A 55,589-nucleotide genomic window follows, 5' to 3' on the forward strand; every position below is an offset into this window, starting at 1 on the left:
TCTCCGCCCATGTGAGCCGCATGGGCTACGTGTCCGCCTCGCCGGTGGGCGCCCCGGGCGTCGTACGGGAGCTGTTCCTGCTCTGGCTCGACGCCGAGCAGCTCGCCGTGATCGACGCGAGCGAGGGCGTGCCGATGGCGTCCGGCAACTTCGACCGCGCCTGGCTCCCCGCACCCGAGGTACGCGTCGAACCGGGCGACGGCACGGTGCTGCGCGGCGCTTACGCCTACGTCAACCGCCACGGCGTCCTGCGCGACGGCGACGGGGTGCCCCGCCGGCACCCGGGCGAGCAACGGCCCCTCATCACCGGACTCCTTGGGGAGTCGGCCCGGCTGCGAGGGCTGTTCGGGGTGACGCCCGAGGAGTTCTGCGCGCGGGCGCGGGCCGACCGGCGGCTGTGCGAGCGGGGGACGCGGCTGTTCGCCGAGGAGGGGCGCGTGACGGCGTCCGGCCTGGAGCGGTACGTGGGCTCCGGCCGGACGCCGGACGACGCGCTGCCGCCGCCTACTGCGCCGATGCCGTGAGGTCACCGCGCCGCGGGGACGAGAAGCCCTCCAGGTCGGCGCGGGTGAGACCGGTCAGCCGGGCGACCTCGCCGATGTCGAGGGCGCCGCAGTCCAGGCCGCGCAGCAGGTAGCCGCTGAGGGCCTTGGCGGTGGCGGGTTCGTCCATGACGTCGCCGCCGGTGCGGTTGGCGTAGCGGGCGAGGCGGGCGGCGGCCTGCTCGAAGCCCTCGCGGTAGAAGGCGAAGACGGCCGCGTAACGGGTCGGGATGTGACCGGGGTGCATGTCCCAGCCCTGGTAGTAGGCGCGGGCCAGGGCGCGGCGGGTGAGGCCGAAGTGCAGCCGCCAGGCGTCGTGGACCTTCTCGGTGGGGCCGACCGGCAGGACGTTGGTCGAGCCGTCCGAGACGCGGACGCCGGTGCCGGCGGCGGCGACCTGCATGACCGCCTTGGCGTGGTCGGCGGCGGGGTGGTCGCTGGCCTGGTAGGCGGCGGAGACGCCGAGGCAGGCGCTGTAGTCGAAGGTGCCGTAGTGCAGGCCGGTGGCGCGGCCCTCGGCGGCCTGGATCATGCGGGAGACGGCGGCGGTGCCGTCGGCGGCCAGGATGGACTGGCTGGTCTCGATCTGGATCTCGAAGCCGATCCGGCCGGGCTCCAGGCCGCGGGCCTTCTCGAAGGCCTCCAGCAGCCGCACCATGGCGGTGACCTGCTCGGGGTAGGTCACCTTGGGGAGCGTGAGGACGAGGCCGTCCGGGAGGCCGCCGGCCTCCATGAGACCGCTGAGGAAGACGTCGAGGGTGCGGATGCCCCGGGCACGCACGGGGGCCTCCATGCACTTCATGCGGATGCCCATGTAGGGGGCCGCGGTGCCCTCTTCGTACGCCTCGGCGATCAGGCGGGCCGCGCGGGCCGCCGCCTCGTCCTCCTCGGCGTCGGAGCGGTTGCCGTAGCCGTCCTCGAAGTCGACGCGGAGGTCTTCGATCGGCTCGCGCTCCAGCTTGGCGCGCACGCGGCTGTACACCGGCTCGGCGAGGTCGTCGGTGAGGCCGAGGACGGCCGCGAAGGACGCGGCGTCGGGGGCGTGTTCGTCGAGGGCGGCCAGCGCCCGGTCGCCCCAGGAGCGGACGGTGTCGGCGGCGAAGACGTCGCCGGGTACGTACACGGTGTGCACGGGCTGGCGGGTGCCCGGGTCTCCGGGGTAGCGGCGCTCCAGCTCCGCGTCGACCGGTGCGAGGGAGGCACTGATCTCCTCGCCGACGGCGCCCGCGAGGCTCGTTGCCACCTTCTCCTGCTGACCCATCCCACACCCTCCTGATGTCCACTTTTCCGCTGCACGGAATCAACAATCCGTATAGCGAAGTTATCTGCCGGTTCCTCGCCGGTCAACACCCATCCTGCGCAGACGCCGAGGCCCCCGCGACCACGGAAGGTCGCGGGGGCCTCGGTCGGAGCCGTACGGCGGGATGCTCAGCCCTTGCGGGACTTCACTTCCTCGGTGAGCTGCGGGACGACGTCGAAGAGGTCGCCGACGACGCCGTAGTCGACCAGCTCGAAGATCGGGGCCTCGGCGTCCTTGTTGATCGCCACGATCGTCTTCGAGGTCTGCATGCCCGCGCGGTGCTGGATCGCGCCGGAGATGCCGGAGGCGATGTACAGCTGCGGCGAGACGGACTTGCCGGTCTGACCGACCTGGTTGGTGTGCGGGTACCAGCCGGCGTCCACCGCGGCGCGCGAGGCGCCGACGGCCGCGCCGAGGGAGTCGGCGAGGGCCTCGATGATCGCGAAGTTCTCCGCGCCGTTGACGCCGCGGCCGCCGGAGACGACGATCGCGGCCTCGGTCAGCTCCGGGCGGCCGGTCGACTCGCGCGGCGTGCGCGAGGTGACCTTGGTGCCGGTCGCGGCGGCGGAGAAGGACACCGACAGGGCCTCGACCGCACCGGCGGCCGGGGAGGGCTCCACGGCGGCCGAGTTCGGCTTGACCGTGATGACCGGGGTGCCCTTGGAGACACGGGACTTGGTGGTGAAGGCGGCGGCGAACACCGACTGGGTGGCCACCGGACCCTCGTCGCCGGCCTCCAGGTCGACGGCGTCGGTGATGACGCCGGAGCCCAGGCGCAGCGCCAGGCGGGCGGCGATCTCCTTGCCCTCGGCGGAGGACGGGACCAGCACGGCGGCCGGGGAGACGGCCTCGACGGCGGCCTGGAGGGCGTCCACCTTCGGCACGACCAGGTAGTCGGCGTACTCGGCGGCCTCGTGGGTGAGGACCTTGACCGCGCCGTGCTCGGCGAGCGCGGCGGCGGTGTCACCGGCACCGTTGCCGAGGGCGACGGCGACGGGCTCGCCGACACGGCGGGCGAGCGTCAGCAGCTCCAGGGTGGGCTTGCGGACGGCACCGTCCACGTGGTCGACGTAGACGAGAACTTCAGCCATGGGACTTCTTCTCTCCTGCTTGCGAGATGTGAGGGGCGGTCGGCGAATCCGGGGCTCAGATGAACTTCTGGCCCGCGAGGCTGTTACACGAACTTTCGCTCCGCGAGGAAGGCGGCGAGCTGCTTGCCGCCCTCGCCCTCGTCCTTGACGATGGTGCCCGCGGTGCGCGCCGGGCGCTCGGTCGCGGACTCGACCTTGGTGTAGGCGCTCTCGAGACCGACCTCGTCCTCGTCGATGTCGAGGTCGGACAGGTCCCAGGACTGAACCGGCTTCTTCTTGGCCGCCATGATGCCCTTGAAGGAGGGGTAACGGGCCTCGCCGGACTGGTCGGTGACCGACACGACGGCCGGGAGGGAGGCCTCCAGCTGCTCGGTGGCGGCGTCGCCGTCGCGGCGGCCCTTCACGGTGCCGCCCTCGACGGAGACCTCGGACAGCAGCGTCACCTGCGGCACGCCCAGGCGCTCGGCGAGCAGCGCGGGGACGACGCCCATGGTGCCGTCGGTGGAGGCCATGCCGGAGACGACCAGGTCGTAGCCGGCCTTCTCGATCGCCTTGGCCAGGACCAGGGAGGTGCCGATGGCGTCGGTGCCGTGCAGGTCGTCGTCCTCGACGTGGATCGCCTTGTCGGCACCCATGGACAGCGCCTTGCGCAGCGCGTCCTTGGCGTCCTCCGGACCCACCGTCAGGACGGTGATCTCCACGTCGTCGTCGGAGTTCTCCGAGATCTGCAGCGCCTGCTCGACCGCGTACTCGTCCAGCTCGGAGAGCAGACCGTCGACGTCGTCGCGGTCGACGGTCAGGTCATCGGCGAAGTGCCGGTCGCCAGTGGCGTCGGGCACGTACTTCACGGTGACAACGATCCTCAAGCTCACGCCGGCTCTCCTACTGCGTCGACATTTCAGTGCTGCCTCTTGCAGGCAGCATAGGCGCCCCAAGCGGCCGATCCCGGGCGGGGCGACCTGCGCTCCGTCCCGAAATATTACTCGTCAGTACACCCAGTTCATGCCCGCTAAGCAAGCGCTTTGAACTGTGACCTTCGCAACGCAGCGTAACCGGAACTCGACCGCTTCGCAGAAGCCGTCCCGGTGAGCGGTCAGTCGCGCAGGCGGTCGTAACGCCCCTGGTGGTAGAGCAGCGGCCGGCCGGCGCCGCCGGGGTCGCCGAGCAGCACCTCGGCCAGCACGATGCGGTGGTCCCCCGCGGGCACGCGGGCGACGACCCGGCACACGAGCCAGGCGAGGACGCCGTCCAGGACCGGCACGTCCTCGGGGCCGTCGTACCAGGCGGTGGGTGCCGCGAAGCGGTCGGCGCCGCTGCGGGCGAAGGTGGCGGCGAGAGCCTCTTGGTGCTCGCCGAGCACGTGGACGCCGACGTACTCGGCCTCGCAGACCGCGGGCCAGCTGGAGGAGCCCGTGCCGATGCCGAAGGAGAGCAGCGGCGGCTCGGCGGAGACGGAGGTGAGGGAGGTGGCGGTGAAGCCGACCGGGCCGGCGTCCCCGCGCGCGGTGATCACCGCGACGCCCGCGGCGTGCCGCCGGAAGGCGGACCGCAACAGCTCGGCGGTGGCGAGCGGCGGCGCGGTGAGGCCGGGTGTGGCCGTCATACGGGAAGTCCTTCTGCGTTGCGCCTCGGCCCGCTGAGCCGGGAGCGAGGCCGTACGGGCAGGCTGACGACGGGTGGCACACACAGTCAATTACGTCCCGGATGTGGAAGCTGTGGAGAAGGCCTCACGGACGGCGTGACGGTACTCACACCGCCTCGCCCAGCGCGGCGATCACGTCCGCCTTGCGCGGCTGCCCGACAGCGCGCCGTACGACCCGGCCGCCGGCGTCGAGGACCAGCACGGTCGGGGTCTTGAGCACGCCGAGGGCGCGGACGAGTTCCAGGCGGGCCTCGGCGTCGATCTCGACGTGGGCGACGCCGGGGACCATCCGGGCGACCTCGCCGAGGACCCGCCGCGTGGCCCGGCAGGGGGCACAGAAGGCGCTGGAGAACTGCACGAGCGTCGCCCGCGCGCCCAGTTCCGTGCCGAGGCCGGCCGCGTCGAGCCGGGGGACCGGCGATGGATCGAGACTGCCGCCGTCGCCCTGCCCGTGCACTCGCGCGTCCTCGTTCCGCCGCCACCGCGGCACTCGTGGGCACGCCTCGGGCGTGCCACCGGTCCGTTCGTCCATCGGTTCAGCGTTCCCCGGGCGGCGGAGATTCCCGCTCCACCATCGCTTTTCGGCCACGTAACGGCCGACGACGTGATGAGGATCTCGCCACGGGCGGGCACCAAGGCTGGTACACCGGCCGTTCTTGGGGCACGATCTCGACAAGCCGTAAACCTACGGCTGCGTAACTTTCGACTGGGAGTCCCCTTCCCAGGCTGACAAGGAAGGGTCCGACCCGCCCATGGCAGAACTCGCCTACCGCCCGGCCATCGGTCTCGCCCGCACCCTGTTCAAGGTGTGGGACCTCAAGATCGACTGCCAGGGTTCGGAGAACATCCCGCGCTCGGGCGGCGCCGTGCTGGTGAGCAACCACATCAGCTACTTGGACTTCATCTTCGACGGCCTGGCGGCGCTGCCCCAGAAGCGGCTGGTGCGCTTCATGGCGAAGGAGTCGGTCTTCCGGCACCGGGTCTCCGGCCCGCTGATGCGCAACATGAAGCACATCCCGGTCGACCGCAAGCAGGGCGAGGCGGCGTACGCGCACGCCCTGGACTCGCTGCGGTCCGGCGAGATCGTCGGGGTCTTCCCGGAGGCGACGATCTCCGAGTCGTTCACGCTGAAGAGCTTCAAGTCGGGCGCCGCGCGCCTGGCGCAGGAGGCGGGCGTCCCGCTGATCCCGATGGCGCTGTGGGGCACCCAGCGGCTGTGGACCAAGGGCCACCCGCGCAACTTCAAGCGCAGCCACATCCCGGTCACGATCCGGGTCGGCGAGGCGATGGAGGCCTCCCGCGAGCAGTACGCGGGCGCCATCACCCGGCGGCTGCGCGGGCGCGTGCAGGAGCTGCTGGAGGCCGCTCAGCGCGCCTACCCGGTACGCCCCAAGGGCGCGGACGACACCTGGTGGATGCCGGCCCACCTCGGCGGCACCGCCCCCACCCCGGAGCAGGTACGCACCGCCGAGGCCCACTGAGCCGGGCGCCTCAGAGCGAGACCGGGAGCGTCGCCCACAGGTGCGGCCGGTCGGTGGCCGCCTTCAGCACCTCCAGCACGGCCGGATGCGGCGCGGCGTACAGCTCCGGGCAGTCCGCCTCGCCCGCCTCGTGGTCCGGCGTGAAGGCCAGCCGCTCCCGGCCCAGGGAGAACCGCGCGTCCACGCCGGGCTTGTTGCCGCGCGGGTCCTGCCGGTGCCACGCCCCGTCGAACCGTACGGCGACCAGTCCGTGCACCACGTCGAATCGCTGGTAGCACAGGGCGGTCGGGATGTCCTCGGCCCTCAGCAGCGCGGTCAGCGCGTGGGCCTTGGCGTAGCAGATGCCGGTGCGCTTCTCCAGGACGTCGGAGGCCCGCCAGGTGACGCGCGGGTCGCCCGAGTCCTGCGAGTGCGGGATGGTGTCACGCACGAACTCGAAGGCCAGTCGTGCATAGGCATACGAGTCCACCGCCTCCTTGGCGAGCCGCGCGGCCACCTCCCGTACATGCGGGTGCTCGTGATCGATGACCTCGTCGGCGGCCAGGTAGGCGGACAGGTCAGGGGTCTTCTGGATCAGCTCCATGCCCGCAGAGCATAGGAAAGCGATCACCCGACAGTCAATGACTTTTCAGGTGACCGCATACCTATGCATCGGCTTGCCTAGCGCGCCATCTCCTCCTTGAGCGCGGCGACGAACGCGTCGACGTCGTCCTCGGTGGTGTCGAAGGCGCACATCCAGCGCACGTCGCCGGCGGCCTCGTCCCAGAAGTAGAAACGGAACCGCTTCTGCAGGCGCTCGCTCACCTCGTGCGGCAGCCGGGCGAAGACGGCGTTGGCCTGCACCGGGTAGAGGATCTCCACGCCGTGCACGGCGCGCACGCCCTCCGCGAGGCGCCGGGCCATCTCGTTGGAGTGCCGGGCGTTGCGCAGCCACAGGTCCTTGGCGAGCAGCGCCTCCAGCTGCACCGACACGAAACGCATCTTGGAGGCGAGCTGCATGGACAGCTTGCGAAGGTGCTTCATGTGGCGCACCGCGTCCTGGTTCAGGACCACGACGGCCTCGCCGAACAGGGCGCCGTTCTTGGTGCCGCCGAGCGAGAGCAGGTCCACGCCGACCGCGTTGGTGAACGTGCGCATGGGCACGTCCAGGGAGGCGGCGGCGTTGGCTATCCGGGAGCCGTCCAGGTGCACCCTCATGCCGTGCGCGTGGGCGTGCTCGCAGATGGCGCGGATCTCGTCGGGCGTGTAGAGCGTGCCGAGTTCCGTGCTCTGGGTGATCGAGACGACCTGCGGCATCGCGCGGTGCTCGTCGTCCCAGCCGTACGCCTGCCGGTCGATCAGGTCGGGCGTGAGCTTGCCGTCGGGGGTGGGGACGGTGAGCAGCTTGAGGCCGCCCATGCGCTCGGGGGCGCCGCCCTCGTCAACGTTGATGTGCGCGCTCTCGGCGCAGATCACCGCGCCCCAGCGGTCGGTGACCGCCTGGAGCGCGACGACGTTGGCGCCGGTGCCGTTGAAGACCGGGAACGCCTCCGCGCCCGAGCCGAAGTGGCTGCGGATCACGCGCTGGAGGTTCTCGGTGTACTCGTCCTCGCCGTACGCCACCTGGTGCCCGCCGTTGGCCACGGCCAGGGCGGCGAGCACCTCCGGGTGGGCCCCGGCGTAGTTGTCACTGGCGAAACCGCGGACCTCGGGGTCGTGATGGCGACGCGCGTCGGTCTTCGGGGGGTTCACGGCTTCTCGGTCAGCCACAGACGGTTTCCGTTCACTTCCGCGGCGGGCTTCTCCCAGACACCGGCGACGGCCTCGGCGAGGTCGCGCACGTCCGTGAAGCCCGCGAACTTCGCGTTGGGGCGCTCGGCGCGCATCGCGTCGTGCACCAACGCCTTGACCACCAGGATCGCAGCCGCCGACGTCGGCCCCTGCTCACCCCCCGCCTTGCGGAAGTAGTCCGCCAGGGCCAGCGTCCAGGCCTCGGAGGCGGCCTTGGCGGCCGAGTAGGCGGCGTTGCCCGCGGTGGGCTTGGAGGCGCCGGCGGCGCTGATCAGGACGTAACGGCCGCGGTCGCTGCGCTGAAGCGCCTCGTGGAAGGCGAGGGAGGTGTGCTGCACGGTGCGGATCAGCAGCTTCTCCAGGAGGTCCCAGTCACCCAGGTCGGTCTTGGTGAAGTTCTGGCTGCCGCGCCAGCCGCCGACTAGGTGGACCAGGCCGTCGACCCGGCCGTGGTCCTTCTCGATACGGTCGGCCCACGCGCGGGTCGAGTCGAGGTCGAGCAGGTCGACCGTCTCGCCGGTGACGGTGGCACCGCCGTGCGCGTAGCGCGCCGCGTCGACCGCCTCCGCCAGCCGCTCCGGGTCGTTGTCCGAGCCGACGACCGTCGCACCCGCCTGCGCGAGCCGCAGCAGCGCGGCCCGCCCGGCGGGTCCTCCCGCCCCGGCCACCGCGATCACCGCGCCGTCGAGCGCCCCGTTCCCCATGGTCCTCGCCTCCCGAGCCTGTTGCCGTGCCTGTTCCTGCCCGCCGGTGCCGTCGCTCACGCGGCGGCCCGCTCGGCGCCGTCCGTCGAGGCCGTGATGCCCTTGGTGGAGGCGATCACGTTCTTCAGCTTCTTGGACAGTGCCTCGTAGAACATGCTCAGCGGAAACTCGTCCGGAAGCACGTCGTCGACGAGTTTGCGCGGCGGCAGGGTCAGGTCCAGGGCGTCGGGGCCCTTGGCCCACTTCGAGCCCGGGTGCGGGGCGAGGTAGGTGGAGACCAGCTCGTAGCCGGCGAACCAGTGGACGATCTTGGGACGGTCGATGCCGTCCCGGTAGAGCGTCTCGATCTCGGCGCACAGCTGGTTGGTGACCTGCGGGGCACGCTGCCAGTCGATGAAGAGCTTGTTGTCGGTCCAGCGGACGACGTCGTGCTTGTGCAGGTAGGCGAAGAGGAGCTGACCGCCCAGACCGTCGTAGTTGCGCACGCGCTCACCGGTGACCGGGAAGCGGAACATGCGGTCGAAGAGGACCGCGTACTGCACGTCGCGGGCCTGCGGGACGCCGTCGGCCTCCAGCTTCACGGCCTCCTTGAAGGCGGTGAGGTCGCAGCGCAGCTCCTCCAGGCCGTACATCCAGAACGGCTGGCGCTGCTTGATCATGAACGGGTCGAACGGCAGGTCGCCGTGGCTGTGGGTGCGGTCGTGGACCATGTCCCACAGGACGAAGGCCTCCTCGCAGCGCTTCTGGTCGTGGACCATGGCGGCGACGTCCTCGGGCAGCTCCAGGCCCAGGATGCCGACGGCGGCGTCGGTGACGCGGCGGAAGCGGGCGGCCTCGCGGTCGCAGAAGATGCCGCCCCAGGAGAAGCGCTCCGGGGCCTCGCGCACGGCGATGGTCTCCGGGAAGAGCACGGCCGAGTTGGTGTCGTAACCGGCCGTGAAGTCCTCGAAGGTGATGCCGCAGAACAGCGGGTTGTCGTAGCGGGTGCGCTCCAGCTCGGCCAGCCAGTCGGGCCAGACCATGCGCAGCACGACCGCTTCGAGGTTGCGGTCCGGGTTGCCGTTCTGCGTGTACATCGGGAAGACGACCAGGTGCTGGAGGCCGTCCGCGCGGTTCGCGGCGGGCTGGAAGGCCAGCAGCGAGTCGAGGAAGTCGGGCACCTCGAAGCCGCCGTCGGCCCAGCGGCCGAGGTCCTTCACCAGGGCCTCGTGGTAGGCGCGGTCGTGCGGGAGGAGCGGGGACAGCTCCTCCACGGCGTCGGCGACGCGACGCACGGCGTCCTCGGCGGCGGCCCGCTGCGGGGCGCCCTCGGCGTCGAAGTCGATCGACCCGTCCTTGGACTGCCAGGGCCGGATGCGCTCCACGGCATCCTTGAGCACGGGCCATGCCGGGTGCTCGACCACCCTGCTCACCGGAGGAACCTTCTCCTCCGCACCCACCTGCACAAGAATTTCCGTCATGTCCCATCCTCCACCGGAGAAGCTCGCGTCAGGACACCGTATGCATACGAGGTTCCTCCCTTCAAGGGGAGACTCCGCAAATTATCCTGCCGCACCCTGGGCTTCACCGCATTTTTTCCTGTGGGATGCCGGATTCCGTATACCCAGCGCGGCAGAGGGGAAACGGTCCGGCAGGGCCGTTAGGCTGCGCCCTGCCATCGCCGCCGTCTACGGAAGCGAGTCGAGCCTTGAACTTCCTCACCATCGGGCACCGCGGAGCGATGGGTGTCGAACCCGAGAACACCCTGCGTTCCTTCGTCGCCGCCGAGCGGGCCGGCCTCGACGTCGTCGAACTGGACCTGCACCTGAGCAAGGACGGCGCGCTCGTCGTCATGCACGACGCGGACGTGGACCGCACCACGGACGGCACCGGCGCGATCGCCGACAAGACCCTGGAGGAGCTGCGGGCGCTGGACGCCGGCCGCGGGGAGCGGATCCCGGTCTTCGAGGAGGTGCTGGACGCGGTCTCGGCGCCGTTGCAGGCCGAGATCAAGGACGTGGCGGCCGCGCGTTCGCTCGCCGAGGTGATGCTGCGGCGGGACCTGGTGGACCGGGTGGAGGTCATCTCGTTCCACGACGAGGCGATCGTCGAGATCGCCCGGCTCGTGCCGGGGGTGCGGACCGCGCTGGTCGCGCAGTACTACGGTCCCGAGGTCGTAGACCGGGCCGTGGCGGCGGGCGCCGGGACGCTCTGCCTGGACATCAACCGGATCACGCTGGAGATCGTGCGGCGCGCCCGCAAGGCGGGCCTGAGGGTCTTCTCCTGGACCGTGAACACCCAGGACCACCTGCGGCTGGTGCGCGCCCTGGGGCTCGACGGCGCGACGACCGACTACCCGGAGATCAAGCGCACCGGCCGCTTCACGGCCTGAGGCTCACACCAGCGGCTTGACCAGCAGCTCGAACCGGAGGTCGTCGCGCTGCGGAATGCCGAAGCGCTCGTCGCCGTACGGGAACGGGGTCGTCTCTCCCGTACGGCGGTAGCCGCGGCGCTCGTACCAGGCGATCAGGTCCTCCCGCACGGAGATGACGGTCATGTGCATCTCCGTGACGCCCCACGCCTCGCTGGCCTGCCGCTCCGCCTCCGCGATGATCTCCTTGCCCATACCGGCGCCCTGGAGTGCCGGGCTGACGGCGAACATCCCGAAGTAGGCGTGCGCACCGCGGTGCTCGAGCTGGCAGCAGGCGACGATCGTGCCGTCCCGCTCGACCGTCAGCAGGCGGCTGTCCGGCGACTTGATCACCTCCAGCACGCCTTCCGGGTCCGTGCGCTGCCCCTGGAGGATGTCCGCCTCGGTGGTCCACCCGGCCCGGCTGGAGTCGCCGCGGTACGCGGACTCTATGAGCGCCACGATCTCGTCCACGTCGGTGTCGGTGGCGTCGCGGTAGGTCAGTCGGCCGGCGGTGGTGTCCATCTGGGGCGTCTCCGGTTCGTCTCGGGCGCGTTTCGTTCTCGGGCGCGGCGGGGGCACCGATGAGAGTAACGCTGCCAGTAGGGTCGGTCCGCATGGTGCATGTACTCAGCAGCCGGACCCTGCTCCGCCCCACCGACCCCGACCGCTCCCGGGCCTTCTACGGCGAACGGCTCGGCCTCGCCGTCCACCGCGAGTTCGGCACCGGGCCGGAGCGGGGCACCGTGTACTTCCTCGGCGGCGGCTTCCTGGAGGTCTCCGGCCGCGCCGACGCGCCCGTGACTCCCGCCCTCAAGCTGTGGCTCCAGGTCGCGGACGCGGCGGCGGCCCACGAGGAACTGCGCGCGAAGGACGTCGAGATCGTGCGGCCGCCGGTGCGGGAGCCGTGGGGGCTGGTGGAGATGTGGATCGCGGACCCGGACGGCACGCAGATCGTGCTGGTGGAGATCCCGGCGGACCACCCGCTGCGCTACCGGCCCGGTATCTGAGCCACCGAGGGGGTACCCGCCGGATGGCCGCGGTCCGGGCCCGGCCTTAGCGTGCTGGAGGGGGACGGACGGTCCCCGGCCGAGTGGAAGGACGCCCACGCGATGAAGCTCCACGAACCGGTGCCCGGCGGTCCCTGCTGGGCCGAGCTGGGGACCAGCGACCTTGTGGCGGCCAAGCGCTTCTACACCAAGCTGTTCGGCTGGCGTCCCGAGACGGACTCCCGGCAGCAGGCGGGCGGCTACACGATCGCCCGCCTCGGCGACGCGGCGGTCGCCGCGCTGACGCCGCTGTACCAGCAGGGGCAGCCGGTCGCCTGGAACGTGTCGTTCGCGGTCCGGGACGCGGACGCCGCTGTACGGCAGGTGACGGCGGCCGGCGGAACGGTCCTGCACGGGCCCATGGACGTCTTCGACTCCGGCCGGTTCGCGGTGGCCGCCGATCCGGGCGGCGCGGTGTTCCAGCTGTGGCAGGGACGGTCCTTCCTCGGCGCGGGGCTGTTCAACGCACCCGGCGCGCTGGGCTGGGTGGAGCTGCTGACCCGTGAGCCCGGCCGGGCCGCCGACTTCTACACCACGGTGTTCGGCTGGAGCGTGTCCGCGTCGGACCGCTATCCGCAGTGGGGGATCGACGGCGCGGACTTCGGCGGCATGGTGACGATGGACGAGAAGTTCCCGCACGAGGTGCCCGCCCACTGGCTGCCGTACTTCGCCGTGGCGGACGTGAACACCACCGCCGTCGACACGACCGACAGCGAGGGCACCGTGCTCATGGAGCCGACGTCCCCTCCCGACGGACCGCGCATCGCGGTGCTGCGGGACCCGCAGGGGGCGATGTTCGGGGTGTACCGGGCGGGCGACGAGCGCTGAGCCCTCCGGGGGCATTGCGGGGCCGTCGGACCGGGTGGTCCCCGCAGGACGCCGGGCACCGGGCCCGCCTCTGCTCCGAACGGGCCGGGTGAGCCCGTCGGACTCGGCGACCGGACGGCGGCACGGCGACCCCGGCGACCCCAGCGGCCCCGGCGACCCCTGCGGCCCCGGCGGCCCGTGCGGCCCGTGCGGCCCGTGCGGCCCGTGCCGACGCTCCGGGCCCGTGAACCGGTCGACAACCCGTCAAGCGTCAGCCCGTCGTCCCGGCAGCACAGAACACCCGCGGGCGCGGGACACCCGCACCCACACCGCGCCCCCGGCGTCGTCGCCGGAGCGCCTCAGACCCGTAGTGCCTGCGGCCGGCTCTCGAGCCGGCCCAGCAGCGCCCCCAGGAGCGCCGCCAGCTCCTCCTGGTCCGGTCCGTCGACGCCGGACAGGACGGCGGACTCGTAGGCGAGCTGTTCGGGCAGGATGTCGTCGACCAGGTCGCGGCCGCTGTCCGTGAGGCGGACGTGGGCGACCCTGCGGTCGCGGGTGTCGCCGCGCCGCTCCACCAGTCCGCGCTCGGTGAGCTGCTTGAGGCGCTTGGTGACGGCGGCGCCGGACGAGAAGGTCTCGCGGGCCAGATCGCCGGGAGTCAGCTCGTGACCGGTGCGGCGCAGGGCGCCGAGCAGGTCGAACTCGGCGCGAGTGAGCCCGGCCCGGCGCAGCGGGGCGTCCTCGGCCTGCTGGAGGAGGGCGGCGCAGCGGTTGATGCGGCCGATGATCTCCATCGGCCCGGTGTCGAGTCCGGGGTGGACGGCCCGCCACTGCCCTACGACCGCGGCGACGGTGTCCCCGCCCGGTCCGCCCCTCGCGTCGCCCCCGGTCGCCGATCCCCCGTCGGTTGCGGTCATGGCCGTACGTCCTCCGTTCTCGTGCCCGTTTCCCGGTCCGGACGCGCTGCCTGGCGTCGCACCGTTGCGGCGAGCGTACGGTGTCCGGACTGCTCGGCGAGCACGACCCTCTCCTGGGGCAGCGCGCGTCCCCACCATTCGCCGGCCGCGGCGTCGACGGTGGCCCGCAGGTCGGCGAGTGCGGCGGCCAGGCCCCGGCGGGCGGCCTCCAGGGCGCCCGGGGCGGGGTCGGACTCCGCCAGGAGGCGGGCGGCGTGCTCGCGGGCGCGGTCGGCGGCGGTCACCGCCTGCCCGACCCGGCTGCCGGCGCGCCGGTTGGTGACGGCGACGGCGGCCAGGAAGCCGACCAGGGCGCCGACGAGGGTGTCCACCACGCGTTCGGTGATCAGCTCGCCGGGCTGCTGGTACCGGGCGAACTCGGTGATGAGCAGCGCCATCGGGGTCACGCAGACGCTGCCGAGCCAGTAGTTGCGGGTGATCAGCGCCTCGGCCCCGAAGTTGAGGGCGAGGCAGAACAGGACCAGGAGGGCCTGTCCGAGGTGGGCCAGCGGGGCGATGGCGGCGAACACCAGCACCCCGGCGACGTTGCCGACGACGCGCTGGACGGCCCGGCTCCAGGTCAGGGTCATGTTGGCCTGGTAGAGGGCGGCGGCGGTGACCAGGGCCCAGTACGGGCGGCCGATGCCGAGCGCGAGGGAGGCGTAGCCGGCCAGGGCGCAGCCGAGGGCGGTGCGCAGGGCGATCGGGCCCAGGGGGCCGAGCCGCTGCCACAGCGGGGTGGGGGGCGCGGCGAGTTCGGTGTCGACGCCGAGGAGTTCGTCGGCGGCGCCCGGGGTGGCGCCGGCGCGGGGGATGCGGCCGGTGCCGCGCAGGGCGCGGGCCCAGTCGCGCAGGCGCTCCGGGTCCGTGTCGGCGGGCGCGGCGAGGGCGACCTCCGCGCGGACGACGAGGCGTTCCAGGGCGTGCCGGGTGGTGGCGCGGGTGCCCGTCGCCGGGAGGGCCAGCAGTGTCTGCCAGGCGGTCTGTACGGCGGCGTACCCGGCGGCGCGCGCCGCGGTGTGGCCGTCGCCGGTGCCCCGGGTGCCGGCGTACGCGGCGGCGGCGTTCAGCGCCTGGGCGGTGGCCCGGCGTTCGGGGCCGTGCGGGCGGACGAGGGCGGGTGCCATGCCGACGATCCAGGCCCAGGCGCCCGCGGCGGCGCCCAGGGCCAGGTGACCGGGGATCTGCCCGAAGGTCTGCGGGACGAAGAGGGCGGCGGAGCTGATGAAGGTCAGGACCACGTTGCCGGGCGGGCCGACGCGGGTGGCGTCGCACAGGGCCTTCTGGACGGCCGCCAGCAGGGCGCCGACCGTGACCAGGACGACCGCGTCTCGGGTGAGCGAGGCGGTGACCAGGGCGACGGCGACGCCACCGAGCATGCCGAGCACGACCCAGGCCAGCACGCGGGCCCGGGCGGCGTAGGGGCGGTTGTGGGCGTAGAGGGCGCACAGGGAGCCGGCCATGGTGTACATCGCCAGGTCGAGCCGGCCGAGCGCCAGCAGGATCAGGTTGGGCGGGGCGACGGCGGCGACCGAACTGAGCGCGGGCTTGAACCAGATCTCGGAGGGGCGGCGCAGGCGCAGCACACCGGTCAGGGACAGACGGCGGCCGAGTGAGGTGCCGGAGGTGGGGGTCGCACTGCTCATGACGAAAAGCTTAACAGGTGTTTTATCTGTAAATGAAATATCGTGCGTGCCGACGAGCCTGACCCGACCAGCGGCGATCCGCCGTGCTCCCCCCAATACCCCCCGTGTACTCCCTTGCGCTCGCGTGCGCGCCGCAAGGCCCGGGCAGTCCTTGACCGACCGGCGGACATCGGGCGTCGAGCCGCGAGCGGGGGAGGCACGTGTGCACGGACCGGCGTCGTCCGGGTGGCTGTTGGTCGCGCTGTGCGCGGCGACCGGCGCGTACTGCCTGCTGCGGATGCGAAGCGGTGTGGAGGAGCAGCGCCGTGCCGCGGGCGGCGAGGCGCTCATGGGATTCGGCATGGCCGCCATGGCCGTGCCCGCGGCGGTGTTCACCCCGCCGGCCTGGGCCTGGCCCGCCTACGCGGTGGTGTTCGGCGCCGCCGGGCTGCGCGCCCTGTGGGCGGCCCGCTCGGGACGTCACCACCTGCACCACCTCGTGGGGGACGCGGCCATGGTGTACATGGCACTGGCGATGGCCGGCTCGTCGGCCCACGGACACGCGCACGGCTCGTCCGGGGTTCCGCTGCTGACCGGGATGCTGCTGCTCTACTTCACCGGGTACGTACTCCTGACCGGCGTGCGTCTGCTGCCGGTGGCCGTCGTGGCGGGGGGCGGCACGGCAGGGGACGGCACGGCGGGGGGCGGCACGGCGGGGGGCGGGGCAGCGGACGGCTGGGGCGACCGGCCGGAGCTGGCGCGGGCGTGCCGGCTCTCCATGGGCATAGCGATGCTGGCCATGCTGCTGACGATGTGACAGCCGTCCACCAAGCGGGCTCGGCGACGACGCACGGCGTTACCCGGCGTACCCCGTGCGCAACCGTTGTCTGCGTCACTTTGTGCGGCGGGCCGCACTCCTGGGCGGTGCGGCGCTCATAGGCTGCCTTCATGATTCTCCCCGCGGCGCTGCTGCTGCTCGGCGCTCTGACCGCCGTCCTCGCCCCGAGGCTGCTCGCCCGCGCCGACTGGCCGGACCGAGAACCGGTGGTCGCCCTGTGGGTGTGGCAGTGCGTCGTGGCGGCCGTGCTCGTGTGCTGCGCCCTGTCGATGACGTTCAGCGCGGCGGCGGCCTGGCACGCGGTGGGCGGCCACGTCTTCGCGACGGCGCCGCGTCCGGTGGTGGAGGCGTACGCGCTCGGCACCTCCGGGCTCTGGGCGGACACGACCGCCGTCGCGCTGGCCTGCGGCGGGTTGTGGAGCGCCGCGATGCTGGCCCGTGAGATCGCGCGTGCCCGTACCCGGCGTCGTCGGCGCCGCGCCGAACTGCTGCACCGCGCTCCGCTGTTGCCGGGTGAGGCGCCCCGCTCGGACCGGCTCGTCGTCCTGGAGGGCGACCGGCCGGACGCCTGGTGGCTGCCCGGCACTCCCCCGCAGCTGGTCGTCACCACCGCCGCGCTGCGCCGCCTGGGGGGCCGCCAGCTCGACGCGGTGCTCGCCCACGAGAAGGGGCACGCGCAGGCGCGGCACGACTGGCTGCTGCACTGCTCGGCCGCCCTGGCGGACGGCTTCCCGCGGGTTCCGGTGTTCGCGGCGTTCCGCGACGAGATGCACCGCCTGGTGGAACTCGCCGCCGACGACACGGCCTCCCGCCGCTTCGGCCGGCTGACGACCGCGTTGGCACTGGTCGAACTCAACGAGGACCGGGGCGTGTTCGGCCCCTGCCCGACGACGCACGCCCACGTCCCGCAGCGCGTGCACCGGCTGCTCACGCCACCGAACCGCCTGTCGGCCGCCCGCCGGCTGCGGCTGACGGCGGCGGCCGCGCTGGTGCCGGCGGTGCCGGTGCTGGTGGCGTTCGTACCGGGGCTGCGGGCGCTGGGGTAACCCCGCGTGCGGCACTCCACCGCTCCCGCATCGTGGAAACCGCCCCGGGATTGGCCCCGGACCGCTCGGGTCGGCGAGTATCGCAGCATGCAGACGCCCTCCGTCGACTCCCCGCCCAGTCCCCCGCAGCCGCGCACCGCCCTCCGCGTCACCTGGGTGCTGACCGTGTGCTCGGCGCTCCTGCTCGCCCTGGTGGCCCTCGAATGGGGTCCGCTGGTCGGCGTGGACGACGACATCGCGGACACGACGCACCGCTGGGCGGTGGACGAACCGGGCATCACGCACGCCATGCGGATCCTCACCGACTGGGTGTGGGACACGTGGACGATGCGACTGCTGTGCGCTGCGGTGGTGTTGTGGCTCTGGTTCCGGCGCCGGGACCGGTGGACGGCCGTGTGGCTGGGGATGACCTGCCTGCTCGGAAGCCTGCTGCAGCAGGCGCTGAAGGCGGCCGTGGACCGGGCCCGCCCCGTCTGGCCCGACCCCGTGGACTCCGCGCACTACGCGGCCTTCCCCTCGGGACACGCCATGACCGCCACGTTCGTGTGCGGCCTGCTCGTATGGCTGCTCCACCACTACGACACCACCCGCGGCGTACGCCTGACCGCCCTGGCCGTGGCAGTTGTCTCCGTCATCGGCGTCGGCGTGACCCGGGTGTGGCTCGGCGTCCACTGGGCCACGGACGTGGTCGGCGGCTGGCTCCTGGGCGCCCTGGTGGTGGCCGTCGCGGCACTCGTCCACGAGCGCCGGCACCCGTGAGAACGCCGGCGTCCGGCCCCCACCGCGTCCACCGCTACGTGGGACCGCCCGAGCTGCGGGCCGCCGCCGGCCCGGGTACGGAGGGCCGGGCGGTCCGCTCGCCCGCCGACCTGGACGCGTGGGTGGCCGAGCGGGACCCGGCGGAGGCCGGGGAACCGTTCACGTACGTCGTCGACCTCGACGGCCTGCTGCGGCCGGCCCCGCGCCGCAGCGAACACGTGGTCTGCGCGGGCGGCAGCGACGTCCTGGGCGCGGGCGAGATCGCCGTCGCGCGACCGTCGACGTCGTGGGCGGTGACGGAAGTCAGCAACCACTCCACCGGCTACTGCCCCGACCTCTCCTCGTGTCCCCGGTGGCCGCGGCTCTGGACCGGGCGGGCCTGCCTCACCCGGACCGCTTCACGCACGAAGTCGTTTTCCGGCGCTGCACGGGCTGCGGGACGTGCTCCGTCGTGCGCGAGGGGGATTTCGTCTGCGTCTTCTGCGACCGGGACCTTCCCCCGAAGCGGAACGTCGGCTCGTAGCATCCGCCCATGACCGCCGTACTGTTCGACTTCTCCGGGACCCTCTTCCGCATCGAACCCACCGACGCCTGGCTGAGCGGGGCGCTCGCGGGCACCGGGACGACGCTCACCGGACCGGAGCTCGCCGCGACGGCCCGCGCGCTGGAGGAGGCCGGTGCACTGCCCGGTGGAGCCCCGCCGGCGCGGGTACCGGAGGAACTCGCCGGTACATGGGAGGTCCGGGACGAGAGTGCCCGGCTGCACCGGGCCGCGTACACCGGACTGTCCCGGCAGGTGAGGCTGCCGGACCCGGAACTGCACGACGTGCTGTACGACCGGCACATGACGCCTGACGCCTGGACTCCCTACCCCGACGCCGCCGAGGTGCTGGGCGCGCTGCGCGAGCGGGGAATCGCCGTCGGGGTGGTCAGCAACATCGGCTGGGACCTGCGCCCGGTCTTCCGTGCGCACGGCCTGGACCGGTACGTCGACGCGTACGTCCTGTCGTACGAACACGGCATCCAGAAGCCCGACCCGCGGCTGTTCGCGACCGCCTGCGCGGCGCTGGGCGCCGAGCCGGGCCGGACGCTGATGGTCGGAGACGACCGGCGGGCGGACGGCGGCGCGGCGGCCCTGGGCTGCGCCGTGCACTTCGTGGACCACCTGCCGGTGACCGAGCGCGCGGCGGGACTGCGGCCGGTGCTGGACCTGGTGCGCTGACCGACGCCGACTCGCCCGGCGACGCCCGACCACCCGTAGCCCGAGGCAACCAGGCAAGGTGTCCGTCCGCCTCGGACGATCCCCCGTGTCGCCCGAGGCAGACGGTTGCCGGAGCGGACCCGTCAGGGCCCGTCCGCCTGCGTTGAGTATAGTTGGCTGCCAGCCAGTCAACGCAGGAGTACAGGATGTCCCCGCGCAGCGCCTCGGTCAATGAAGAGTTGCGGAGGCGTTCGAAGGAGCGGCTTCTGCAAGCCGCGGTGGAGCTGGTGGGTGAGCACGGGTACGAGGCGACCACGCTGGGTGCCATCGCCGACCGGGCCGGTTCGGCGCGCGGTCTGGTCTCGTACTACTTCCCCGGCAAGCGGCAGCTCGTGCAGTCCGCCGTGCACCGGCTGATGCACCGCACGCTGGAGGAGGCACTGGAGGGCGAGCCGCGCACCGACGAGGGGCCGGAGCGGATGGCGCGGGCCATCGACGCGGTCCTGGGGCTCGCCCGGGACCGGCCCGTGCTCATGCGCCAGCACATGGCGGGCCTGCTCCAGGCCGAGGTGGGTTTCGTGCCGTGCCCGGAGCAGCGACGGCTGGCCGAGCTGCTGCGGGACACCGTGGCCCGGCACGGTTCGCGGGACGTCGACCGGGACTACCCGATGCTGCGCGCGCTGCTGATGGGGGCCGTGTTCGCCGCCCTGGTGCCGGGGGTGCCGATGCCCGTGCCGGTGCTGCGCGCCGAGTTGTTCAAGCGCTACCGGCTGGAATGGGGGCTGGGTGTCCCGCCGGACGCAGAGGCGCCCGGCGGGACGACGTGCGACACGGACCTGTCGCGGTTCTTCGCGACCGGTGGACCCGGCCGGCCGGCTCAGTCGAAGTAGTCCGGCTGCGTCTGCGTGTTGAGCTCACGCAGGTGGACCCGCTTGGCCGGGTCGGTGCGCCGGTCGCTGAGCTTGAGGACGTCGAAGCCCTTGGCGATGTCGTTCGAGTAGATGTAGCCGTTGTAGTAGTACGCCGACCACGAGCCGCCGGTGGAGATGGTCTCCGTGCTCAGCGGGCCGCGCTCGAAGTAGGCGATCTCCTTCGGGCGCTCGGAGTCGGTGAACTCCCAGACGGAGACGCCGCCCTGGTACCAGGCCTGGACCATGATGTCGCGGCCCTTGACCGGGATCAGCGAGCCGTTGTGGGCGACGCAGTTCTCCGTGTCCGCCTGGTGGCGGGGGATCTTGAAGTAGCTGCGGAAGACCAGCTCACGGTGATCGCCCCGGCCGACGATGTCGTAGATGCCGTCGGCGCCGCGGTTCGGGCCGATCTCCGCGTTGCAGGTGGCGGCGCCGCCGCCGCCCAGCTCGTCGGTGAAGACGACCTTGTTCGCCCGCTGGTTGAAGGTCGCCGAGTGCCAGAACGCGAAGTTGACGTTGTCCTGGACGCGGTCGATGACCTTCGGACGCTCGGGGTCCTTGATGGAGAACAGGATGCCGTCGCCCATGCAGGCGCCCGCCGCCAGGTCCTTCGAGGGCAGGACGGTGATGTCGTGGCAGCCGGTGGTCTTGGAGACGCCCGGGTTGGTCGGCCCGCCCGGGTTGCCGCCGCCGTCGGGTCCCTCACCGGGGAACAGCACCGGGAAGCCCACGACGGCCGCCCGCTCGGGCGCCTTGCGCGGCACCTTGATGACGGAGATGCCGTCGTGCGGAGGCCGGCAGTCCGGGTACGCGGCGTTCGGCGAGTACGAGGAGACGTAGATGTAGACGTTCCTGCGCTCGGGCACCAGCGTGTGGGTGTGGGAACCGCAGGCGGTCTCGACGGCCGCCACGTACTTCGGGTTCCGCTTGTCGCTGATGTCGAAGACCTTCATGCCCTCCCAGGAGGACTTCTCGGTCGCCGGCTGCGTGGTGCTGTTGCAACTGCTGTCGCTGCGCGAGGAGTCGGTCGACAGGAACAGCAGGTCGCCGGAGACGGAGATGTCGTTCTGCGAGCCGGGGCACAGCACCTGGGCGACGGTCCGCGGCTTCTTCGGGTTCTTGATGTCGAAGATGCGGAAGCCGTCGTAGTTGCCGGCGAAGGCGTACCGGCCCTGGAAGGCCAGGTCCGAATTGGTGCCGGACAGCGCGTCCTTGGGGATGTTGGCCAGGTGCTCGATGTTGTCCGAGTGGACTATCTCGTCCTGGCCGGGTATCTCGCCGCCCTCGATGGCGTCGCGCACTTCGGCGCGCGCGCTCTTGGAGACCTCCTTCGAAGTCGCCGGGCCGTCCCCGGGGTCGGGGGTCGCCACGGCCGGCCCGGCCGTGAGCAGCGCGGACAGGAGACCGGCGGCGGCCGCCGCGACTCCCAGGCGTCTGCGCCGCGTTCGCGGGTCGTTCAACAGGATCACTGTTTCCTCCCTACGTCCGTTCCGACGGAACGGTTCACGCACCACCGCAGTATCGTCTTCGCCATGCTCATACCAACAGAGGGCAACAGGCTCGCGATGAAGTTTTTTGATCAGTGACACGCGGAAGCGTGCTAAGACGGTCATCGCACTCACCAGCCCCAGGAGGTCGTTGTGTCCTTCCGCTCCGCGTCGACCCGCGCGTCGCTCGTCACGGCCGCACTGACCGCGCTGGCCGTACTCGGGCTCGGGGCCTGCGAGTCCGGTGCCGACGGCGGGAAGGCGGACGCGGCCGGACCCTCGGTGATCGTTCCGGGCGAGCCGGGCGGGGACAACCGGACCCTGTCCGCCGAGGAGGCCGAAAAGCAGCTCGCCGACGACGACTCCCCCAACTCGGCGGACGTCTCCTACGCGCGGATGATGATCCAGCACCACGCCCAGGCCCTGGAGATGACCGAACTGGTGCCGGAGCAGGCCGCCTCCGGCCGGCTCAAGAAGCTCGCCGAACGGATCTCCGCGGCCCAGGGGCCGGAGATCCAGGCGATGAAGGGCTGGCTGAAGACCCACGGCGAGAAGGAGACGGGCGGCGGGCACGACCACGCCGCGATGCCGGGCATGGCGACCGAGGCCCAGCTGGAGAAGCTGCGCAAGGCCCGGGGCGAGGCCTTCGACCAGCTCTTCCTGACGCTGATGATCACTCACCACGAGGGTGCGATCAGCATGGCGACCGACGTCAAGTCGCAGGGCAACAACGTGCGGATCGAGGAGATGGCCGACGACGTGGTGGCCCAGCAGACGAGCGAGATCTCCCGGATGCGCGGGATGCTGTGACGGCCCGTCGGCGGTCGGTCAGCGACGGGCGCGGCGCGGGGCCAGGAAGCCGTCGTCGCGGGCCTGGCCGATCAGCCTGAGCGACCTGCGCCGGCCGTGCCCGGTCGCGCGCATCACCGCGAGGACCGGGTCGCCGCCCTCCTCCCGGGCCGCCCGGTACTCCCGCGCGACGAGCCGGCGCTCCTCCCTGCCGCCCGGCCAGGCGGGACGGGCGCGCCGCGAACCGGGCGACGCGGTTCCCGAACCGTCCGGCACGCAGGCGTCGAACAGCGGACTCTCCAGCCACTCGGCGAGGACGGCCAGGTCGTCGAGGGACAGCGGTGGCCGGGCCCGCACGTCCTCGACCCGCACCCCCTGACCGGACAGCACGGCGAGCGCCTCCAACCGCGCGCCGTCCGCGAAGGTGAGCCGGACGTCGAACCACGCGGCGGCGGTGGCTCCCTCGCGCACCACCCAGGCCTGCCGCACGGACATCTCGCCGTCGTCCGGACAGCGATCGGAAAGCTGAAGAGAACGATCAACGAAGGATGCGTCGAGCATACGCAGAACGTAACCGAATGATCACATTCCATACGAACGGAACACGCGCGGAAGACGCGCCGTTCACCGGGCGCAGCACCCTGTCAGCGCAGCGAGGGCGGTGGGATGCTGGAGGCCCAGCGACCCGACTCCGCCCTGGACAAGGAGTTCCGCCGTGCTGCGTGTCGCCGTCGTCGGCTCGGGACCGAGCGGGTGCTACACCGCGCAGAGCCTCGTCCAGCTCGGCCAGGAGGTGCGCGTCGACGTCCTGGACCGGCTGCCGTGCCCGTACGGACTGGTGCGGTACGGCGTGGCCCCCGACCACGAGAAGATCAAGTCACTGCAGAACGCCCTGCGTACGGTGCTGGAGCACGAGCGGGTGCGGTTCCTCGGCGCGGTCCCGGTCGGTCCCGGCGGAGTGCCGACCGTCCGGCTGCGGGAGCTGTACCACGCGGTGGTGTACTGCGTGGGCGCCGCCGCCGACCGGCGGCTGGGCATCCCCGGCGAGGACCTGCCGGGCAGCTGGTCGGCGACCGAGTTCGTGTCCTGGTACAGCGCCCATCCGGACGCCGTGGACGTCGGGTTCCTGTGCGGTGTGCGGTCGGCGGTGGTGATCGGGGTGGGCAACGTCGCCGTCGACGTGGCGCGGATGCTGGTGCGCGGGGTGGCGGAGCTGCGCGGCACCGACGTTCCGCAGGCCGCGCTGGACGCGCTCGCCGCCGGCCGGGTGGCCGACGTGCACATGGTGGGCCGCAGGGGGCCCTCGCAGGCCCGCTTCACCACCAAGGAGCTGCGCGAGCTGGGCGCCCTGCCGGACACGGCCGCGCTGGTGGAGCCGGCCGAGCTGGCGCTGGACCCGGCGTTCCGTGACCCCTCGGGGCTGCCCGGCGCGCAGCGCCGCAACGTGGAGGTGCTGCGGGGCTGGGCCGACCGGCCCGCGCCGGACGCCGCCCGCCGGCTCCGTGTGCGCTTCTTCCTGCGCCCGGTGGAGCTGACCGCGGGCGCCGACGGCCGGGTGGGCGCCGTGCGCTTCGAGCGGACCCGGCCGGACGGGCGCGGCGGAGTGACCGGCACCGGGCGCTACGAGGAGATCGGGGCCGGGCTGGTGCTGCGGTCGGTGGGCTACCGCGGAGTGCCGCTGGAAGGGCTGCCGTTCGACGCCGCGAGCGGCACGGTGCCGCACCGGGCGGGGCGCGTCCTGCGCGCGGGTGCCGTCGCTCCCGGCGAGTACGTGGCCGGCTGGATCAAGCGGGGTCCGACGGGGGTCATCGGCACCAACCGGCCCTGCGCGAAGGAGACGGTGACGTCCCTGCTGGCGGACGCGCCCGCACTCGTACGGCGGGACCTCCCCACGGACGACCCCCTCGGACCGTTGCGCGCCGAAGGCGTCGAGCCGGTCGAGTGGAGCGGCTGGCGGGGCATCGAGCGGGCCGAGGCGGAACTCGGCGCCGCACTGGGGCGGCACGTCGTGAAGCTGCCCGACTGGGAGTCGCTGCTGGCGGCGGCGCGCGGGGCGGCGGACCGATAGCTCCTCGCGGGCGCCGTCAGCCGCTGCCGAGGCGGTCGGCCTGGCGGGCCGCCGCCGCCAGCAGGGCGTCCAGCAGCCCCGGGAAGAGGGCGTCCAGGTCGTCCCTGCGCAGGCCGTTCATCTTGGCCGTGCCCCGGTAGGTCTGCCGGATCACCCCGCTCTCCCGCAGCACCCGGAAGTGGTGCGTGGTCGTGGACTTCGTCACCGGCAGGACGAAGTGGGAGCAGGAGAGGAGCGCGTCGCCGTCCGCGGCGAGTTCCCGCACGATCCGCAGCCGCATCGGATCGGAGAGCGCGTGCAGCACTCCTTCCAGCCGGATGTCGTCGCGTGCCGGGTGGGGCAGGTCGCGGGTGCCGGCGGCGGGGGCGGCGGGGGTCACGGCGGCTCCAGTTGGTCCGGGAGGGGCCCGCTGTCCGGCAGGGGCTCCGACTGAGGCTTCATTGTACGAGAGGCATCGTAGTTTGACACCCGCCGTACTACGAGGGTTATCGTACGACCGTTCCTTCCGTCCCGACCAAGGGAGCAGCCCGCCATGAGCACCCTCTTCCAGCCCCTCCAGCTGCGCGACACCACGATTCCCAACCGGGCCTGGATGTCGCCGATGTGCCAGTACTCCGCCGCGCCGGAGGGTCCCATGGCGGGCGTCCCGGGCGACTGGCACTTCGCGCACTACGGCGCCCGCGCGGTCGGCGGCACCGGGCTGATCGTCGTCGAGGCCACCGGCGTGTCGCCCGAGGGCCGGATCTCCCCGCAGGACCTGGGCCTGTGGAACGACACCCAGACCGAGGCCTTCCGGCGGATCACGGACTTCCTGCGCTCACAGGGGACGGTGCCGGCGATCCAGCTGGCCCACGCGGGCCGCAAGGCCTCGACCGCGCAGCCCTGGAAGGGCGGGGCACCCGTCGGCCCGGACGCGCACGGCTGGCAGCCGGTGGCGCCGAGCGCGCTGGCCTTCGACGACCGCCACCCGGTGCCGACCGAGCTGACCTCCGCGCAGATCCAGGAGATCGTCGGGCAGTTCGCGGACGCGGCTCGCCGGGCCCTCGCCGCCGGTTTCGAGATCGTCGAGATCCACGGCGCCCACGGATACCTGATCCACGAGTTCCTGTCGCCGCACTCCAACCACCGCATCGACGCCTACGGCGGCTCGTACGAGAACCGCACCCGCTTCGCCCTCGAGGTCGTCGACGCCGTACGAGCGGTGTGGCCGGACGACAAGCCGCTGTTCTTCCGGATCTCGGCGACCGACTGGCTGGAGGAGGGCGGCTGGACGCCCGAGGACACCGTCCGCTTCGCCCGCGACCTCCAGGCCCACGGCATCGACCTCCTCGACGTCTCCACGGGCGGCAACGCCCCGCGCGTGAGGATCCCCACCGGCCCTGGGTACCAGGTGCCGTTCGCCGAGCGCGTCAAGACCGGGACCACGCTGCCGGTCGCCGCCGTCGGCCTGATCACCGACGCCGAGCAGGCCGAGAAGGTCCTGGCCAACGGCGAGGCCGACGCGGTGCTGCTGGGCCGCGAGCTGCTGCGCGAGCCCTCGTGGGCGCAGCAGGCGGCGCGGGAGCTGGGCGACGCGGTCCGGATGCCGGACCAGTACGGGTGGGCCGTGTGAGGCGGAAACAACGCGCGAAGCGTTGACCAGAAAGCGCTTACCCTCTACGGTCCGTTCATCAGCATGACCGCTGCGGACGCGGTGGTCGGCAAGGCCCCACGCCTGCCCCACCGCGTCCACGCGGCATCGAGCAGCACCACGCACAGCGTTCACGTACATGTTCCGTTCCACCCCCACTCCCTGACGGAAGGGACCCGAACATGACTGCTGCGACACACCCCCACGGGCGGCGGCGCGCCGCGACCGGCGCACTGGCCGCGCTCGGACTCTCGATTGGCATGCTCATGACTACCGGAGCCTCGTCGGCGCAGGCCGCCACCTGGCCGACACCCAACGGCAGCGAGGGCGTCTCCGCCACCATCCCGGTCTCCGGCACCAAGGACTACGGGATGAAGCGCCTCTACGGCACCGGCGACCTCGGCTCCGGCGGCCAGGACGAGGACCAGGGGCCGATCCTGGAACTGGCTCCCGGCGCCGTCCTCAAGAACGTGATCATCGGCGCCCCGGCCGCCGACGGCATCCACTGCAAGGGCAGTTGCACCCTGCAGAACGTCTGGTGGGAGGACGTCGGCGAGGACGCGGCGACCTTCCGCGGCTCCTCGTCGTCGAACGTCTACACGGTCACCGGCGGCGGCGCGAAGGAGGCCAGTGACAAGGTCTTCCAGTTCAACGGCGCCGGGACGCTCAACGTGTCGGACTTCGCCGTGAAGAACTTCGGCACCTTCGTCCGCTCCTGCGGCAACTGCTCGACGCAGTACAAGCGGACCATCAACCTCGACTCGATCGAGGTGAGCTGGAAGGGCAGCCGGATCGCCGGCATCAACACCAACTACGGCGACAGCGCCACGCTGCGCGACATCACCGTCGTCGGGGACGACGACCGGAAGATCGTCCCGTGCCAGAAGTACATAGGCAACGACGACGGCGACGAGCCGGACTCGAACGGCTCGGGCCCCGACGGCACCCACTGCAAGTACGGGTCGTCGGACATCACCTACCAGTGATGCGCATGTGGACCTGTCCGGTCTGCTCCCGCTGGTACCGCGCGTAGGCCTCCCGCAGGGCCCCTCCCGGCCAGTCGGACGGGAGGAGTTCGGGGGGTAGCACCGGGTCGGCGAGCAGATGGCGCACAACGGCCGCGAAGGCGGTGAGCCGGTCGGCCGGCCTCCGGGCCCGGCCGACCCGGTCGAGCAGCGCCCCGGCCGTGGCGGACCAGGCGTCCAGCGGCCACAGGTCCGCCGCCAGGTCGCGGGCCGGACGGGCGGGGCGCGAGGCGTGGCGCTCGGCCACCCGGTCCAGTTCGGCGGGCAGCGGCCGGCACAGATTGGCGGGGCGCAGCCACACGCCCTCCCGGAGCTCGGCCAGGCGCAGGGCGGTCAGCCGGGCCCGCAGGTCGGCGCGTTCGGCCGCGCCGCGTCCCGTCGCGGTGACCACGACCATCTCCCAGTCGCCCTCCCACGCGCGCGTGTGCGGGCGTACGGCCTCGTCCTGCCGCCGCTGGCGTTCCAGCAGCCGCTCACTGAGGCGGTAGCCGGTGTCCGTGCGCCGCAGGTCACCGGCGGCGGCCATCCGGCTGAGCGCGGCACGCGCGGTGGACCCGCCGACGCCGAAGCCCTCCACCAGCCGCACCAGGTCCCGGGCCGGCAGCTCGGGCGGATGCGCCCCGAGGAGCAGGCTCAGGACGACCGACCGCGCGGACAGCGGCCGCAGTGCGGGTCCGTCAGCGGACACGGGCTCGTTCATGTGCGTCGGCACGCGTCGCACGCTTCCCTGAGCACGTACCGGTCGTCCCTCCACATGAGCACGTACTCTACGTGCGTTCACGGTGTTGCACTGTTGCTGCGATCGCAGCGAGAGTGCAACACTCGGAGGCATGACGACACTCGCGCAGGACCCGTACGGGGAGTCAGCGGGCCACCCTGAGGGGTACGCCACGCACAACGTCACCAACCAGCCCCCTCCCCTGGCCCCCTATGACGCCTGCGAGGACACGGCCCTGCTGGAGGGGCTGCGGCGGGAGGGCGCCGGGTGGGCCGAGGAGGAGCTGCGGCGGCTCGGCCTGCGGGCCGGGAGCACCCAGGCGCAGGAGTGGGGCGACCTGGCCAACCGGCACGAACCCGTGCTGCGCACCCACGACCGGTACGGCAACCGGATCGACGAGGTCGAGTACCACCCGAGCTGGCACCACCTGATGCGGGTGGCCGTCGGCGAGGGGCTGGCCGGCTCCGCCTGGGCGGACGACCGGCCGGGCGCACACGTCGCCCGGACCGCCGGCGGACTGGTCTGGGGGCACACCGAGGCGGGGCACGGGTGCCCCACGTCGATGACGTACGCCGCCGTGCCCGCGCTGCGCGCCGAGCCGGAGCTGGCGAAGGTCTACGAGCCGCTGCTGACCAGCCGGGAGTACGAGCCGGAGCTGCGCACGCCGACCGGGAAGCGCGGCCTGCTGGCCGGCATGGGGATGACGGAGAAGCAGGGCGGCTCCGACGTCCGCACCAACACCACGGCGGCCACCCCGACCGCCGAGTCCGGCATCTACACGCTGCGCGGGCACAAGTGGTTCACGTCGGCGCCCATGAGCGACGTGTTCCTGGTGCTGGCCCAGGCCCCCGGCGGCCTGTCGTGCTTCCTGGTGCCGCGTGTGCTGCCGGACGGCACCCGCAACACCTTCCGCGTGCAGCGGCTGAAGGACAAGCTCGGCAACCGGTCCAACGCCTCCTCGGAGCCCGAGTTCGACGGGACGGTGGCCTGGCTGGTCGGGCCGGAGGGGCAGGGCGTCAAGACGATCATCGAGATGGTCAACTGCACCCGGCTGGACTGCGTCATGGCGTCGGCGACGCTGATGCGCAAGACGCTCGTCGAGGCCGGACATCACGTACGGCACCGCAGCGCCTTCGGTGCCCGGCTGGTCGACCAGCCGCTGATGCGCAACGTGCTGGCCGACCTGGCGCTGGAGTCGGAGGCGGCGACGACGCTCACGCTGCGGCTGGCGGGCGCCGCGGACCGGGCGGTGCGCGGCGACGCGGGTGAGGCGGCGTTCCGGCGGATCGCCACCGCCGTCGGCAAGTACTGGGTGACCAAGCGGGGACCGGCGTTCACCGCGGAGGCCCTGGAGTGCCTGGGCGGCAACGGCTACGTGGAGGAGTCGGGCATGCCCCGCCACTACCGCGAGGCGCCGCTGCTGTCGATCTGGGAGGGCTCGGGGAACGTCAACGCCCTCGACGTGCTGCGGGCGCTCGGCCGCTCCCCCGCCACCGCGCACGCCCTCTTCGACGAACTCGCCCTCGCCCGCGGGGCCGACGCCCGGCTGGACGCGGCCGTGGCCCGGCTGGAGGCGGGGCTGGCCGAGGCGTCCGAGACGGGTGCCCGCCGCCTGGTGGAGCTGATGGCCCTCACCCTCCAGGCCTCCCTCCTGGTCCGGCACGCCCCGCCCGCCGTCGCCGACGCGTTCTGCGCGAGCCGGCTCGGCGGCGACTGGGGGCACGCCTTCGGCACGCTGCCGTCCGGGGCCGACCTCGGCGGCATCCTGGCGCGGGCGCTGCCGGGAGGGGACTGACGGCCCGCACCGCGCACCCTCCGCGGACCTCGGCATCACCGCGCTGACCTGCGGCGGCACCCTTTCCAGAGGTGACTGTCAGTGCCGGGGTGCAGACTGGCCCGTGTCCGAGACGAAGGCGTCGACGAGGACGCCGCGGAGGTGATCGGCATGACCGAGGTACTGCTCGCCGTGGGCACCCGCAAGGGCCTGTTCATCGGGCGCCGGCGGGGTGGCACCTGGGAGTTCGACGAGAGTCCCTACTTCAACGCGCAGGCCGTCTACTCGGTCGCCCTCGACACCCGCGGCGAGAGCCCGCGGCTGCTGGCCGGCGGCGACAGCGCGCACTGGGGTCCGTCGGTGTTCCACTCCGACGACCTGGGGCGGACCTGGACGGAGCCGGCGCAGCCGGCCGTCAAGTTCCCCAAGGAGACCGGTGCTTCGCTGGAGCGGGTGTGGCAGCTGCACCCGGCCGCCGCCGAACCGGACGTGGTCTACGCGGGCACGGAACCGGCCGCGCTGTACCGCTCGGAGGACCGGGGCGAGAGCTTCGAGCTGGTCCGGCCCCTGTGGGAGCACCCCACGCGGTCGCAGTGGGTGCCGGGTGGCGGTGGCGAGGGGCTGCACACCGTCCTCACCGACGCCCGGGACCCCGAGTCCGTCACGGTCGCCGTCTCGACCGCCGGCGTGTTCCGCACGACGGACGGCGGCGCGAGCTGGGCACCGTCGAACTCCGGTGTCTCCGCGGTCTTCCTGCCGGACCCGAACCCGGAGTTCGGCCAGTGCGTGCACAAGGTCGCGCGGGACGCGGCGGCGCCGGACCGGCTGTATCTGCAGAACCACTGGGGTGTGTACCGCAGCGACGACGCCGGCGCGCACTGGACGGACATCGGCGAGGGGCTGCCGTCCACGTTCGGTTTCGCCGTGGCGGCCCATCCGCACCGCGGCGACACGGCGTACGTGTTCCCGATCAACGCGGACGCGGACCGGGTCCCGGCGGACCGCCGCTGCCGGGTCTACCGCACGGCCGACGCGGGCAAGAGCTGGGAGCCGCTCTCGTCGGGGCTGCCGCAGGAGGACCACTACGGCACGGTGCTGCGCGACGCGCTGTCCACCGACGACGCGGAACGGGCCGGCGTCTACTTCGGCAACCGCAACGGCGAGGTGTTCGCGTCGGACGACGACGGCGACAGCTGGCGGCAGTTGGCCTCCCACCTGCCGGACGTGCTGTGCGTGCGGGCCGCGGTCGTCGGATGAACCGGACCGGAGGGACCGGCCTTGGCCACCGGTTGATCGGCGTCACCCGTACGGCAGTAGGGTGACGCCCGTGGCACCACGACCCTTGCATGAGATCGTCGAAGCCGGCTGGGCCAACGCCCTGGAACCCGTCGCCGGGCGGATCACCTCGATGGGTGAGTTCCTGCGCGCGGAGATCGCCGCCGGACGCACCTATCTCCCCGCCGGCGCGAACGTACTGCGGGCCTTTCAGCAGCCCTTCGACGACGTCCGGGTCCTGATCGTCGGTCAGGACCCCTATCCCACCCCCGGACACGCGGTGGGGCTGTCGTTCTCGGTCGCGCCCGAGGTGCGTCCGCTGCCCGGCAGCCTCGTCAACATCTACCGGGAGCTGAACACCGACCTCGGCCTCCCGCAGCCCTCCAACGGCGACCTGACCCCGTGGACCCGGCAGGGCGTGCTGCTGCTCAACAGGGCGCTCACCACGGCCCCGCGCAAGCCCGCCGCGCACCGCGGCAAGGGCTGGGAGGAGGTCACCGAGCAGGCGATACGGGCGCTGGCGGCGCGCGGCAAGCCGATGGTGTCCATCCTGTGGGGCCGCGACGCCCGCAATCTGCGCCCGCTGCTCGGCGACCTGCCCTCGGTGGAGTCCGCGCACCCGTCCCCGATGTCGGCCGACCGGGGATTCTTCGGCTCCCGTCCGTTCAGCCGGGCCAACGACCTGCTGGTCCGCCTGGGAGGTCAGCCGGTCGACTGGCGCCTGCCGTGAGCGGCGCCGGCTTCCTCGCCGTGGACTCGGGCGGCTCGGGTCTGCGGGTCGTCCTCGGCACGGCCGGTGCCGACGGGGACGGTCCGCGAGTGCTCGGGCGGCGCGCGTCGCGGGAGCCGGTCCGCACCGGTGCCCGCGGCATCGACCCCGGGCATCTGCTGGGGCAGCTGCTGCCCATGGCGAGGGCGCTGAGCGAGGAGGCCGGGGTGGACCGGCTCGGCACCGTCGTCGTCGGGGCCGCGGGTCTGGCCACCCTCGGCGACGCGCTGCGCGCCGAGCTGCCGGGTGCGCTGGCCCGCGAGCTGGGCGTGCGGACGGTCGCGCTGGTCGCGGACGCCGTCACCGCCTACGTCGGTGCCCTCGGGCCGCGGGCCGGCGCCGTGGTGGCCGCCGGCACCGGCCTGATCGCGACCGGCACCGACCTGACCCGCTGGCGCCGCGCGGACGGCTGGGGGCACCTGCTGGGCGACTGCGGCGGCGGCGCCTGGATCGGCCGGGCCGGCCTGGAGGCGGCGCTGCGCGCCCACGACGGGCGCGAGGGCGGCTCCGCGCCGCTGCTGGCCCGGGCCGAGGAGCGGTTCGGGCCGGTGACGGGGCTGCCCGGCCAGGTGTATCCGCGTACCGACCGTCCCGCCGTCCTCGCCTCCTTCGCGCCGGAGGTGGCCGCGTGCGCGGCCGGCGACCCCGTCGCCGCGGGCGTCCTACGGGCCGCCGCCCGGCACATGGCCGACTCGGCCGCAGCCGTGTGCCCACCCGGGGGCGAGCCCCGGGTCGCCGTCACCGGTGGGCTGCTGAAGCTGGGCGACCCCCTTGTCGTACCGCTGGAGGAGGAGCTGGCGAAACGGCTGCCGCACGCGCGGCGGACGGCGGCCGAAGGTGATCCGCTGCACGGCTCGGTGCGGATCGCGAACGACCTCGCGACCGGCTCGTTCACCCTTCCGAGTGACGAAAGAATGCTGTGGGTGACGACTGACCCGGACGGCTGAGAATCGGTGCTCCGGCGAGGTGAATCGTGCCGATGTCGGCCGATCCGTACATCACTCTTCAGACAAAACCGGACGGATACCGCTCACCTGCACCCTCCCCGAACAGGGAAACCCAGGAAACCAGTAACATGCGGCGCCATGAGCTCCCCCACTGGGCCCGCGTCCGGCCTGCCAGTACGAATGCCGCGCCCCCGCCAGCCCGGACGGCACCGCCGTCCCGAACCTCTGGTGGCTCCCGAGGGCGCGCCGGCGCTCGTCCTCGCGGTTCCGGGGACGCCCAGTAGCGCCACCCGGGGCCTCGCCGACGAGGTCATCAGCATCGCCCGTTCCGAACTTCCCGGCCTCGACGCCCGGATCGGCTGGCTCGACGGGGACGACGAGGAGTTCCTCACCCTGACGGCCGTCCTCGCGCGGGCCGCCGAGGAGCGCGCCGCCCGCTACGAGCAGGCGGTCGCCGCGGGCCTGGAGGTGAAGGAGCCCGAGGGCCCCGTCGCCGTCGTCGTGCCGCTGCTCGCCGGTCCGGACGGCGCGCTGCTGCGCCGCATCCGCCAGGCCGTGATGGACAGCAAGATCGCGGCCGAGCTGACCGATGTGCTCGGCCCGCACCCGCTGCTGGCCGAGGCGCTGCACGTGCGGCTCTCCGAGGCGGGTCTGGCGCGTGCCGACCGCGCCCGTCTGTTCACCGTGGCGACGGCCGCGGACGGCATCATCCTCGCCTCCGTGGGCGGTGACGAGGCCGTGCAGGCGGCCGGGATCACCGGCATGCTGCTCGCCGCGCGCCTCGCCGTGCCGGTGATGGCGGCGGCCCTGGACGAAGAGGGCTCGATCGCGTCCGTGGCCGAGCAGCTGCGCTCCTCGGGCTCCCAGCAGCTGGCGCTCGCTCCGTACCTGATCGGCCCGGAGATCGAGGCGTCCCTGCTGGAGGAGGCGGCCAAGGAGGCGGGCTGCTCCACCGCCGAGCCGCTGGGCCCCTACCCGGCGATCGGCAAGCTGACGCTGGCCAAGTACACGACGGCGCTCGGCATCTCGCCGCAGCAGCCGCAGGGCACGCCGGTGCGCTGACGCGCGCACGGCGCGCGAGACACCCAGGACGCACTGGAACACGCAGGGCGAAGGGCCCGCTCCGGCGACGGAGCGGGCCCTTCGCCGTCCGGCGGGCGACCGCCTCCGTGCGGCACGCGCGGGACTTGCACGGACGTCCGCAGGCAGCTCTCCGGGCCGGGCACGAGGTTGCGCACGGGCCCGGCGACCCGGCCACGAGCACACGGAACGACGAGCCGCCGCCGACCAGCCATGACGGCACCCGCCGACCAGCCGCGCCACCGACACCCGCCCCGGACCTCGCCTGCGACAAGACGCACCCGCACCCGGGCCTCCCGGCCGGAACCCGCGGAACAACGAGCCGCCGCCGACCAGCCATGACGACACCCGACGACCAGCCGCGCCACCGACACCCGCCCCGGACCTCGCCTGCGACAAGACGCACCCGCACCCGGGCCTCCCGGCCGGAACCCGCGGAACAACGAGCCGCCGCCGACCAGCCATGACGACACGGGCGACGAGCCGCGCCGTCGGCGGAGCCGACCGGCCCCCGAGAGCCGCGAGCCCCGGCAGGAAGCGTCGCCGGGCGGGCGGCACAGGTCCCTCGTACCGTCGTCGGACGGTCCGGGCCACTCACCCCGTGCCGCGCCGGCGCGCGTCAGCCGAAGACGACGCAGGACGCCGCCGGCAGCGCGAGGGAGCCGGCGCGTCGGGGCACCCCGGTCTCGGGGTCCAGGGCGAACCAGGTCACGTCGCCCGAGCGTTCGTTGGCCGCGTACAGGAAGCCGCCCGACTCGGCGATCTCCCGCGGCCAGTGCCCGCCGCAGGGCACGGTGGCGGTCAGCCGCAGTCCGTCCGGCTCCACCGCGAAGACGGACAGGACGTCCTCGCCCCGGGTCGCGGTCCACACGAAGCGGCCGTCGGGCGAGACGACGATGCCGGACGGGTAGGCGTCACCGGCCGGGGCCCCGGGCAGCACGGGCACCTCGGTGAGCGGCCGCAGTACGCCGTCGGCGGCTTCCCAGCGGCAGACGGTGACGGTGGGCGCCAGTTCGTTGACCACGTAGGCGCGGGTGCCGTCGGGGTGGAAGGCCAGGTGGCGTGGGCCGGAACCGGGACGCAGCGCGACTTCCCGGTGCACGGTGGGGGCGCCGTCCGTCAGGGTGCAGACCCGCACCGAGTCGGTGCCGAGGTCCACGCTGACGGCCCACCGCCCGCTCGGGTCGGGCCGCACCTGGTGGGCGTGGGGCCCCTGCTGGCGCTGGGCGTGCGGGCCCGAGCCGGTGTGCTTCAGGACGCCGGACGCGGCCCGGGCGAGGGTGCCGTCGGGGCGGACCGGCACCGCGGTGACGCTGCCGGATCCGTAGTTGGCGGTCAGCACGTGCCCGGCGTAGAGGCTGAGGTGGGTGGGGCCGTCGCCGCCGACGGGCACGGGGCGGCCGGCGGGTTCGGGCTTGTCCCCGGTCACGTGGAAGGCGGCCACCGCGCCCTCGGCCGTCTCGCTGACCGCGTAGAGCGTGTCGCCGTCGGGGGCGAGGGCGAGGTAGGAGGGGTCGGCCAGGCGGTCCGTGCCGCTCAGGACCGTCAGCGCACCGGTGGCGGGCGCGACGACCGCCGTGACGATGCCGGGCCCGCCGGCCGCCGTGAACGATCCGATGAACGCCCGCCGTCGCCGCATCTCGCCGTCTGTCACCAGTGGCCCCTCTCGTCTCGTCTCGCCTCGTGCCGTCCTGCCCCGTGCCGTCCGTCCGGCGCCTCGCCGGGTGCCGGACGATCGTGCCGTCTGATCGTCTGCCCCGGGGCGACGGTAGCAGTCGATCAGACGAGGTCTAGACCAAACGGGTGGTGCGGGGCGGACGGCTCAGGTCCCGGCGAGCGGCGATCCCGAGGGGGCGCGCAGGGGCGCGGCGAGTTCGGCCAGGGCGTGTTCCAGGCCGTGGAGGTGCGCAAGGGCGGGTTCCGCGGCCCGTGGTCCGTTCGCGTGGGCGGGGACGGAGCCGCCGCCGGTGAGCGCCTCGACCGCGTTCTCGACACGCCAGCAGGCGGCGGCGAGCCGTGCGTCGTGCGAGGCCTCCGGATCGGCGGCGACGGCGACCAGGCCGCGGATCTCCCGGGCGCAGTCGTCGAGCAGGGCGAGCACGCGGCGGGCGCGGCGCTTGCGGCCGCGCATCGGGTTCAGCGGGTGTACGAGGGGGGCGAGGGACAGCCGTACCCGGCCGAGCAACTGCTCCAGTTCGGCCACGCGCGGTGCGGGGTCGGCGCCCTCGGTCCCGGCGAGCCGGGCGGCGGCCTCGGCGGTGCAGGCGTGGACGCAGCGCAGGGCGCGCTGAATCCACGCGTCCGTCACGGCGTGCGTGGTGACGGGGAGGACGAAGAGCACGGCCAGCGCGGCACCGAGCGCCCCGACGCCGGTCTCGACGAGCCGCAGGGCGAGCAGCCCGGGGCTGAGAAAGCCCAGCAGGCCGTAGAGCAGCTCGGCGAGCAGGGTGACGCAGAGCATCATCCAGGTGTAGGAGACCGCGGCGGTGTAGAAGATGCCGAAGACGCAGCCGGCGGCGAGCACGGCCGTGGGCACCGCGGACCCGGCCAGCGGGAAGGCGATCAGGAAGCCGAGACCGATGCCGACGACCGTGCCGAGGACCCGGCGGAAGCCGCGGACCAGGGTCTCGCCGCGCGAGGTGGTGTTGACGAAGACCCACCAGGTGGCGCCGACGGCCCAGTACCAGCGCTGGTCGGACACCAGCTGGCCGACGACCAGGGCGAAGCCGGCGCCCGCGGTGGCCTGGACGGCCTGGCGGGTGGTGATGCGGGCGAGCCCGGTACCGGCGGGAGGTGCGGGGGCGGCGGGCGGAGGCAGGCGGCGCTCGTAGCACCACAGGCCGAAGCGCATCGCCGCGGCGGTGGCCACGGAGAGCAGGACGGCGGCGTACATCTCGGGCAGCCGGTCCCTGGTCGCGTGCAGGAACTGCGCGATGAAGAAGGTCATGAAGGCGAACACGCCGAGGCTGTGTCCGCGCGGGCCCCAGCGCCGGGCGTACACACCGGCGCCGACGACGGCGAGGAAGGTGAGGTCCCGTGCCACGGGGTGGTCGTGCAGCGCGGCGGCGGCGGTGAGCACGGGCAGGCCGGCCACCGGCAGCAGCGCGGTGGTGACCGCCTGCCCGCGCACGCTGGCGTCGGTGACGGTGAACAGCGCGAGCAGCGCGGCGAGCCCGCCGATGACCGCGCCCACCAGGGAGGTGCCGGCCAGGCCGCAGACGACGACGGCCAGCCCGATGCCGAGGACGGCCCGCGCGGCGAACCGCAGCCTGGACCGTCCCGGGTCCGGGCTCATGAACACCCTCTTCAGCACTGATTACCGCCCCCTCGCACACTGGCCCCGAGTCACTGGCATGAAAAAGGCGCCGCGGAGTCCGCAGCGCCATCGACACTCCTATAGGAGCATCCCTTCCACCAGTGGCTCAACAGGCGTTCCCGGGAGTGGGCCATTGGTACAGTGGTTACGGCGCCCCTACGGCCACGAACGAGCCAATGGCCGACGAAGGAGGCCGCGTACGCCGTGGCCGTGGACGAGCTGGACACCCGCATCCTGCGACTGCTGCTGGAGCAGCCGCGCACCAGTGTGCGCGAGTACGCGCGCGTCCTCGGGGTCGCCCGCGGGACCCTCCAGGCCCGCCTGGACCGGCTGGAGCGCGACGGAGTGATCACCGGTACCGCACCGTCCCTCTCCCCCGCCGCCCTGGGCCACCCGGTGCTCGCGTTCGTGCACATCGAGGTCACCCAGGGGCACCTGGACGATGTGGGCGAGGCGCTGGCGGGCGTACCGGAGATCGTCGAGGCCTTCTCCACCACCGGCGGCGGGGACCTGTTGACCCGGGTCGTGGCCCGCGACAACGCGCACCTGGAGGACGTGGTCCAGAAGCTGATCAGCCTGCCCGCGGTGGTGCGCACCCGCACCGAGGTGGCCCTGCGCGAGCGCGTCCCGCATCGGCTGCTGCCCCTGGTGGAGTCGATCGGGCGTTCGGCGCGGAAGTGACCCTTGGCATCCTGGACCCCATGAGCGCTCTCGGCGGCATCTCGGTCGTCTTCGATCTCGACGGAACCCTCGTGGACAGCGAGCCGAACTACTACGAGGCGGGCCGGCGGACCCTCGCCGAGTACGGCGTCGCCGACTTCACCTGGGCGGAGCACGAGGAGTACGTGGGCATCAGCACCCAGGAGACGGTCACCGACTGGACACGGCGCTACGGCCTGCGGGCCCCGGTGGAGGAACTCCTCGCCGTCAAGAACCGCCACTATCTGGAGCTGGCCCGCACGTCCGCCCGCGCGTACCCCGAGATACGGAAGTTCGTCGAGCTGCTGGCCGGTGAGGGGGTGCCGCTGGCGGTGGCGTCGGGGTCGTCGCCCGAGGCCATCGAGGCGATCCTGGCCCGCACCGGGCTGGACGCGCGGCTGGGTACGGTCGTCTCGGCCGACGAGGTCGCGCGGGGCAAGCCGGCCCCGGACGTCTTCCTGGAGGCGGCCCGCCGGCTCGGCGCGGACCCGGCCGACTGCGTGGTCCTGGAGGACGCCGCACCCGGGGCCGCCGCCGCGCACGCGGCCGGGATGCGCTGCATCGCGATCCCGTACGTCGCCGCGCAGGCGGACGCCCCGGAGTTCGCCACCGCCGGGCTGCTGGTGCGGGGCGGCCAGGCGGAGTTCACCGCGCGGGCGGCGTACGAGTGGCTCGTACGGACGGTGCGGGCCGCCTGACCGCATCCGCCGCCCGGTACTCGCCGGTAGCGTTGACGCCCCTCAGCCTCCTGTCTATCTTCTGGGCGACCTTTCGAACATCGTTCGACATACCGAACAGTGTCGAACGATTCGTCTCGCAAGAATCGAGGAGCACATTGGCAGCGCCCCTCTCCCGACGGACCCTTCTGCTCGCCACGGCGATCGCCGCCGGCTCCCCCGCGCTCTCGCACGCGGCGACCGGCCGGCCCGGTGCCGGCTCCCAGGCACCGGCCCCGGCCGCGTCCCTCACGGGTCCCACGGCACCGGCGGCCTGGTCCGTGCGGCCGTTCGGACTCGAGGACGTGACGCTCGGCCGGGGTGTCTTCAACGACAAACGGCGGCTGATGCTGGACCACGCCCGCGGGTACGACGTGAACCGGCTGCTCCAGGTCTTCCGGGCCAACGCCGGCCTGTCCACCCTCGGTGCCGTCGCCCCCGGCGGCTGGGAGGGGCTGGACGGCGAGGCCAACGGCAACCTGCGCGGTCACTACACGGGCCACTTCCTGACCATGCTGTCCCAGGCGTACCGCAGCACCGGCGAGCAGGTCTTCGCCGAGCGGATCGCCACCATGGTCGGCGCCCTGGCCGAGGTACGCGAGGCACTGCGCGGCGACCCGGCGGTGCTGAGCACGCGGGGCCGCTTCGGCGCCGCCGCCGAGAACGTCCGGGGCTCCTACCAGTACGTCGACCTCCCCGCGGGCGTCCTCGGCGACACCCCCGCGATCACCCTGTCGGCCTGGGTGAAGCCCGCCCACGACGGCGACTGGGCCCGCGTCCTCGACTTCGGCGACGACACCCACCGCTACCTCTACCTCGTCGCCCGCAACGCGGACGGCGTGCCGCGCTTCGCCATCACGGACGGTGGCGCCGGGGGCGAGCAGGGCCTCGACGGCACGGCCGCGCTGCCCCTCGACGAGTGGAGCCACCTCGCCGTGACCCTCGCGGACGGCACCGGCACCCTCTACGTCGACGGCACCGCGGTGGCGCGGAACACCGCCATGACACTGACCCCGGCGGCCCTCGGCCCCCTCGCCCACCACTGGCTGGGCCGCTCGCACTACCCCGCCGACCCCGTCTTCGCGGGCGCCTTCGAGGAGTTCGACGTCTGGTCACGCGCCCTGAGCGCCGAGGAGATCACCGCGCTGCGGGACGTCCGCGCCGCCGACTCCCCCGCGGGCCCGGGCGACCTCGCGTCGTACGCCTTCGACGAGACCGGCGGCGGCACGTTCGCGGACCGCTCCGGCCGTGGTCTGACGGCCACCCTGCGCCGCACCTGGGGCGGGCCCAGCCACCCGGGGTTCCTCGCGGCGTACCCGGAGACGCAGTTCATCGAACTGGAGTCGATGACCGGCAGCGACTACACGAGGGTCTGGGCGCCCTACTACACGGCGCACAAGATCCTCCGGGGACTGCTGGACGCCCACCTCGCCACCGGTGACGACCGGGCGCTGGACCTCGCGTCCGGGATGTGCGACTGGATGTACTCCCGGCTGTCGGGGCTGCCGGCGGCCACGCTGCAGCGGATGTGGGGGATCTTCTCCAGCGGTGAGTTCGGCGGCATCGTCGAGGCGATCTGCGATCTGCACGCCGTCACCGGGAACCCACGGCACCTCGCGCTGGCCCGGCTCTTCGACCTCGACCGGCTGATCGACGCCTGTGCCGCGGACACCGACGTCCTCGACGGCCTCCACGCCAACCAGCACATACCGATCTTCACCGGCCTGGTGCGGCTGTACGACGAGACGGGCGAAGAGCGCTACCTCACCGCCGCGAGGAACTTCTGGGGCATGGTCGTACCGCACCGCATGTACGCCATCGGCGGCACCAGCGCCGGCGAGTTCTGGAAGGCGCGGGACGTGATCGCGGGCACCATCGGAGCCACGACCGCCGAGAGCTGCTGCGCCTACAACATGCTCAAGCTGAGCCGGACGCTGTTCTTCCACGACCAGGACCCGGCGTACATGGACTACTACGAGCGGGCGCTGTACAACCAGGTGCTCGGCTCCAAGCAGGACCGGCCCGACGCGGAGAAGCCGCTCGTCACCTACTTCGTCGGGCTGACGCCCGGTCATGTGCGCGACTACACGCCCAAGCAGGGCACGACCTGCTGCGAGGGCACCGGGATGGAGAGCGCCACCAAGTACCAGGACTCGGTGTACTTCGCGGCGGCCGACGGCAGCGCCCTGTACGTCAACCTCTACAGCCCCTCCACGCTCAGCTGGGCCGAACGGGGCGTGACCGTCACCCAGACCACGGAGTACCCCCGGGAGCAGGGCAGCACCCTCACCGTCGGCGGCGGCAGCGCCTCGTTCGCGTTGCGGCTGCGGGTGCCGTCGTGGGCCACGGCCGGATTCCGGGTCACCGTGAACGGGCGTGCCGTGCCGGGGACCTCGGTGCCGGGCAGCTACTTCACCGTGTCCCGGACCTGGCGGCGGGGCGACACCGTGCGGGTCCGGGTGCCCTTCCGGCTGCGGGTGGAGAAGGCGGTGGACGACCCGTCGTTGCAGGCCCTTTTCCTCGGCCCGGTCAACCTGGTCGCCCGCGACCCGTCCACCGGTCTCCTGGAGTGCGGCCTGTACCGCGACGCCGGTCTCTCCGGCGACCTGCTGCCCACGCTCACGCCCGTGCCGGGCAAACCGCTCCATTACACGCTGGACGGCACCGAGTGGGCGCCCTTCGCCGAGGGGACCGAGGATCCGACGCACGCGTACTTCCGGCGCTCGGAACCCCGGGTGGTGTTCGGCGGCACCGACTCGGGCGTCGCCAACCCCGCGAAGGCGGACGGCACCACGCTGCTCGACGAGGTCTGGGCCGCGGCGCCGTTCCGCGGCAAGGGCGCGCTGGTGGCCCACGTGCGGGCGACGGTGGACGCGTGGGTGCGCGGCGGGCTGCTCGGGCGGGAGGAGGGCGAGCAAGTGGTGCGTACGGCGCGGAAGGCGTCGTACGCGGACTGAACCGGGCGGACACTGCCCCGAGTTCCCCCGAGTTTTTACCCGGGGAAGTGATCGGTTCGCCGCCCGCGTCCGTATCTCCTGGTGTCCGAGCCTGTCCTCGCTCCAGGAGGCACGATGCGCATCACGCGCACCACGGCAGGGGCCGCTTTCACGGCCGGTGCCCTGGTCCTCACCCTCACCGCGCTCGCCTACCCGACCATGCTGGGGGTGCAGAACACGGGCAGCGACCAGGCCCGGATCATCACCAACACCGTGTACGGGCCGCTCACCGAGGCCGACCGGGACTTCGTGGTGAAGGTGCGGGCGGCGGGGCTGTGGGAGCACCCGCTGGGGCTGATGGCCATGGAGCGGGGGTCGACACCGGAGATGAAGGAGGCCGGCGAGCACCTGGTCGTGGGACACGCGCGGCTCGACGCGACCTGCCGCCGGATCGCGCCGGAGCTGGGCATCACCCTGCCCAACCTGGCCTCCCCGCAACAGCAGCAGTTCGTGTCGACCGTGGACGGGACCACGGGCAGACAGTTCGACACCACCGCGGTGAACATCATGCGCATCACGCACGGGCAGATCTTCCCGGCGATCGCCAACATCCGCGCCAACACCAAGAACTCCCTGGTGCGGCAACTGGCCGACCAGGCCAACGACACCGTGCTGGACCACATCACGGTGCTGGAGAAGACCGGCCTGGTCAACTTCGACCAGGTCAACTTCCAGCAGTCCGCCCCGCCGAACCTGCCCAAGGCGCAGCTCACTCCGCCGGCGCCGCAGCCGGGCGAGCCTGTGGTCTCCCTGACCGCGCCGCCCGGACTGGAGGTCAACACCTCGGCGCCCAGTCCGAGTCCGACGGTCCGGTGAGGCAGGGGCGGGCCTTCGGGAGCGTCAGCCGCGGCGAGGTCTGCCGCGCCTGGCGCCCTTGCCGCTGCCGCTCTTCCCGCCGCCCCCGCCGCCGCTTCCCGGCTTGCCGCCGGTGCCGCGTCGGGCACCTCCGGTCTGCTTCCCGGCCGCCGGTTTGCGCCGCGCGGGGGCGGCGTCCGCCCGGTCTCCCTTCCGCGGTGCCTGCGCGGGCTGCCGGCCCCGGGTGCTGTTGACGGTCCGGCCCCGGACGATGCCGATGAAGTCCTCCACCCGGTCCGTGTGCGCGTCCTCGGGCCAGGACAGCGCCACGCTCGACCCGGGGGCGTCGGTGACCGTCCGGTACGTGAGGTCCTTGCGGTGGTGCAGCCGGGCCAGCGACAGGGGGACGAGCAGTACGCCGATGCCGGCGGCGACCAGCTCGACGGCGTCCGCGGTGGTGGCCGGGCGCTCGAACGCGGGCCGGCCCGGTGGCCGCTCCCAGCCGAGGACGTCGTCCAGGGGGTGCAGCACGATCTCGTCGGCCAGGTCCTCGACGGTCACCTCGTCGGCCGCGGTGACGAGGTGGTCCTTCGGGATCACCACGACCGTGGTCTCGGTGTAGAGCGGGATCGCGCTGAGGACGGTCCGGTCGACGGGCAGCCGCACCAGCCCGGCGTCGGCGTCGCCGCCCAGCAGCACGCCGCCCGCTTCGGCGGCGGGGACCTGGGTCAGGGCCAGCGGGACGTCGGGCAGCCGCTCGTTCCAGATGCGCGCCCATTTGTCGGGCGTCACCCCCGGGACGTACGCCAGCCGGAACGAGGGGGTTTCTTCCGAGCCTGTCACCGGGCCAGGTTACCGGGCGTGGTCCAAGGCCGCTCACACGCTCGATACCCTTGACACCATGACGTCGCACCAGAACACCCAGACCATGAAGCCCGCGACCGCGGCGAAGAAGCTGGGTGTGTACCTTGAGGCCACACCCGCCGAGTTCCGGGAGGGCGTCGTCACGCGCGCCGAGCTGAACGCACTCCAGACCGACCCGCCCGCGTGGCTGCGCGACCTGCGGCGCGACGGCCCGCACCCGCGACCGGTGGTGGCGGCCAAGCTGGGCGTCTCCATCGCCGGGCTGCACCGCGGCGGGGTGACGGAGCCGCTCACCACCGAGCAGATCGAGGCGCTCAAGGAGGAGCGCCCGGAGTGGCTGGAGCGGGAGCGCGCCGTCCAGGCCGACGTGCGCAAGGAGGCGGCCCGGGTGAAGAAGCTGCACGCCGAGCGCGCGGAGCGGGCCGCGCGGGACTGACCGGCCGCCGCGCCGGATCAGCCCCGTTCGCCCCCGCTCATCCCTCGGCGCTCATCCCTCGGCCTTCTGCTCCGTCACGCTCCACGCGTACTGCAGCCAGTCCGACACCACGACGGCGCTCAGGCCGGCGGCCACCAGCCGGGCGGCCCTGGGCGCGACGGCGTAGGTGCCGACCAGCCCCCCGGCCACCCAGGTGGACGTGCAGAACGGGCAGGAGACCAGGTCGCCGACGGCACGCCGCAGACCCTTGCCGCGCGGGGCGTCCATCACCTCGCTGGCCTCGCCCTCGCGCTCGCGCCGGGTGAACGGCGCCCGCAGGAAGCTGGTGACCTTGTCCTTGGTCAGCAGCCGGGACGTCTTGAACGTCGCGGCCCCCAGCATGGCCACGTCCCAGGCGGGGACGGTGTCGGGCAGTCGCAGCCCGCGGCGCCACGCGGTCACGGCGAACACCCCGGCCCCGGCCGCGAAGGTCGTCGCGAGAGCCGCGTATCCCCCGAGCGGGGTGTCCTCCCCGCCGTCGTAGCGCTGTTCACCGTCCGTCATGGGTACCTCCTTCGGGGCCGCCCCTTCGGCCGAAGAGGTCGGCACAGTCCTCGGGCAGTTGGGCGAGGAGGTGCTCGACTCGGTCGCCGGGCACCGCTTCGCCGAGGGTGGAGAGCACGGCGCCCGCGTCCCATTCCGCGGTGCGGGGCCGGGCGCCGGTCTGCTGGGCCACGCGCCGGAGGAACTCCTCGCGGCCGAACGTCTCCGGACGCCCGCGTTCCAGGCGCAGTGCGTCGTCCAGGGGTGCGGGCAGGTCGGAGGCCAGGCTCGCGGCCTCCTCCGGCCCGATGCGGGAGGCGATCACCCACAGGACCGCCGTACTGACCTGCTCGGCTTCGTCCTCGCTGTGGTATTCGCCGCGGTCGCGGACCAGGGTCAGGAATTCGTCGAGCCGCACGGCGTCGCCTCCTCGGCCGGTTCTCGCCGTCGGCCGGGTGCCCCGCGACGGGACGGGGAAACGGGTGCGCGCTCGCGGCCGGGTTCTCCCCGCGGGGCCTTCACGGCCGGGCGCGTTCGGCGTCGGCATCGGCATCGGCATCGGCATCGGCATCGGCATCGGCATCGGCATCGGCATCGGCGAGTATCCGGGTCAGGGCGTCGTTCGTGAACAGCGCCTGTCCGGCGGCGATCCGCTGCCGCCGGGCCGGGCCGGGGGCGGTGAGCCGGCGCAGTGCGCCGAGCAGCGCGGTGTCGTCGTCGGCGACCTCCGACACGCCCAGCGCGGCCATCCGCCGGACCCCGTCCGCGCCGTGCCCGGGGATCGGACGGTGCCCGACGACCGGCAGCCCGGCGGCGAGCGCCTGCACGGCGGTCTGGCCGGCGGCGTTGTCCACCAGGGCGCGCGCCGCGCGCAGCAGGCCGGGCATGTCCGTCACCCAGCCCAGCGCGAGCACGCCGGGTGCGCCGGACAGGTCGCGGCGCAGCCGCTCGTTGTCCCCGCAGAGCACGACCGGCAGGAACCCGGTCCCCGCCAGGAGCCGGACGGTGGCGTCCAGGCGCGAACCCACTCCCCAGGCGCCCGCGGAGAGCACCACGGCGGGCCGCCCGGGCGCGAGCCGGTCGAAGCGCTCACGCCACCCGTCCGCGCCGGGAGCGTCGGCGAAGAACTCCGGAGCGACGACGGGACCGCACGTCTCCGCGAGGGTGCCGGTGCTCTCCCGCACCTCGCGCGCCGCGTCCTCCGTCAGGCACAGGCAGTGGTCGTTGCCGGGGTGGAGCCACTGCCGGTGGACCGCGAAGTCGATGACAAGGACGACGCTGGGCACGGACAGCAGCCCTCGGGCGCGGAGGTGGCCGGTGAGCTGGGCGCCGAGGTGGAAGACGGGGACGACCACCTCCGCGCCCGAGCGTTCGGCCAGCTCGCGCAGCCTCCCGGCGGCGAGCCGGGCCAGGGGCGTCCCGCCGGGGCGGCGTCCGCTGCCGGGGCGCAGGAAGAAGCGGTAGAGGGCGGCGTACGCCCAGGGGAAGTGGCGCACCGACCCGCGGTAGAAGTGCCGCAGCGCGGTGCCCAGGCCGTACGGAAGCAACGCGAGGACGTCGACGACCCAGGCGTCGCCGCCGCGCTCCCGGGCCCGGCGGACCAGTTCCGCGGCGACCGTGTCGTGCCCGGCGCCCATGCTCGCGCTGACCACCAGCACCCGTCCGCCTCTCCGCGGCGGGCGCGGGGACGCGGGCCGGCGGGGCTGTGACGAACGGTGGGCAGGCACGGCGCTCCAGTTGCCCACCCGGCATGTTCCAAACCATGACATAAGCGGGTGTTTCGGGCGCACCACCAGGGATACTCCGTGACCGCCCGACCGGCCGGACAGCCGAGCCCGACAGCTCGGCCGGCCGGGCTCAGGCGTCCGCCCCGAGCCAAGGTGGTCCTCATGGCCCATGCGTTCTCCCGCTCCCGGCCGGTTGCCGGAGAGCAGGTCGTCGCGCCCGACGCGGACCGCGCCAGGCCCCGGCGGGAGCCCGTCGGCGGGCGGGGGCCTCGGACGCGCACGGCTCTCGTGACGGGCGCGTCCTCCGGCATCGGCGCGGCCGTCGCACGCCGGCTGAGCGACGAGGGCGGCTGGCGGCTGGTGCTCAGCGGGCGTGACCCGTCGCGGCTGCGCGAGGTCGCCGAGGACGCCTCGGCGACCGCCTTCGCCGCGGATCTCACCCTGCCCGGCGCGGACCGGCAGCTCGCCGACTTCACGCTGGCCACGGTGGGGCCGGTGGACCTGCTGGTGGCCGGTGCCGGGATCGGCTGGGCCGGAGAGTTCCTGGACATGCCCGTGCACGCCATCGACGAGGTGCTCGCCGTCAACGTGCCCGCCACGCTGCGGCTGGTGCGGCTGGTGCTGCCGGGCATGGTGGCGGCGGGGTCGGGGCGGGTGGTGCTCATCGGGTCGCTGGCGGGCAGTGTGGCGGTGCGCGACGAGGCCGTGTACTCGGCCGCCAAGGCCGCGATCGGCGGCTTCGCGGACGCCCTGCGGTACGAGCTCCGGGGCACCGGTGTGGGGGTGACTCATGTGGTGCCCGGTGTGGTCGACACTCCGTTCTTCGAGCGCCGGGGCACTCCCTACCGGCGGTCCCGGCCGCGTCCGGTGCCGCCCGAACGGGTGGCGGAGGCGGTGCGGACGGCGGTGGTGCGGGGCCGGGACGAGGTGTACGTGCCCGGCTGGCTGCGGCTGCCGTGCCGGGTGCGGGGCGCGGCACCGGGGCTGTACCGGCGGCTGGCCGCACGGTTCGGATGACGTGCGGTGAGGATCGGTTCCGGATGAGCGGGAGTGCGCGGCGGTGAGTGCCCTCACCGTCGTCCTGGCCCTGTTCGCGGCGTTGTCCAACGCGGCGGCGTCGGTGCTGCAGCGCCGGGCGGCGGCACAGGACGAGGGCCGGGCGGGCGCCCGGCACACGGTGGTGCACTCGCTGCTGCGGCTGGTCCGTGACCGGTACTGGGTGGGCGGGGCGCTGCTGCTGGCGCTGACGACGGTGCTCCAGGGGGCCGCGCTGGCGGTGGGCAGTCTGGCGGTCGTGCAGCCGCTGATGGCGAGTGAGCTGCTGTTCACCCTGATGGTCGGCAGTCTGGTCTTCCACCGGCGTCCCGACCCGCGGACCTGGCTGGCGTTCGTGGCGCTGGCCGTGGGCCTCGCCCTGTTCCTGGGCGCGGCCGCGCCGTCGGCCGGCCATGACACCGCCGACTCCGGCCGGTGGGGCTGGGCGGGCCTGGCACTGTTCGTCGCGGTGACGGCCCTGGCCTCGGTCGGCAGTCTGGTGCGGGGCGCGCCCCGGGCCGCGCTGTTCGGGTCGGCGTCGGCCGTGGCGTTCGGCGGTACGGCGGCACTGCTGAAGGAGGTCACCGGGCGGCTTCCGCAAGGGGTGGGCGCGGTGCTGACCCAGTGGCCGGTGTACGCCACGGGCGTGGTCGGCGTGATCAGCTTCCTGCTGCTGCAGAGCGCCTTGCGGGCGGGGACCCTCGCGGCGTCCCAGCCGGCGCTGACCCTGGGCGACGCGCTGACCAGCGTCGCCCTGGGCTGGGCGCTGTTCGGCGAGGAGATCGCGCTCGGGGTGAGGGCGCTGCCTGAGCTGGTCGGCGTCGCGCTGATCGGCCTCGGCAGCGTGGGGCTGGCGCGGGCTCCGTCGGTGCACGGCGCCTGGGACACGGCGCCGGCGGCGCGGGACGGGCCCGGGTCGGGTCGGCGGGGGCAGGAGCGGCGGGACGCGTGAACGGGGACGTCACCGACCATCGCCGAAACCGGAGGGGACTCGGACAGGAGCAGACACATGAGTGAGGGTTTCCGTGCTGGACCGGCGGTGTGCGCCGCCGCTCCGGTCGTCGCCGCGCTGGCCCACATCGGCCCGGCCGCCACCTGGCTGCCGGGGCTGCGCCGGCGGCGGTTCCCCGGGCTGGCCGGACAGGGCTGCCCCGACCACGTGGCCCTCACCTTCGACGACGGCCCCGGACCGGTGTCCACGCCGCGTTTCCTGGACGTACTCGACGGGCTCGGAGTACGGGCGACGTTCTTCGTCCTGGGCGAGAACGTCGTACGCCACGGGGCGCAGGCCCGTGAGCTGGCCCGGCGGGGGCACGAGATCGCCGTCCACGGCTGGACGCACGACCGTCCGTGGCTGCCGTCCCCTTCGCGGGACGCGCGTGAGCTGGCGCGGGCCGTCCGTGTGGTGCGCGAGGTGACCGGGCAGGCCCCGCTCTGGTACCGCCCGCCCTACGGCATCCTCACCTCCGGCCGCTGGGCCGCGGCCCGCCGGGCCGGGCTGCGGCCGGTGCTGTGGACGGCGTGGGGGAAGGACTGGCGGCGGGACGCCACGTCCGCGTCGGTCCGGGCCACCGTGGCCGCGGACCTGCGCGGCGGCGGCACCGTCCTCCTGCACGACACCGACCACGCTTCCGCCCCCGGCAGCTGGCGGGCCGCCCTGACCGCGCTGCCCGGCATCGTGCGCGACTGCCGCGAGGCCGGGCTGGAGGTCGGGCCGCTGTTGGAGCACGGGACGGCCGGGGCGGCCGGCCCCCGGGCGGCGGGGCGGCGCGTACCGGTGACTCCGGGGGCCGCGCCGTTTCGGTCACCGGCGCCGGGATAGCCGTAGCGTCATGAAGGACGACGACGATCACCGCGCGGCGCCCGACCTGACGTGTCCTCCGTGGGTTCTGCGCGAGTACGCCGTGCTCGCCGACGGTGAGCGGGGAGCGGTCCTGGACCCCCGAGGCCGGATCGTCTGGCTGTGCGCCCCGCGCTGGCACGACGACGCGGTCTTCTCCGCGCTCATCGGCGGTGCCGGGCACTTCACCGTGGAGCCGGCCGACCCGTGGCACGTCTGGGGCGGCTACTACGAGGAGGGCACGCTGATCCGGGTGAGCCGGTGGGTGACCTCGGAATGCGTGGTCGAATGCCGCGAGGCCCTGGCGATGCCGGCCCGTACGGACCGGCTGGTGCTGCTGCGCCGGATGCGCGTGGAGCGGGGCGAGGCGCGGCTGCGGCTGGACCTGGACCCGCGGCCGGGGTTCGGGGACGTCCGGATGCGCGACCCGCGGCAGGAGGACGGGATCTGGACGGCCGGGGCGGAAGGGCTGCGGATGCGGCTCGCCGGGGCCCCGGAGGCCGTGTGGCGGGACGGTGCCGGACTGTGCGGCGAGTTCCGGCTGCGCGAGGGCGAGACCCACGACCTGGTGCTGGAACTGGGCACTGGGCGGGAGGCAGGTCCGCTCGACGCCGACGCGCTGTGGCGGGCCACGGAGCGGGAGTGGCGGCGGGCCGTCCCGGACTGCTCGCGGCTGGTCGCGCCGCGCGACGCCCGGCACGCGTACGCCGTGCTGCGCGGGCTGACCAGCGTCTCCGGCGGCATGGTCGCCGCCGCCACCACGTCCCTGCCGGAGCGGGCCAACAGCGGACGCAACTACGACTACCGCTACGCGTGGCTGCGCGACCAGTGCTACGCCGGACTGGCGGTCGCCGCGCACGGCCCGCATCCGCTGGTCGACGACGCCGTGCGCTTCGTCGCCGAACGCGTCCTCGAGGACGGCGACAAGGTCCGGCCCGCCTACACGGTCGACGGGCAGCCGGTCGGCGGGGAGCGCTCCCTGCGGCTGCCGGGCTACCCGGGCGGCACCGACCACGTCGGCAACGACGCGGGCGCCCAGTTCCAGCTCGACACCTTCGGGGAGGCCCTGCAGCTGTTCGCCGCGGCGGCCGAGCACGACCGGCTCACGACGGACGCGGAGCGGGCCGCCGCCGTCGCTGTCGATGTCGTGGAACGGCGGTGGCAGGCACCGGACGCAGGGCTGTGGGAGCTGGAGAACCGGTGGTGGACCCACTCGCGGCTGAGCGTCGTGTGCGGGCTGCGGCGGATGGCGGAGGTCCTGCCCGGGAAGGCGGGGCGCCGCTGCGCCGAGCTCGCCGACGCCGTGCTGGCCGAGACCCGGCGCCGGTGCCTGAACGCCGACGGCCGCTGGCGGCGGGCCGCCGACGACGACGGGCCCGAAGCCGCGCTGCTGGTGCCGATGGCCCGCGGCTGTACGTTCGGGGACGACAACGGGGCCGCCACCCGCGCGTACGTCGAGTCCCGGCTGGCCGAGGACGGTTACCTGTACCGCTTCGAGCATCCGGGCGAGCCGCTCGGTGACGCGGAGGGGGCGTTCCTGCTCTGCGGGTTCACCATGGCGCTCGCGACGCACCGGGTCGGTGACCGGGACGGCGCGTTCCGCTGGTTCGAACGCACCCGGGCCGCGTGCGGACCGTCCGGCCTGTTCGCGGAGGAGTACGACGTGCGCCAGCGGCAGCTGCGCGGCAACCTCCCGCAGGCTTTCGTGCACGCCATGATGCTGGAGTGCGCGGTCCGCCTGGCCGGCGAGTCGGCGCTGCCCTGAGCCTGCGGCGCTCGGCTCGTGCTGCCGGGTGAGGGCCCCGGCTGCTCTGCGCAGCGCACCCGCGGCCGCCGCCTGAGCGCCGGCCGCGAGGGCCGACCGCGAGGGCCGGCGGCCTTCGGCCGACGACCGGCGACCGGCAACCGGCGACCGGCGCTTCGCGACGCGGCGTCCCCTCGGTCGCCCCATCGCTGCCGGTCCCGTCGGCGGACGCCGCGTGCCAGTGGGTCCGGCGGACGCCGCGTCCCAGTGAGTCCGGCGGGCGACCGGCCCGGAAGGCGTCCGTCACCGCCACCCGTCCCCCGTCAGGCCGCCGCTCCGGCCAGACCCCGGTGGATCGGCGCCGCGCCACCCGTCAGGGGCGCGCCGGTCCCGCCGTGCCGCAGTGCGACGATCTCCGCCGCGATGGAGAGCGCGGTCTCCTCGGGTGTGCGGGCGCCCAGGTCCAGGCCGATCGGTGAGCGCAGGCGGGAGAGCTCGCGCTCGGTCACGCCCGCCTCGCGCAGCCTCCGGTTCCGGTCCTCGTGGGTACGGCGCGAGCCCATCGCCCCGACGAACGCGACCGGCAGCCGCAGGGCCTCGGTGAGCAGCGGCACGTCGAACTTGGCGTCGTGGGTGAGGACGCACAGCACCGTGCGTTCGTCGGTCGGGGTGTCGCGCAGGTAGCGGTGCGGCCATTCGACCACGACCTCGTCGGCCTCGGGGAAGCGGGCGGGCGTGGCGAAGACGGGCCGGGCGTCGCACACGGTCACGTGGTGGCCGAGGAACTTCCCGGCCCGCACCAGCGCCGCCGCGAAGTCCACCGCCCCGAAGACGATCATGCGGGGCGGCGGCACCCTGGACTCGACGAGCAGGGTGAGCCCGCCGGGGCAGTGCGAGCCGTCCTCCGAGAGGCCGACCGTGCCGGTCCGGCCGGCGTGCAGCAGCGCACCGGCCTCGGCGACCGCCGTACGGTCCAGGTCCGGGTGGCCGCCGAGACCGCCCTCGTACGAACCGTCGGGACGGACCAGCAGGGCCCGGCCCAGAAGGTCGGACGGGCCCTCGACGACCCGGGCCAGGGCTGCGGTCCCGCCCCGGGCGGCGGTGGACAGCGCCGCCCGGAACACCTCCCGCGAGGACCGCGAGGACGCCCCCGCACCGACCGGCGTGACGAGCACGTCGATGACCCCGCCGCAGGTGAGGCCGACCGCGAAGGCGTCCTCGTCGCTGTAGCCGAAGCGCTCACGCACCGTCTCCCCACTGCTCAGGGCGGCGGCGCACAGCTCGTACACCGCGCCCTCCACGCAGCCGCCGGAGACGGAGCCGATCGCCGTGCCCCCGCTGTCGACGGCGAGGGCGGCGCCGGGCCCGCGCGGCGCGCTGCCGCCGACGGAGACGACGGTGGCGACGGCGAACTCCCGGCCCTCCTCCAGCCAGCCGTTCAGCTCGTCGGCGATGTCAAGCATCCGTCCCGCCCCCGGCGGTGGGCGCCGTGGCCGACAGCACGCGGTCGGGACGGATCGGGAGGCTGCGGTGGCGTACGCCGGTCGCGTGCCGGACGGCGTTGGCGACGGCCGCCGCCGCGCCGACGATGCCGATCTCGCCGACGCCCTTGATGCCGACCGGGTCGTCCGGGTCGTGGTCGTCCACCCAGTCGGCGTCGATGTCGCCCACGTCGGCGTGCGTGGCCACGTGGTAGCCGGCGAGGTCGGGGGCGTACAGGCCACCGGTGGCGCGGTCCCGGACCGCCTCCTCGTGCAGGGCCATGGAGATGCCCCAGATCATGCCGCCGACGAGTTGGTTGCGGGCGGTGAGGGGGTTGACGATGCGGCCCGCCGCGAAGATGCCGAGCATGCGGCGCACCCGCACCTCGCCGGTGGCGGTGTCCACGGCGACCTCGGCGAACTGCGCCCCGTAGGAGTGCCGTTCCTTCTGTGCGAGGGCGCCGAGGGCCGTGGTGGTGTCGGAGCGCACGGTGATGCCCTCAGGGGGGACGGCGGCACCCAGTGCCAGCCGTTCGCGCAGCTCGCGGGCCGCCTCGGTGATCGCCCAGGCCCAGGAGCGGGTGCCCATCGAGCCGCCCGCGATCATCGCCGGTCCGAAGTCGCTGTCGCCGATCCGGACCCGGACCCGCTCGGGCGTGACCTCCAGCGCGTCGGCGGCGACCAGGGTGAGCGCGGTGCGGGCGCCGGTGCCGATGTCGGCGGCGGCGATCCGCACGGTGAAGGTGCCGTCGGCCTCGGCGGTGAGCAGGGCCGTGGAGGGTCCGGCGCCCGCACCGAAGGAGGCCGCGGCCGTGCCGGTGCCCAGCAGCCAGCGTCCGTCGCGCCGGGTGCCGGGACGCGGGTCGCGCTCGGCCCAGCCGAAGCGGCGTGCGCCCTCGCGGAAGCAGGCCGTCAGGTTGCGGCTGCTGAAGGGCAGTCCGGAGACCGGGCCGGTCTCCGGCTCGTTGCGCAGGCGCAATTCGATCGGGTCGATGCCGCCGCGCTCGGCGAGTTCGTCCAGCGCGGACTCGATCGCGAAGGAGCCCGGCGCCTCGCCCGGGGCGCGCATGAAGGTCGGGGACGGCACGTCGAGCCGTACGACGTGGTTGGCGGTGCGGTGGGCGTCGGCGTCGTACATCACCCGGGCGACGCCGGCGCCGGGCTCGACGAACTCGTACACGGTCGAGGTCTGGTTCAGCGAGCGATGCTCCAGGGCGCGCAGCCGGCCGTCGGCGTCGGCGCCGAGCCGGACCCGCTGGGCGGTGGGGCTGCGGTAGCCGGCCAGCGAGAACATCTGACGCCTGGTCATCACCACACGCACCGGGCGCTGCAGGACGGTCGCGGCCATCACGGCGGAGACCTGGTGGGCGCGCAGGCCCTTGCTGCCGAAGCCGCCGCCGATGTGTTCGGAGCGCACCCGCACGGCCGACTCGTCGAGGGAGAACATCTTCGCCAGCTCGCTCTGGACCCAGGTGGTGCCCTGGTTGGAGTCGACGACCTCCAGTCGGCCGCCGTCCCACAGGGCCGTGGCCGCGTGCGGCTCCATCATGCTGTGGTGCTCTTCGGGGGTGCTGTACTCCTCGTCCACGACGACGGCGGACGCGGCGAGCGAGGCCGCCAGGTCGCCCTTCTCGGTCTCGGCGGGCATGTGCCCGTCGGCCGGGTAGGCGCCGGGGTGGTCGGAGGTGAGCGCGGTGTCGTGCGGTTCCTCGTCGTAGGTGACGACGAGGGCCTCGGCGGCCTCCCTGGCCTGCTCCGGCGTCTCGGCGACGACGAGGGCGACCGGCCAGCCGGCGTGCGGCACCCGGTCGTCCTGGAAGACGGCGGCGGTGGGGTCCGGCGGGATGCCCAGCAGGCCGATGTAGTCGGTGTCGACGCGCGGCGCGTTGCCGTGGTGGAGCACGGCGAGTACGCCCGGCATGGCGAGGACGGCGTCGGTGTCGACGGAGCGGACGCGGCCACGGGCGACGGTGGACAGGGTGAGCCAGCCGTGGGCGAGGTCGGCGAAGGGGATCTCGCCGGCATAGCGCGCCGCTCCGGAGACCTTGTCGCGGCCCTCCACGCGGGTGTGCGCGGTGCCGACGGCGCCCTTGACCGTCGCGGTGCCGGTCGTGGCGGTGGTCATCGGGCGGCCTCCTCGGCGAGTTCGGTCAGGACGGCCACCACGAGGTTGCGCATGAGGGTCACCTTGTATCCGTTGTCGGGCAGCGGCTTCGCGGCCGCGAGTTCGGCGTCGGCCGCGGCGGCGAAGGCCGCGCCGTCGGCGGGACCGCCGATCAGCGCCCTCTCGGCCGCGTGCGCGCGCCAGGGCCGGGAGGCGACCGCGCCGAGGGCCAGCCTCGCGTCGCGTACGACGCCGTCCTCGACGTCGAGCGCGGCGGCGACCGAGCCGATGGCGAAGGCGTACGAGGCGCGCTCGCGGACCTTGCGGTAGCGGGAGCGGATGGCGACCGGCGTGGGCGGCAGGACGACGCCGGTGATCAGCGCGCCGGGCGGCAGGGCGGTCTCCCGGTGCGGGGTGTCGCCGACGGGGAGGTAGAGGTCGGCGAGCGGCGACTCGGCGGGTCCGTCGGGAGTTTCGTAGGTGACGACCGCATCGAAGGCGGTGAGGGCGACGCCCATGTCCGAGGGGTGCACGGCCACGCAGTGGTCGGTGGCGCCCAGGATGGCGTGGTTGTGGTGCTCGCCGGTGACGGCGGGGCAACCGCTGCCGGGGGCGCGCTTGTTGCAGGGCTTGCTCACGTCGGTGAAGTAGCCGCAGCGGGTGCGCTGGAGGAGGTTGCCGCCGACGGTGGCCATGTTGCGCAGCTGCCCGGAGGCGCCGGCCAGGACCGCCTGGGTCAGCGCCGGGTAGCGGCGGCGCACGTCGGGGTGGGCGGCGAGGTCGCTGTTGGTGACGGTGGCGCCGATGCGCAGGCCGCCGTCGGAGGTGTCCTCGATTCCGTCCAGGGGGAGTTCACGGACGTCGACGAGCCTGGCGGGGCGTTCGACGCCGGTCTTCATCAGATCGACGAGGTTGGTGCCGCCGCCGAGGTAGCGGGCGTCGGGGTCGGCGGCGAGCAGTGCCACCGCTCCCGTGACGTCGTCGGCGCGCTGGTATCCGAACTCCCTCATGCGGCCGTCTCCTTCGCGCTCGTGACGTCCGTCTCGCCGTACGCCTCGGCCGCGCGGGCGACCGCCTGGACGATGGAGACGTAGGCGCCGCAGCGGCACAGGTTGCCGCTCATCCGCTCGCGGATCTCGTCCGGCGTCAGGGCGGGCGGTCCGGCCTCGGGCCGGACGTCGTCGGTGGCGGCGCTGGGCCAGCCGGCCGCGTGCTCCTCGATGACGGCGATCGCCGAGCAGATCTGGCCGGGGGTGCAGTAGCCGCACTGGTAGCCGTCGAGGTCGAGGAAGGCCTGCTGAACCGGGTGCAGTCGGTCGCCCTCGGCCATGCCCTCGATGGTGGTGATCTCGCGTCCCTCGGCGGCGACGGCGAGGGACAGGCAGGAGACGGTGCGACGTCCGTCGACCAGGACGGTGCAGGCACCGCACTGGCCCTGGTCGCAGCCCTTCTTGGTGCCGGTGAGGTCGAGGCGCTCGCGCAGGGCGTCGAGCAGGGTGGTGCGGTGGTCGACGGTCAGCTGGTGCTTCTCGCCGTTGATGTTCAGGATGACGGCGCTGGACGTCGACGAGGGCGCTGGGGCCATGATCAGCCTTCTTTGGTGTCTGGTGACAGGGAAAACTGGCTGTAGGCGGTGATTTC

The 55,589-nt window shown here is 73.6% G+C and carries 54 protein-coding genes (1 of these 54 only partly in view); 28 read left to right on the forward strand and 26 right to left on the reverse strand.

What is annotated here, in order from left to right; translation table 11 throughout:
* A protein-coding gene (locus tag KUM03_RS18330; RefSeq protein WP_217250600.1) for a hypothetical protein crosses the window boundary here: on the forward strand, positions 1–524 show its 3' portion. The gene continues 310 nt to the left of window position 1, outside the view; the window shows 524 of its 834 coding nt (coding positions 311–834); the start codon falls outside the window, past its left edge; its stop codon occupies positions 522–524.
* Here the strand turns inward: KUM03_RS18330 and KUM03_RS18335 are convergent.
* The 5 genes from KUM03_RS18335 to KUM03_RS18355 form a co-directional block, all read right to left on the reverse strand.
* On the reverse strand, positions 505–1,803 hold the full coding sequence (locus tag KUM03_RS18335; RefSeq protein ID WP_217250147.1) for an aldolase/citrate lyase family protein: 1,299 nt from the start codon (positions 1,801–1,803) through the stop codon (positions 505–507). The genes KUM03_RS18330 and KUM03_RS18335 overlap by 20 nt on opposite strands.
* 167 nt (positions 1,804–1,970) lie before the next feature.
* Entirely contained in the window at positions 1,971–2,933 is a 963-nt protein-coding gene (locus tag KUM03_RS18340; protein ID WP_217250149.1) for an electron transfer flavoprotein subunit alpha/FixB family protein, read from the reverse strand.
* 83 nt (positions 2,934–3,016) lie between these two features.
* The gene (locus KUM03_RS18345; protein ID WP_217250151.1) at positions 3,017–3,805 is read right to left on the reverse strand and encodes an electron transfer flavoprotein subunit beta/FixA family protein; all 789 of its coding nucleotides are present in this window, start codon (positions 3,803–3,805) and stop codon (positions 3,017–3,019) included.
* Between the two features lie 221 nt (positions 3,806–4,026).
* The gene (locus KUM03_RS18350) at positions 4,027–4,536 is read right to left on the reverse strand and encodes a flavin reductase family protein (protein ID WP_217250153.1); all 510 of its coding nucleotides are present in this window, start codon (positions 4,534–4,536) and stop codon (positions 4,027–4,029) included.
* Between the two features lie 145 nt (positions 4,537–4,681).
* Positions 4,682–5,107 (reverse strand): thioredoxin family protein, encoded by a 426-nt coding sequence (locus KUM03_RS18355; protein ID WP_254399489.1) that lies wholly within the window; start codon positions 5,105–5,107, stop codon positions 4,682–4,684.
* 220 nt (positions 5,108–5,327) lie between these two features.
* On the opposite strand from KUM03_RS18355, the gene KUM03_RS18360 reads away from it, so the two are divergent.
* A complete protein-coding gene (locus tag KUM03_RS18360) occupies positions 5,328–6,056 on the forward strand; it encodes a 1-acyl-sn-glycerol-3-phosphate acyltransferase (protein WP_217250155.1) in 729 nt (242 codons plus the stop codon).
* Between the two features lie 10 nt (positions 6,057–6,066).
* On the opposite strand, the gene KUM03_RS18365 is transcribed toward KUM03_RS18360, so the two are convergent.
* The 4 genes from KUM03_RS18365 to KUM03_RS18380 all read right to left on the reverse strand — a co-directional run bounded on the left by KUM03_RS18365 (position 6,067) and on the right by KUM03_RS18380 (position 9,990).
* Complete coding sequence (locus tag KUM03_RS18365) at positions 6,067–6,639, reverse strand: transglutaminase family protein (RefSeq protein WP_217250157.1); 573 nt, start codon at positions 6,637–6,639, stop codon at positions 6,067–6,069.
* A 77-nt stretch (positions 6,640–6,716) separates the two neighbouring features.
* A complete protein-coding gene (locus KUM03_RS18370; RefSeq protein ID WP_217250159.1) occupies positions 6,717–7,787 on the reverse strand; it encodes a low specificity L-threonine aldolase in 1,071 nt (356 codons plus the stop codon).
* Positions 7,784–8,530 (reverse strand): SDR family oxidoreductase, encoded by a 747-nt coding sequence (locus tag KUM03_RS18375; protein WP_217250161.1) that lies wholly within the window; start codon positions 8,528–8,530, stop codon positions 7,784–7,786. Before KUM03_RS18375 ends, KUM03_RS18370 begins: the two co-directional genes overlap by 4 nt.
* Before the next feature lie 56 nt (positions 8,531–8,586).
* Complete coding sequence (locus KUM03_RS18380) at positions 8,587–9,990, reverse strand: DUF6421 family protein (protein WP_217250163.1); 1,404 nt, start codon at positions 9,988–9,990, stop codon at positions 8,587–8,589.
* Between the two features lie 227 nt (positions 9,991–10,217).
* Between KUM03_RS18380 and KUM03_RS18385 the strand changes: the two genes are divergently transcribed.
* Positions 10,218–10,901: a glycerophosphodiester phosphodiesterase family protein gene (locus tag KUM03_RS18385; protein WP_217250165.1), complete on the forward strand. Its 684-nt coding sequence runs from the start codon at positions 10,218–10,220 to the stop codon at positions 10,899–10,901.
* A 3-nt stretch (positions 10,902–10,904) separates the two neighbouring features.
* On the opposite strand, the gene KUM03_RS18390 is transcribed toward KUM03_RS18385, so the two are convergent.
* On the reverse strand, positions 10,905–11,444 hold the full coding sequence (locus KUM03_RS18390; protein WP_217250167.1) for a GNAT family N-acetyltransferase: 540 nt from the start codon (positions 11,442–11,444) through the stop codon (positions 10,905–10,907).
* A 92-nt stretch (positions 11,445–11,536) separates the two neighbouring features.
* On the opposite strand from KUM03_RS18390, the gene KUM03_RS18395 reads away from it, so the two are divergent.
* Positions 11,537–11,929: a VOC family protein gene (locus KUM03_RS18395; protein ID WP_217250169.1), complete on the forward strand. Its 393-nt coding sequence runs from the start codon at positions 11,537–11,539 to the stop codon at positions 11,927–11,929.
* Between the two features lie 102 nt (positions 11,930–12,031).
* The gene (locus KUM03_RS18400; protein WP_217250171.1) at positions 12,032–12,796 is read left to right on the forward strand and encodes a VOC family protein; all 765 of its coding nucleotides are present in this window, start codon (positions 12,032–12,034) and stop codon (positions 12,794–12,796) included.
* A gap of 338 nt (positions 12,797–13,134) precedes the next feature.
* Here the strand turns inward: KUM03_RS18400 and KUM03_RS18405 are convergent, their stop codons facing one another.
* Both KUM03_RS18405 and KUM03_RS18410 read right to left on the reverse strand, forming a co-directional pair.
* A complete protein-coding gene (locus tag KUM03_RS18405; RefSeq protein ID WP_217250172.1) occupies positions 13,135–13,692 on the reverse strand; it encodes a MarR family winged helix-turn-helix transcriptional regulator in 558 nt (185 codons plus the stop codon).
* Positions 13,689–15,377, reverse strand: coding sequence for an FUSC family protein (locus KUM03_RS18410; RefSeq protein WP_217250174.1), 1,689 nt, complete (start codon positions 15,375–15,377; stop codon positions 13,689–13,691). Before KUM03_RS18410 ends, KUM03_RS18405 begins: the two co-directional genes overlap by 4 nt.
* Before the next feature lie 202 nt (positions 15,378–15,579).
* Here KUM03_RS18410 and KUM03_RS18415 point away from each other — a divergent pair, with 202 nt between their 5' ends.
* From KUM03_RS18415 to KUM03_RS18435, 5 genes are all read left to right on the forward strand, one after another.
* Positions 15,580–16,173, forward strand: coding sequence for a DUF5134 domain-containing protein (locus KUM03_RS18415; RefSeq protein ID WP_217250177.1), 594 nt, complete (start codon positions 15,580–15,582; stop codon positions 16,171–16,173).
* A 131-nt stretch (positions 16,174–16,304) separates the two neighbouring features.
* The gene (locus KUM03_RS18420; protein WP_217250179.1) at positions 16,305–17,240 is read left to right on the forward strand and encodes a M56 family metallopeptidase; all 936 of its coding nucleotides are present in this window, start codon (positions 16,305–16,307) and stop codon (positions 17,238–17,240) included.
* 87 nt (positions 17,241–17,327) lie between these two features.
* Positions 17,328–17,999 (forward strand): phosphatase PAP2 family protein, encoded by a 672-nt coding sequence (locus tag KUM03_RS18425; protein ID WP_217250181.1) that lies wholly within the window; start codon positions 17,328–17,330, stop codon positions 17,997–17,999.
* Between the two features lie 532 nt (positions 18,000–18,531).
* Positions 18,532–19,221, forward strand: coding sequence for an HAD family hydrolase (locus tag KUM03_RS18430; protein ID WP_217250183.1), 690 nt, complete (start codon positions 18,532–18,534; stop codon positions 19,219–19,221).
* Positions 19,222–19,406: 185 nt separating this feature from the next.
* Complete coding sequence (locus KUM03_RS18435) at positions 19,407–20,090, forward strand: TetR/AcrR family transcriptional regulator (RefSeq protein WP_217250185.1); 684 nt, start codon at positions 19,407–19,409, stop codon at positions 20,088–20,090.
* On the opposite strand, the gene KUM03_RS18440 is transcribed toward KUM03_RS18435, so the two are convergent.
* Entirely contained in the window at positions 20,078–21,580 is a 1,503-nt protein-coding gene (locus KUM03_RS18440) for an LVIVD repeat-containing protein (RefSeq protein ID WP_217250187.1), read from the reverse strand. The genes KUM03_RS18435 and KUM03_RS18440 overlap by 13 nt on opposite strands.
* 171 nt (positions 21,581–21,751) lie before the next feature.
* Here KUM03_RS18440 and KUM03_RS18445 point away from each other — a divergent pair, with 171 nt between their 5' ends.
* Entirely contained in the window at positions 21,752–22,408 is a 657-nt protein-coding gene (locus tag KUM03_RS18445; protein WP_217250188.1) for a DUF305 domain-containing protein, read from the forward strand.
* An 18-nt stretch (positions 22,409–22,426) separates the two neighbouring features.
* On the opposite strand, the gene KUM03_RS18450 is transcribed toward KUM03_RS18445, so the two are convergent.
* Positions 22,427–22,882 (reverse strand): DUF6214 family protein, encoded by a 456-nt coding sequence (locus tag KUM03_RS18450; RefSeq protein ID WP_217250190.1) that lies wholly within the window; start codon positions 22,880–22,882, stop codon positions 22,427–22,429.
* A 220-nt stretch (positions 22,883–23,102) separates the two neighbouring features.
* Here KUM03_RS18450 and KUM03_RS18455 point away from each other — a divergent pair, with 220 nt between their 5' ends.
* On the forward strand, positions 23,103–24,455 hold the full coding sequence (locus KUM03_RS18455) for an FAD-dependent oxidoreductase (protein ID WP_217250192.1): 1,353 nt from the start codon (positions 23,103–23,105) through the stop codon (positions 24,453–24,455).
* A gap of 16 nt (positions 24,456–24,471) precedes the next feature.
* Here KUM03_RS18455 and KUM03_RS18460 read toward each other — a convergent pair whose 3' ends face one another.
* Positions 24,472–24,834: a helix-turn-helix transcriptional regulator gene (locus tag KUM03_RS18460; protein WP_217250193.1), complete on the reverse strand. Its 363-nt coding sequence runs from the start codon at positions 24,832–24,834 to the stop codon at positions 24,472–24,474.
* A 153-nt stretch (positions 24,835–24,987) separates the two neighbouring features.
* Here KUM03_RS18460 and KUM03_RS18465 point away from each other — a divergent pair, with 153 nt between their 5' ends.
* The gene (locus KUM03_RS18465; RefSeq protein ID WP_217250195.1) at positions 24,988–26,067 is read left to right on the forward strand and encodes an NADH:flavin oxidoreductase/NADH oxidase; all 1,080 of its coding nucleotides are present in this window, start codon (positions 24,988–24,990) and stop codon (positions 26,065–26,067) included.
* Between the two features lie 200 nt (positions 26,068–26,267).
* The gene (locus KUM03_RS18470) at positions 26,268–27,071 is read left to right on the forward strand and encodes a pectate lyase (RefSeq protein WP_217250197.1); all 804 of its coding nucleotides are present in this window, start codon (positions 26,268–26,270) and stop codon (positions 27,069–27,071) included.
* On the opposite strand, the gene KUM03_RS18475 is transcribed toward KUM03_RS18470, so the two are convergent.
* On the reverse strand, positions 27,058–27,810 hold the full coding sequence (locus KUM03_RS18475; RefSeq protein WP_217250602.1) for a PaaX family transcriptional regulator C-terminal domain-containing protein: 753 nt from the start codon (positions 27,808–27,810) through the stop codon (positions 27,058–27,060). The genes KUM03_RS18470 and KUM03_RS18475 overlap by 14 nt on opposite strands.
* A 130-nt stretch (positions 27,811–27,940) precedes the next feature.
* Between KUM03_RS18475 and KUM03_RS18480 the strand changes: the two genes are divergently transcribed.
* The 5 genes from KUM03_RS18480 (at position 27,941) to KUM03_RS18500 (ending at position 33,655) form a co-directional block, all read left to right on the forward strand.
* Positions 27,941–29,623 carry an acyl-CoA dehydrogenase family protein gene (locus KUM03_RS18480; protein WP_217250199.1) on the forward strand — a complete coding sequence of 561 codons (1,683 nt, stop codon included), beginning with the start codon at positions 27,941–27,943 and terminating at the stop codon, positions 29,621–29,623.
* Positions 29,624–29,704: 81 nt separating this feature from the next.
* Positions 29,705–30,859, forward strand: coding sequence for a sialidase family protein (locus KUM03_RS18485; protein WP_217250201.1), 1,155 nt, complete (start codon positions 29,705–29,707; stop codon positions 30,857–30,859).
* 70 nt (positions 30,860–30,929) lie between these two features.
* Complete coding sequence (locus KUM03_RS18490; protein WP_217250203.1) at positions 30,930–31,607, forward strand: uracil-DNA glycosylase; 678 nt, start codon at positions 30,930–30,932, stop codon at positions 31,605–31,607.
* Positions 31,604–32,593, forward strand: coding sequence for a BadF/BadG/BcrA/BcrD ATPase family protein (locus tag KUM03_RS18495; RefSeq protein WP_217250205.1), 990 nt, complete (start codon positions 31,604–31,606; stop codon positions 32,591–32,593). The genes KUM03_RS18490 and KUM03_RS18495 overlap by 4 nt, the downstream gene beginning before the upstream one ends.
* A gap of 138 nt (positions 32,594–32,731) precedes the next feature.
* Positions 32,732–33,655: a sirohydrochlorin chelatase gene (locus KUM03_RS18500; protein ID WP_217250207.1), complete on the forward strand. Its 924-nt coding sequence runs from the start codon at positions 32,732–32,734 to the stop codon at positions 33,653–33,655.
* Between the two features lie 637 nt (positions 33,656–34,292).
* On the opposite strand, the gene KUM03_RS18505 is transcribed toward KUM03_RS18500, so the two are convergent.
* Positions 34,293–35,327 carry a lactonase family protein gene (locus tag KUM03_RS18505; protein ID WP_217250209.1) on the reverse strand — a complete coding sequence of 345 codons (1,035 nt, stop codon included), beginning with the start codon at positions 35,325–35,327 and terminating at the stop codon, positions 34,293–34,295.
* Between the two features lie 168 nt (positions 35,328–35,495).
* Positions 35,496–36,986 carry an FUSC family protein gene (locus KUM03_RS18510; protein ID WP_217250212.1) on the reverse strand — a complete coding sequence of 497 codons (1,491 nt, stop codon included), beginning with the start codon at positions 36,984–36,986 and terminating at the stop codon, positions 35,496–35,498.
* A gap of 207 nt (positions 36,987–37,193) precedes the next feature.
* On the opposite strand from KUM03_RS18510, the gene KUM03_RS18515 reads away from it, so the two are divergent.
* The 4 genes from KUM03_RS18515 to KUM03_RS18530 all read left to right on the forward strand — a co-directional run bounded on the left by KUM03_RS18515 (position 37,194) and on the right by KUM03_RS18530 (position 42,216).
* The gene (locus KUM03_RS18515; RefSeq protein WP_217250214.1) at positions 37,194–37,670 is read left to right on the forward strand and encodes an Lrp/AsnC family transcriptional regulator; all 477 of its coding nucleotides are present in this window, start codon (positions 37,194–37,196) and stop codon (positions 37,668–37,670) included.
* A 20-nt stretch (positions 37,671–37,690) separates the two neighbouring features.
* On the forward strand, positions 37,691–38,386 hold the full coding sequence (locus tag KUM03_RS18520) for an HAD family phosphatase (protein WP_217250216.1): 696 nt from the start codon (positions 37,691–37,693) through the stop codon (positions 38,384–38,386).
* A gap of 137 nt (positions 38,387–38,523) precedes the next feature.
* Entirely contained in the window at positions 38,524–41,361 is a 2,838-nt protein-coding gene (locus tag KUM03_RS18525) for a beta-L-arabinofuranosidase domain-containing protein (protein ID WP_217250218.1), read from the forward strand.
* 114 nt (positions 41,362–41,475) lie between these two features.
* Positions 41,476–42,216 carry a DUF4142 domain-containing protein gene (locus KUM03_RS18530; protein WP_217250220.1) on the forward strand — a complete coding sequence of 247 codons (741 nt, stop codon included), beginning with the start codon at positions 41,476–41,478 and terminating at the stop codon, positions 42,214–42,216.
* Between the two features lie 24 nt (positions 42,217–42,240).
* Here the strand turns inward: KUM03_RS18530 and KUM03_RS18535 are convergent, their stop codons facing one another.
* Positions 42,241–43,038: a LysR substrate-binding domain-containing protein gene (locus tag KUM03_RS18535; protein ID WP_217250222.1), complete on the reverse strand. Its 798-nt coding sequence runs from the start codon at positions 43,036–43,038 to the stop codon at positions 42,241–42,243.
* A gap of 58 nt (positions 43,039–43,096) precedes the next feature.
* On the opposite strand from KUM03_RS18535, the gene KUM03_RS18540 reads away from it, so the two are divergent.
* Complete coding sequence (locus tag KUM03_RS18540) at positions 43,097–43,495, forward strand: DUF5997 family protein (RefSeq protein WP_217250224.1); 399 nt, start codon at positions 43,097–43,099, stop codon at positions 43,493–43,495.
* Between the two features lie 51 nt (positions 43,496–43,546).
* Here the strand turns inward: KUM03_RS18540 and KUM03_RS18545 are convergent, their stop codons facing one another.
* The 3 genes from KUM03_RS18545 to KUM03_RS18555 all read right to left on the reverse strand — a co-directional run bounded on the left by KUM03_RS18545 (position 43,547) and on the right by KUM03_RS18555 (position 45,654).
* Positions 43,547–44,038 carry a DUF1360 domain-containing protein gene (locus KUM03_RS18545; RefSeq protein ID WP_217250226.1) on the reverse strand — a complete coding sequence of 164 codons (492 nt, stop codon included), beginning with the start codon at positions 44,036–44,038 and terminating at the stop codon, positions 43,547–43,549.
* Complete coding sequence (locus KUM03_RS18550) at positions 44,025–44,435, reverse strand: DUF2267 domain-containing protein (protein ID WP_217250228.1); 411 nt, start codon at positions 44,433–44,435, stop codon at positions 44,025–44,027. Before KUM03_RS18550 ends, KUM03_RS18545 begins: the two co-directional genes overlap by 14 nt.
* 100 nt (positions 44,436–44,535) lie before the next feature.
* Positions 44,536–45,654, reverse strand: coding sequence for a galactosyldiacylglycerol synthase (locus KUM03_RS18555; protein ID WP_217250603.1), 1,119 nt, complete (start codon positions 45,652–45,654; stop codon positions 44,536–44,538).
* Positions 45,655–45,906: 252 nt separating this feature from the next.
* Between KUM03_RS18555 and KUM03_RS18560 the strand changes: the two genes are divergently transcribed.
* From KUM03_RS18560 to KUM03_RS18575, 4 genes are read left to right on the forward strand one after another with little or no spacing between them, the layout of a single operon-like run.
* Positions 45,907–46,761 carry an SDR family oxidoreductase gene (locus tag KUM03_RS18560; protein ID WP_217250230.1) on the forward strand — a complete coding sequence of 285 codons (855 nt, stop codon included), beginning with the start codon at positions 45,907–45,909 and terminating at the stop codon, positions 46,759–46,761.
* A gap of 43 nt (positions 46,762–46,804) precedes the next feature.
* Positions 46,805–47,731 carry a DMT family transporter gene (locus KUM03_RS18565; protein WP_217250232.1) on the forward strand — a complete coding sequence of 309 codons (927 nt, stop codon included), beginning with the start codon at positions 46,805–46,807 and terminating at the stop codon, positions 47,729–47,731.
* A gap of 57 nt (positions 47,732–47,788) precedes the next feature.
* Positions 47,789–48,601, forward strand: coding sequence for a polysaccharide deacetylase family protein (locus KUM03_RS18570; RefSeq protein WP_217250234.1), 813 nt, complete (start codon positions 47,789–47,791; stop codon positions 48,599–48,601).
* Positions 48,602–48,611: 10 nt separating this feature from the next.
* Positions 48,612–50,384 (forward strand): glycoside hydrolase family 15 protein, encoded by a 1,773-nt coding sequence (locus tag KUM03_RS18575; RefSeq protein ID WP_217250236.1) that lies wholly within the window; start codon positions 48,612–48,614, stop codon positions 50,382–50,384.
* Between the two features lie 302 nt (positions 50,385–50,686).
* Here the strand turns inward: KUM03_RS18575 and KUM03_RS18580 are convergent, their stop codons facing one another.
* Genes KUM03_RS18580 through KUM03_RS18595 form a run of 4 tightly spaced genes read right to left on the reverse strand, consistent with a single transcriptional unit; the run spans position 50,687 to position 55,533 of the window.
* Entirely contained in the window at positions 50,687–51,826 is a 1,140-nt protein-coding gene (locus KUM03_RS18580) for an XdhC/CoxI family protein (protein ID WP_217250239.1), read from the reverse strand.
* Complete coding sequence (locus KUM03_RS18585) at positions 51,819–53,969, reverse strand: xanthine dehydrogenase family protein molybdopterin-binding subunit (RefSeq protein ID WP_217250241.1); 2,151 nt, start codon at positions 53,967–53,969, stop codon at positions 51,819–51,821. The genes KUM03_RS18580 and KUM03_RS18585 overlap by 8 nt, the downstream gene beginning before the upstream one ends.
* Positions 53,966–54,958 (reverse strand): xanthine dehydrogenase family protein subunit M, encoded by a 993-nt coding sequence (locus KUM03_RS18590; protein ID WP_217250243.1) that lies wholly within the window; start codon positions 54,956–54,958, stop codon positions 53,966–53,968. The genes KUM03_RS18585 and KUM03_RS18590 overlap by 4 nt, the downstream gene beginning before the upstream one ends.
* Positions 54,955–55,533, reverse strand: a complete 579-nt coding sequence (locus KUM03_RS18595) for a (2Fe-2S)-binding protein (protein ID WP_217250245.1) — start codon at positions 55,531–55,533, stop codon at positions 54,955–54,957. The genes KUM03_RS18590 and KUM03_RS18595 overlap by 4 nt, the downstream gene beginning before the upstream one ends.
* Positions 55,534–55,589: the final 56 nt, after the last annotated feature.

Origin of the sequence: Streptomyces sp. AC602_WCS936 (assembly GCF_019049125.1) — a bacterium.
GTDB lineage: Bacteria > Actinomycetota > Actinomycetes > Streptomycetales > Streptomycetaceae > Streptomyces.

Bases quoted from the DNA above. Each gene is read 5' to 3' on its own strand.
- KUM03_RS18335 (WP_217250147.1), bottom strand. From the start codon at position 1,803: ATGGGTCAGCAGGAGAAGGTGGCAACGAGCCTCGCGGGCGCCGTCGGC.
- KUM03_RS18340 (WP_217250149.1), bottom strand. From the start codon at position 2,933: ATGGCTGAAGTTCTCGTCTACGTCGACCACGTGGACGGTGCCGTCCGC.
- KUM03_RS18350 (WP_217250153.1), bottom strand. From the start codon at position 4,536: ATGACGGCCACACCCGGCCTCACCGCGCCGCCGCTCGCCACCGCCGAG.
- KUM03_RS18355 (WP_254399489.1), bottom strand. From the start codon at position 5,107: ATGGACGAACGGACCGGTGGCACGCCCGAGGCGTGCCCACGAGTGCCG.
- KUM03_RS18360 (WP_217250155.1), top strand. From the start codon at position 5,328: ATGGCAGAACTCGCCTACCGCCCGGCCATCGGTCTCGCCCGCACCCTG.
- KUM03_RS18365 (WP_217250157.1), bottom strand. From the start codon at position 6,639: ATGGAGCTGATCCAGAAGACCCCTGACCTGTCCGCCTACCTGGCCGCC.
- KUM03_RS18375 (WP_217250161.1), bottom strand. From the start codon at position 8,530: ATGGGGAACGGGGCGCTCGACGGCGCGGTGATCGCGGTGGCCGGGGCG.
- KUM03_RS18380 (WP_217250163.1), bottom strand. From the start codon at position 9,990: ATGACGGAAATTCTTGTGCAGGTGGGTGCGGAGGAGAAGGTTCCTCCG.
- KUM03_RS18390 (WP_217250167.1), bottom strand. From the start codon at position 11,444: ATGGACACCACCGCCGGCCGACTGACCTACCGCGACGCCACCGACACC.
- KUM03_RS18395 (WP_217250169.1), top strand. From the start codon at position 11,537: ATGGTGCATGTACTCAGCAGCCGGACCCTGCTCCGCCCCACCGACCCC.
- KUM03_RS18400 (WP_217250171.1), top strand. From the start codon at position 12,032: ATGAAGCTCCACGAACCGGTGCCCGGCGGTCCCTGCTGGGCCGAGCTG.
- KUM03_RS18405 (WP_217250172.1), bottom strand. From the start codon at position 13,692: ATGACCGCAACCGACGGGGGATCGGCGACCGGGGGCGACGCGAGGGGC.
- KUM03_RS18410 (WP_217250174.1), bottom strand. From the start codon at position 15,377: ATGAGCAGTGCGACCCCCACCTCCGGCACCTCACTCGGCCGCCGTCTG.
- KUM03_RS18420 (WP_217250179.1), top strand. From the start codon at position 16,305: ATGATTCTCCCCGCGGCGCTGCTGCTGCTCGGCGCTCTGACCGCCGTC.
- KUM03_RS18425 (WP_217250181.1), top strand. From the start codon at position 17,328: ATGCAGACGCCCTCCGTCGACTCCCCGCCCAGTCCCCCGCAGCCGCGC.
- KUM03_RS18430 (WP_217250183.1), top strand. From the start codon at position 18,532: ATGACCGCCGTACTGTTCGACTTCTCCGGGACCCTCTTCCGCATCGAA.
- KUM03_RS18435 (WP_217250185.1), top strand. From the start codon at position 19,407: ATGTCCCCGCGCAGCGCCTCGGTCAATGAAGAGTTGCGGAGGCGTTCG.
- KUM03_RS18450 (WP_217250190.1), bottom strand. From the start codon at position 22,882: ATGTCCGTGCGGCAGGCCTGGGTGGTGCGCGAGGGAGCCACCGCCGCC.
- KUM03_RS18465 (WP_217250195.1), top strand. From the start codon at position 24,988: ATGAGCACCCTCTTCCAGCCCCTCCAGCTGCGCGACACCACGATTCCC.
- KUM03_RS18470 (WP_217250197.1), top strand. From the start codon at position 26,268: ATGACTGCTGCGACACACCCCCACGGGCGGCGGCGCGCCGCGACCGGC.
- KUM03_RS18475 (WP_217250602.1), bottom strand. From the start codon at position 27,810: ATGAACGAGCCCGTGTCCGCTGACGGACCCGCACTGCGGCCGCTGTCC.
- KUM03_RS18480 (WP_217250199.1), top strand. From the start codon at position 27,941: ATGACGACACTCGCGCAGGACCCGTACGGGGAGTCAGCGGGCCACCCT.
- KUM03_RS18500 (WP_217250207.1), top strand. From the start codon at position 32,732: ATGAGCTCCCCCACTGGGCCCGCGTCCGGCCTGCCAGTACGAATGCCG.
- KUM03_RS18520 (WP_217250216.1), top strand. From the start codon at position 37,691: ATGAGCGCTCTCGGCGGCATCTCGGTCGTCTTCGATCTCGACGGAACC.
- KUM03_RS18530 (WP_217250220.1), top strand. From the start codon at position 41,476: ATGCGCATCACGCGCACCACGGCAGGGGCCGCTTTCACGGCCGGTGCC.
- KUM03_RS18540 (WP_217250224.1), top strand. From the start codon at position 43,097: ATGACGTCGCACCAGAACACCCAGACCATGAAGCCCGCGACCGCGGCG.
- KUM03_RS18545 (WP_217250226.1), bottom strand. From the start codon at position 44,038: ATGACGGACGGTGAACAGCGCTACGACGGCGGGGAGGACACCCCGCTC.
- KUM03_RS18555 (WP_217250603.1), bottom strand. From the start codon at position 45,654: ATGGGCGCCGGGCACGACACGGTCGCCGCGGAACTGGTCCGCCGGGCC.
- KUM03_RS18560 (WP_217250230.1), top strand. From the start codon at position 45,907: ATGGCCCATGCGTTCTCCCGCTCCCGGCCGGTTGCCGGAGAGCAGGTC.
- KUM03_RS18570 (WP_217250234.1), top strand. From the start codon at position 47,789: ATGAGTGAGGGTTTCCGTGCTGGACCGGCGGTGTGCGCCGCCGCTCCG.
- KUM03_RS18575 (WP_217250236.1), top strand. From the start codon at position 48,612: ATGAAGGACGACGACGATCACCGCGCGGCGCCCGACCTGACGTGTCCT.
- KUM03_RS18580 (WP_217250239.1), bottom strand. From the start codon at position 51,826: ATGCTTGACATCGCCGACGAGCTGAACGGCTGGCTGGAGGAGGGCCGG.
- KUM03_RS18585 (WP_217250241.1), bottom strand. From the start codon at position 53,969: ATGACCACCGCCACGACCGGCACCGCGACGGTCAAGGGCGCCGTCGGC.
- KUM03_RS18590 (WP_217250243.1), bottom strand. From the start codon at position 54,958: ATGAGGGAGTTCGGATACCAGCGCGCCGACGACGTCACGGGAGCGGTG.
- KUM03_RS18595 (WP_217250245.1), bottom strand. From the start codon at position 55,533: ATGGCCCCAGCGCCCTCGTCGACGTCCAGCGCCGTCATCCTGAACATC.